Below are 42,905 nucleotides of genomic sequence, written 5' to 3'. Positions count from 1 at the left end.
CGCCGCCACCACGGCGGCCCCGGGGGGGGCCGACGCGGCCCGGCGGCGGCCGCGGGTCTCGGGGCCCCCCCGCGCGCCCCTCTGGGGCATACGAGCGGGGCCCGCGCCATCGGCGCGGGCCCCTCTCGTGGTCATCTGCCCGCCTCGGCGGTCACCGGAGCCCGCCCCGTACGCCCGGGTGCGGCCTCCAGCCGGAGTCGAGCGGGCCTCAGGCCTGCACGGCCCGCCGGCTGCGCAGCAGGCCCGCCAGGGCCTGGGCGAACTCCACTGGCTCGACCGGCAGGGTCACCGCCGCCTCCGCGCGGCTCCAGGTGGCAAGCCAGGCGTCCTGCGGGCGCCCCATGAGGAGCAGCACCGGCGGGGCCTGGAAGACCTCGTCCTTGATCTGCCGGCAGACCCCCATGCCGCCCGCGGGCGCCGCCTCGCCGTCGAGCACGGCCACGTCGATGCCGCCGTGGTCCAGCTCCTTGAGGACCGCGTGGACCGTGGCGCACTCCACGAACCGCACCTCGGGAACATCGGCCGCAGGCCTGCGACCGGTGGCCAACCGGACTTGCTCGCGGGTGCTCGCGTTGTCGCTGTAGACCAGCACCGTGGCGGTCGGCTGCATTGTTCCTCCAGTACGTCGGTGCGTAGAGCAGTGCGGTGCAGTGCTGAACGGGGCTGAGCTGTGCCGTCAGGGGGTCGGGAACCGATGCGCGGATGCTACTCCTCCCGGCACCCCGTCAACACCGGTTCGGACAGGCCTGCGATGGGCCATCCGGGCAGGACACACCCGGTAGACACTCCGAACGGCACCCCCCGGGGTGAGGGCGGGATAAGCGACCGACATAATGTCGGTCGTGGCGACAGCAACGACAGTAGATACCGGGCACGCGCACCCGCCGGTCAATCGACCGAACCTCACCAGCGTCGGAACCATCATCTGGTTGAGTTCCGAGCTGATGTTCTTCGCGGCCCTCTTCGCGATGTACTTCACCCTGCGATCGGTGACGGGTCCTGATCACTGGAAGGAAATGGCCTCGGCCCTGAACTTCCCGTTCTCAGCGACGAACACCACCATCCTGGTGCTCTCCTCTCTCACGTGTCAGCTCGGCGTGTTCGCCGCTGAACGCGGAGACGTGAAGAAGCTCCGGATGTGGTTCATCGTCACGTTCATCATGGGTGCGATCTTCATCGGCGGTCAGGTGTACGAGTACACCGAGCTGGTCAAGCACGAGGGCCTCTCGCTCTCGTCCGACCCGTACGGCTCGGTCTTCTACCTGACCACCGGCTTCCACGGACTGCACGTGACGGGCGGCCTGATCGCCTTCCTGCTGGTCCTCGGCCGCACCTACGCGGCCAGGAGGTTCACCCACGAGCAGGCGACCGCAGCCATCGTCGTGTCCTACTACTGGCACTTCGTCGATGTGGTCTGGATCGGCCTCTTCGCCACGATCTACATGATCAAGTAATCGGCAGGTCGCTGACGCGACACATCCGAACATTCCAGCAGCATCGACGCAGAAGATCCTGACACCGGGGTAATCCGTGAAAAAGCTCTCCGCACGACGACGCCATCCGCTGGCGGCGGTCGTCGTCCTACTCCTCGCGCTGGCGGCCACCGGGGGGCTGTACGCCGCGTTCGCGCCGGCGGACAAGGCGCAGGCCGATGACACCGCCCAGTCCCTCGCCATCGACGAGGGCAAGAAGCTCTACGCCGTGGGCTGCTCCAGCTGCCACGGAACCGGCGGTCAGGGCTCCTCCGACGGTCCGAGCCTGGTCGGCGTGGGCGCCGCCGCGGTCGACTTCCAGGTCGGCACCGGCCGCATGCCGCTCCAGCAGCCGGGCGCCCAGGCGCCCAAGAAGAAGGTCATCTACAACCAGGCCCAGATCGACCAGCTGGCGGCGTACATCTCGTCGCTGGGTGCCGGTCCCTCGGTCCCGACCGAGAAGCAGTACAGCCCGGACGGTGCGGACATCGCCAAGGGTGGCGAGCTCTTCCGCACCAACTGCGCCCAGTGCCACAACTTCACCGGTGAAGGTGGCGCGTTGACGCACGGCAAGTTCGCGCCTTCGCTGGAGGGTGTCTCCCCGAAGCACATCTACGAGGCCATGCAGACCGGCCCGCAGAACATGCCGTCCTTCCCCGACACGACGATGCCGGAGAAGAACAAGAAGGACATCATCGCGTACCTCGACGCGGTCAACAGCGAGAAGACCGAGAGCCCTGGCGGTCTGAAGCTGGGCGGTCTGGGTCCGGTCAGTGAAGGCCTCTTCGGCTGGATCTTCGGTCTCGGTTCGCTGATCGCGGTCGCCGTGTGGGTCGCCGCTCGGACCGCAAAGGCCAAGAAGTCATGAGTAGCCAAGAGATTCCAGAAGAGAACCTGCCCAGCAAGCAGGAGACCGAGCACGGCTCGGTGGCGGTCACGGACGAGAACCCGTTCGCCGACCCGGGGCTGCCGCCCCACGAGCACCGTGTCCAGGACATCGACGAGCGGGCCGCCAAGCGCTCCGAGCGAGCCGTGGCGTTCCTGTTCACGCTGTCGATGATCGCGACGGTGGGCTTCATCGCCTCGTACGTGGCGATCCCGGCGGACAAGAGCATCTACGTCTTCCCGATCGGGCACATCAGCGGCCTGAACTTCGCCCTGGGCCTGACCCTCGGCGTGGCGCTGTTCTGCATCGGCGCGGGCGCGGTCCACTGGGCCCGCACCCTGATGTCCGACGTGGAGATGGCCGACGAGCGGCACGAGATCGCGGCGGAGCCCGAGGTCCGTGCCAAGGTCATGGAGGACTTCAAGCAGGGCGCCGCGGAGTCGGGTTTCGGTCGGCGCAAGCTGATCCGCAACACGATGTTCGGCGCGCTGGCCCTGGTCCCGCTCTCCGGTGTCGTCCTGCTGCGTGACCTCGGGCCGCTGCCCGAGGACAAGCTGCGGCACACCAAGTGGGCCAAGGGCAAGATGCTCGTGAACATGAACACCCACGAGCCGCTGCGGCCCGCCGACGTGGCCGTCGGTTCGCTGACCTTCGCCATGCCCGAGGGCATGTCCGAGCACGACCACGACTTCCAGACCCAGATCGCCAAGGCCGCCCTGATGATCGTCCGGATCCAGCCGGAGAACATCAAGGACAAGCGCGAGCTGGAGTGGTCGCACGAGGGCATCGTGGCGTACTCCAAGATCTGCACCCACGTGGGCTGCCCGATCTCCCTGTACGAGCAGCAGACGCACCACGTCCTCTGCCCGTGCCACCAGTCCACCTTCGATCTCTCCGACGGTGCCCGAGTGATCTTCGGCCCGGCCGGCCACGCCCTGCCGCAGCTGCGCATCGGCGTGAACGAAAAGGGCTACCTCGAGGCGCTCGGCGACTTCGAAGAGCCCGTCGGTCCTGCCTTCTGGGAGCGCGGATGAGCACCACCACCACTTCTTCGACCGACAAGCGCCAGAAAGCGCCCGCCGGTGAGCGGGTCGCGGACTGGGCCGACGGCCGGCTGGGGATCTACTCCCTGGCCAAGGCCAACATGCGCAAGATCTTCCCGGACCACTGGTCCTTCATGCTCGGTGAGATCTGCCTCTACAGCTTCATCATCATCATCCTCACGGGTGTGTACCTGACGCTGTTCTTCCACCCGTCGATGAACGAGGTGGAGTACTCCGGCAGCTACATCCCGATGCAGGGACAGCTGATGTCGGAGGCGTTCAACTCGACCATGCACATCTCCTTCGATGTGCGCGGTGGTCTGCTGATCCGGCAGATCCACCACTGGGCGGCGCTGATCTTCCTCGCCGGCATGTTCGTGCACATGATGCGCGTGTTCTTCACGGGTGCGTTCCGCAAGCCCCGTGAGGTCAACTGGCTGTTCGGCTTCCTGCTGTTCGTCCTCGGCATGTTCACCGGTTTCACCGGTTACTCGCTCCCGGACGACCTGCTCTCCGGCACCGGTGTCCGCTTCATGCAGGGCGCCATCCTGTCGATGCCGATCGTCGGCACCTACCTGTCGATGTTCCTGTTCGGCGGGGAGTTCCCCGGCGGCGACTTCGTGGCGCGGTTCTACTCGGTCCACATCCTGCTGTTGCCGGGCATCATGCTCGGCCTCGTGGTGGCGCACCTGATCCTGGTCTTCTACCACAAGCACACGCAGTACGCGGGCGCCGGCAAGAGCAACAAGAACGTCGTCGGCATGCCGCTGCTGCCGGTCTACATGGCCAAGGCCGGAGGCTTCTTCTTCCTGGTCTTCGGTGTCATCGCGGTCATCGCGGCCATCGCCTCGATCAACCCGATCTGGGCCATCGGCCCGTACCGCCCGGACCAGGTGTCCACCGGCGCCCAGCCCGACTGGTACATGGGCTTCGCCGAGGGCCTGATCCGTGTGATGCCGGGCTGGGAGATCAACCTCTGGGGCCACACGCTCGCCCTGGGCGTGTTCATCCCGCTGGTCGTGGTCTTCCCGCTGGTCCTCGTGGCCATCGCGGTCTACCCGTTCATCGAGTCCTGGGTCACCGGCGACAAGCGCGAGCACCACATCCTGGACCGCCCGCGCAACGCCCCGACCCGTACGGCCTTCGGTGTCGCCTGGCTGACGGCGTACATGATCATGCTGGTCGGTGGTGGCAACGACCTGTGGGCCACCCACTTCCACCTGTCGCTGAACGCCATCACCTGGTTCGTCCGGATCGGCTTCTTCGTCGGACCGGTCCTCGCCTTCATCGTCACCAAGCGGATCTGCCTGGGTCTGCAGCGGCGCGACAAGGACAAGGTGCTGCACGGCCGCGAGTCGGGCATCATCAAGCGCCTGCCGCACGGTGAGTTCATCGAGGTCCACGAGCCGCTCAGCCGCGAGCAGCTGCACACGCTCACGGCGCACGAGCAGTACCAGCCGGTCGAGATCGGCCCGTCGGTCGACGAGAACGGCGTGGAGCGCAAGCTGTCCGGAACGCAGAAGCTCCGGGCGAAGCTCTCGAAGGGCTACTACGGGGAGAACAACCAGATCCCCAAGCCCACCGCCGACGAGTACAAGGAGATCACGAGCGGCCACGGTCACCACTGATCACCTGATGCTGTGAAGCACTGACCGCCCCCTCCCGGCCTCGTCCGGGCGGGGGACCACCACGGTCGCCACGGCAGGAGCCCCGTCCATTGCATGGACGGGGCTCTTTGCCGTCCCGGAGGCTGGATAGGGTGGTCCCACCCCCGCGTGCGGGGGTGTTTCCTTGCCCTACGGACGAAGAAGACCAGGAGCGGCTATGAGCGCTGTGACCCCCGCAGGAGGCGACACCGCGGCGGGCCGTTCCTGGCCCGACGTCCTGAACGGCCTGCTCGACGGGCGCGACCAGAGCGCCGACGACACGGCCTGGGCCATGGACCGCATCATGCGGGGCGAGGCCACCGACGCGCAGATCGCCGGTTTCGTGGTGGCGCTGCGGGCCAAGGGCGAGACCGTCGAGGAGATCTCCGGCCTGGTCCGCGCCATGTACGCGCACGCCAACGTCATCGACGTGCCCGGCCCCAGCGTCGACATCGTCGGCACCGGCGGCGACGGCGCCAAGACCGTCAACATCTCGACCATGTCCGCGATCGTCGTCGCGGGCGCCGGCGCGAAGGTCGTCAAGCACGGCAACCGCGCCGCCTCCAGCGCGTCCGGCGCCTCCGACGTCCTGGAGAAGCTCGGCGTCAACCTGGACCTCACCCCCCAGCGGGTGGTCGAGGTGGCGGACGAGGCGGGGATCACGTTCTGCTTCGCCGTGAAGTTCCACCCGGCGCTGCGGCACGCGGGCGGGGCACGCAGCCAGCTCGGCATCCGGACCGTCTTCAACCTGCTCGGCCCGCTCACCAACCCCGCCCGGGTGCGGGCCCAGGCCGTCGGCGTCGCCGACCCCCGGATGGCCCCCATCGTGGCCGGCGTCTTCGCCGAGCGCGGGCACTCCTCCCTCGTCTTCCGCGGCGACGACGGGCTGGACGAGCTGACCACGACGTCGACCTCCCGGGTCTGGACGGTGCGGGACGGCGCCGTGCGCGAGGAGGCCTTCGACCCGCGGGACGTCGGGATCGACCTGGTGCCCGTCGAGGCGCTGCGGGGCGCCGACGCCTCGTACAACGCGGAGGTGGCCCTGCGCCTCCTCGACGGCGAGCGCGGCCCGGTACGGGACGCGGTGCTGCTGAACTCCGCGGCGGCGCTGGTCGCCCTCACGCCGACCGACGAGCCGCTGGTGGCCCAGATCAGGGCCGGCATGGACCGCGCGGCGCAGGCGATCGACTCGGGGGCCGCGAAGCAGGCCCTGGAGCGCTGGGTGTCCGCCAGCAACCGCTGACAGGCCCCGGGGGAGTCCCCGGGACGCGGTATCGGTGTGACGCACGGCGCAGTCCGGATCCTGGACTGCGCCTTGCGCGCCGAAGATCGTATGGCAGGATGCTGCACAGGTCATGAGTGACAGCGACTACGGCCCCGGCCCGCTGTCCGGCAACCCTCCGTCCGTGGCGGGGTGCCCCGGGTGAAGACCAGGCCGTGGACAGCAAGGTCCGTGGCAAGCGCGGACCCCTGCGAACCCTGGGGTCCTGGTCCTCAAGGGAGCAGTCTCGTGAGCAAGCGAATGTGCTAGGGCCTTCCGGCCCCTTTTCCGCGCACCCTTCTTCTCTTCATCACTGCACCGCCGCAGCCCTCGTCGCGCGGCCGTCGTCGCAGTGAACTCACTTGTCTCTTCCGGGAGTTCGCCATGTCTGTTTCCGCCGTTGCCGCCGACTCGTCCGTCTGTGCCCCGCTGGCCGTCCTCGGCCGTGACGTCACCGTGCCGCTGGTCACCGGCGGCGAGGTGACGTACGCGGCCCTCGACTACGCGGCGAGCGCCCCGGCGCTGCAGCGGGTCTGGGACGACGTGGCGGCCTACGCGCCGTACTACGGCAGCGTGCACCGCGGCGCCGGCTACCTCTCGCAGCTCTCCACCGACCTCTTCGAGAACGCCCGTACGACGGTCGCCGAGTTCCTCGGCTGCCGCGAGGACGACCAGGTCGTCTTCACCCGCTCCACCACCGACTCGCTGAACCTGCTCGCCGCCGCGCTGCCCGCGGACTGCCAGGTCTTCGTCTTCGAGACCGAGCACCACGCCTCGCTCCTGCCGTGGCGGGACGCCCGCGTCACCTACCTCAACGCGCCGCGCACCCCCGGCGACGCCGTGCGCACCCTGGAGCACGCCCTCGCCGACCGCGACCCCTACGGCCCCGCCCTGGTCTGCGTGACCGGCGCCTCGAACGTCACCGGCGAACTGTGGCCCGTCAAGGAGCTCGCCGCCGCCGCGCACGCCCACGGCGCCCGCATCGTCCTGGACGCCGCGCAGCTCGCCCCCCACCACCCGGTCTCCATCGACGAGCTGGACGTCGACTGGGTCGCCTTCTCCGGGCACAAGCTGTACGCGCCCTTCGGCTCCGGTGTCCTCGCGGGCCGCTCCGACTGGCTGCGCACCGCCGAGCCCTACCTCGCGGGCGGCGGCGCCTCGCGCAAGGTGGCGCGGCGCACGGACGGCGGAGTGGACGTGGAGTGGCACGACAGCGCGGCCCGGCACGAGGCCGGTTCGCCGAACGTCATCGGCGTGTACGCGATCGCCGCCGCCTGCAAGGCGCTCACCGAGGCGGGCTTCGAGGGTCTCGTCGCCCGGGAGCAGCAGCTCATCGCGCGGGTCCGCACCGGGCTGGCCGAGGTGCCGCAGGTGCGGGTCCTGTCGCTCTTCGGCGACGACGCGCCGCGCGTGGGCGTCATCTCGTTCGTCGTGGAGGGCTGGAACAGCTCGCACTTCGCGGCCGCGCTGTCCGCGGAGTACGGCATCGGCGTGCGCGACGGCCTCTTCTGCGCCCACCCGCTGGTGCGCACCCTGCTGGGCAGCGACCCGCAGACCCAGGGCGAGTGCGGCGCGCCCGAGGCGGCGCCCGGCGAGAAGTCCCTGAACGCCATCCGGGTGAGCTTCGGCGCGGGCACCCCCGACGAGCACGTGGAGCGGTTCGTGCGCGCCGTCAAGGAGCTCGTGGCCGACGGCGCGCGCTGGAACTACCGCACCGAGGACGGGCGGTGCGTGCCGGACACCGGCGCCGCCGTCTGACCGGGGCGCCCCGGTGACCCGGCCCTCCGGGAGGCTTAGGAGTCGAGGCCGATCGCGAAGGCGGCTTCCAGGTCGTGCTGGGAGTACGTGCGGAACGCGACGTGCGTGTCGGTCGCCTCGACGCCGGGGATCTTGCTGATCCGGCCGGGGATGACGTCGGCCAGGTCGTCGTGGCGCGGCACGCGCACCATCGCGATCAGGTCGTACGTACCCGTGACGGAGAAGACCTCGCTGACCGAGTCGAGCGCGGCGATCGACTCGGCGATCTCCGGAATCCGGTCCACGCTGGTCTTGATGAGCACGATCGCGGTGATCACGGCTGGCTGTCTCCCTCGGTGGCCGGTGCTGTGCCGTTCACTCTAGCCCTCCCGCCTCACCCTCCCGCGCGGGCAGGGACGTCCTCCCGCGCGTGCTCCGCCGCCCCCGCACGCACCACCCCCACGCGAAGAGGAAGCCGAGCGAGAAGCCCACCAGGTGCGCCAGATAGGCCACCCCCGTGCCCTTGCCGCCCTGCCCCGCCGCCAGCCACTGCAGCGTCACCCAGAACGGCAGGACCACCCAGGCGGGGAAGCGCAGCGGCAGGAAGAAGAGGAACGGGAAGAGGCTGGTGACGCGCGCCTGCGGGAAGAGATACAGAAAAGCGCCGAGGACGGCGGAGATCGCCCCGGAGGCTCCCACCAGCGTCTGGTCGGAGCCCGCGTGCGCGGCCGCGTAGGCGAGCAGGGCGAGGTATCCGCAGCTGAGGTAGAAGAGCGCGTACAGGAGGTGCCCCATGCGTTCCTCGACCATGGCCCCGAAGACGTACAGGAACAGCATGTTCCCGAGCAGATGAAGCCAGCTTCCGTGCACGAACAGGGCGGTGAACGGTCCGAGGGCGGCCCGCGGGACCCCGCTGAACAGTTCGACGGGTACCACTCCCCACCGCTCGAAATAGGCCTGCTGCGCGGCGAGCAGCTCGTCGCCCTTGCCGTAGACGGGGTTGAATCCGGACACCGGGGAGATGACGAAGACCACGCAGCAGACGGCGATCAGCCCGTACGTGACCGGGGCGGACTGTCCCCGGAGCAGCCGGCCCGCCTTCGAACCCCATGTGGTGATCATGAACAGAGCATGACGTAACGGGCGCTACCTGCCCAGACCGCCATGCCGCACCGGAGGGCGCAGCATGGCGCCCCTTACAGGCCTTAGGGTTACGGGCACTACGCGCCATGGAAGCCGGCGTGGGCCCACGGTCGCCGAAGACGTCGACGTACGCAGTCTCCGAAGGAAGCGAACAGCCACGATGACGGTTCCCCTGCCGACCGCCACCACCCGGTGGCGCTGCACGCTCTGCGGCAATCTCACGCGTTTCGACGTGACCCGCAGCTCGAAGGTCGTCGAGTATGTCCATCTCGACCTGGCCGGAGAGTCGAACGTCGAGGAACGCGAGGTGGTCAGTGAGACCATCGAGTCGGTGCGCTGCCGATGGTGCAACGCCGTGGATCAGGTGGAACTCGTGGACAGGCCGGGCACCGACTCCTGAGGGAGCGGGGCCCGCACAGCTAGTGGGGTGACGGATGGTGGAGAGCGCAGGCGGGGAGCCGGACGACGGCGCCGCTGAGGTGCTCGACCGTCCGCTGCCCGACGGGGTGCGCCGGCGGGTCGTCCAGATCGTCTCGGACGGTTTCGGCGGGCTGACCCTGGCCGAACTGCCCGCCCAGCTGCGGCAGTACGCGCGCTTCACGCCCACCCGGCGGGCGAAGTTCGCGGCCAACGCCATGGCGGCGGCGCTGGAGAACGACACGCTGTTCCGCCAGCGCATCGGCGAACGCCTCAGGGAGGCACAGCCCGAGCTCGCCGGCGCCCTCGACGCGGGATCGCCGCCGCCCGCCGCCGATCCGCTGGACGTGGCGGCGGCGGCCTACGTGCTGCGTCCCGCCGGATGGGTGAAGCTGGTCACCGCGGCGGGTGAGGAGGCCCAGCGGGCCGACGCCGAGCGCGCCGACGACGAGACCCGGGCCGAGCTGGAGCGGCTGCGCGAGGACCTCGTCGCCGCCCGCGGCCAGACCAAGGCGGAGACCGAGCGGCTGCGCACCGAGCTCGAAGCGGCACGCAGGGAAGCCGAATCGATGCACCGCAAGCTGCGCGGGGCCCTCAGCGACGTCAAGCGGGGCGAGGCCGCGCTCCGCAAGGCCGCCGCCGAGGTGGAGGCGGTGCGTGCCGAGGGGCAGGCGCAGGTGTCCGCCGCCGAGAGCGAGTCGCGCCGCCTCAAGGCGCGGCTCGGCGAGACCGAGGCGGCCCTGGAGGCCAGCCGCCGGGCGGCCCGTGAGGGGCGCAGCGTCGAGGACATGCGGCTGCGGCTGCTGCTCGACACGGTCCTCGACGCGGCCCAGGGGCTGCGCCGCGAGCTGGCGCTGCCGCCCGTCTCGGTGCGGCCCGCGGAGACCGTGGACGCCGTGGAGCCGGGGCGGATGTCGCCCAAGGACATCGCCGCGCGCGCCCTGTCCGAGAGCGATCCGGCCATCCTGGACCAGCTCCTCGCGCTCCCGCAGGCGCATCTGGTCGTCGACGGCTACAACGTCACCAAGACCGGCTATCCGACCATGCCGCTGGAGAAGCAGCGGCTGCGGCTGCTCGGCTCGCTCTCGCAGCTCGCCCTGCAGTCCGGCGCCGAGGTCACCTGCGTCTTCGACGGCGCCGAGCTGGCCGCGCCGGTGCTGCTCGCGCCGCCGCGCGGGGTGCGGGTGCTGTTCTCCAAGCCCGGTGTCACCGCGGACGAGTTGATCCGTCAGCTGGTGCGCGCGGAGCCGCCCGGGCGGCCCGTGGTGGTCGTCTCGACCGACCGCGAGGTGGCCGACGGGATCGCCAAGGCCGGGGCGCGGCCGGTGGCTTCCGCGGTCCTCCTGAAGCGGCTTTCGCGGGGCTAAGGGGCCTCGCGCAACTCCTGGGGCCTATGCCCGAATTGGGGCTCACGTGACGTGACGTAGCGCCAGAAGATCATTACTGCCTGTGCGTTATCGGTAAAGAATGCGCTTCGCGACCGATTTTTTGCTGATCAGATTTGAACTGATCACAAGAAGGTCACTAAGGTCTCGCCTCGAACCTCCGCTCGGTTGATCACCCATCCGGGGTGACGGCGGCGGTACCCGCCCACCGGGTCTCGGTAGGCGGCTGGAGGAAGAAGGAGCCGCCTTCGTGGCGTCCCACCGTCGACCCAAGCAGCCGAGCCGCACCCGCGTGACCGTGCTCACCGCGACCGCCGCCGCTGCCGTGGCGCTCACCTCGCAGGGAGCGGCCCAGGCCGCCCCGAAGCCGAGCAAGGACGAGGTCAAGTCCAAGGTCGACAAGCTCTACGAGGACGCGGAGCGGGCCACCGACAAGTACAACGGGGCCAAGGAGAAGCAGGAGAAGCTCGAGAAGCAGATCGGCGACCTCCAGGACAAGGTCGCCCGCGGCCAGGAGGAGCTCAACGACCTGCGCGACGGCCTCGGTTCGATGGCCAGCGCCCAGTACCGCTCCGGCGGCATCGACCCCTCCCTGCAGCTCTTCCTCTCCTCCGACCCGGACAACTACCTGGACAAGGCGTCCACGCTGGACCAGCTCAGCAGCCAGCAGGTCGACTCGCTCAAGAAGATCCAGAAGAAGCAGCGGGACCTCGCGCAGCAGCGCAAGGAGGCCGCGGGCAAGCTGGACGACCTCGCGGACACCCGCACCGAGCTCGGCAGGAAGAAGAAGGAAGTCCAGGGCAAGCTGGGCGAGGCGCAGAAGCTCCTCAACACGCTGACCGCCAAGGAGAAGGCCTCGCTGGCCGCCAAGGAGCAGCAGCGCGCGAGCCGCGCCGCCGACGACCGCGCGGACCTCGGCGACGAGAAGCCCGCCTCCGGCCGCGGCGCCGCCGCCCTGAGCGCCGCCGCCACCCAGCTCGGCAAGCCCTACGTCTCCGGCGGCACGGGCCCCAACTCCTACGACTGCTCCGGGCTCACCCAGTGGGCGTACGCGCAGGCCGGTGTCTCCATCACCCGGACCACGTACACGCAGCAGAACGACGGCACGAGGATCGGCCGCGGCGAGCTCAAGCCCGGCGACCTGGTGTTCTTCAACAACCTCGCACACGTCGGCTTCTACGCCGGCAACGGCCAGGTGCTGCACGCCCCCAAGCCGGGCGCCGTGGTGCGCTACGAGTCGATGTCGTACCTGGGCAGCTTCCAGTTCGGCGTCCGCATCTGACCGCCGTCCGGCCGCCCGGCGTCAACGCCGTGCCGACACCGCCCAAACGGGCGAATTCCGGCAACTCCCGCTGACCCCACGCCCCGTTGATGACCTGCGTCTGAAGCGGGGCGTCGGGCTGTCCGCCCCCTTTCCGGGCCCCACGGGGTCTTTGGCCGCTCCGTGGTCGCCCGGCTACTGTCGGCGCGCATTCCCCCGGGACAGCCGGGGGCTCGTCAGCGGAAGGGAGAGCGGCGTCCCGTGGGGTCCCATCGCCGTCCCGCACAGCCCGGTCTCGACCGGAGCACGCGCGTGACCGTCCTTTCAGCGGCAGCGGCCACCGCGGCGGCGGCCTTCGGCGCCGCGCCCGCAGGCGCCGCGCCGCAGGACAAGCCGTCCGACACCCGAGCCAAGGTGGACCGGCTCTACGAGCAGGCCGAGCAGGCGACCGAGGCGTACAACAAGGCCGACGAGCGTGCCGACCGGCTGCGCAAGCAGGTCGAGCGGGCCAAGGACAGCGTCGCGCGCGGCCAGGAGCGCATCAACACCATGCGCGGCGCGCTCGGCTCGCTCGCCGGGGCCCAGTACCGCTCCGGCGGCATCGACCCCTCGCTCGCCCTGATGCTCTCCTCCGACCCGGACGGCTACCTGGAGCGGGCCTCGGCCCTGGACCGGGTCAGCGCCCGCCAGGCGGGTGAACTGGCCGACCTGCAGCGCGCCCAGCGCAGCCTCTCGCAGGAGCGCACCGAGGCGAGCCACCAGCTCGCCGAGCTGGAGAAGAGCCGTACCACCGTCGCCCGGCACAAGCGCACCGTCGAGCACAAGCTGGCCCGGGCCAGACAGCTGCTCAACTCGCTGCCGAGCAAGGAGCGCGACGCCTACGACCGGTCGTCGCGCTCCGGCGCCGACCGCGCCGAACTGCCCGCCCCCGGCGGCGCCCCGTCCTCCTCGCGGGCCGCCGCGGCCATCGCCGCCGCCCGCTCCGCGGTCGGCAAGCCCTACGTGTGGGGCGCCAACGGCCCCTCCGGGTTCGACTGTTCGGGCCTGACCCAGTGGTCGTACGCCCAGGCCGGGGTCGGCCTGCCGCGCACCTCGCAGGCCCAGCGGTACGCCGGGCGGCAGGTCTCCCTGTCCGAGGCCCGGCCCGGCGACCTGGTCGCCTACCGGGACGACGCGAGCCACATCGGGATGTACATGGGCAACGGCCAGGTGGTGCACGCCCCGTACCCCGGCGCGCCGGTCCGCTACGACCCCGTCGGCATGATGCCGGTGTCGTCCGTGACGCGGGTCTGACCGGCACCCGGCCCGCCCCGCCCCGTACGATCGGGAAGGTGGCTGGTCACGGGCGTGGGTCGACGGCGGCGGCGCTGTGCGCCGCGCTCTGCCTCGCGCTGCTCGCCGGATGCGGCGCGGACCCCGTGCCGGACACCGCGGCCGACGACGTGCGCAGGCTCCTCGACCGGCGCGCGCGGGCCGTCCTCGACGGCGACGAGCAGGCCTACGACCGCACCGAGCGGCCCGGCAGGGGCGTGCCCGACCTCTTCGACCGGGTCGAGGACGTCCCGCTGGAGTCCTGGGACTACCGGCTGACCGACCTCGACCGCTCCGGCGGCGAGGCCACGGCCAGGGCCGAACTGCACTACCGCCTCAAGGGCTACGACCGCGCCCCGCTCACCGCCGAGCGCGCCCTGACCCTGAAGCGGCGCGACGGCCGCTGGTACGTCACCGCCGAGCGGCCCGCGAAGAAGTCCGGTGAACAGCTCTGGGACCAGGGGCGGGTGGGCGCCGACCGGGGCAGGCACAGCCTCGTCCTCGGCGTCGGGCAGAGCGCCGCCGAACTGCGCGCCCACCGCGACCTCGCCGAGCGCGCGGTGCCGCTGGTGCGGGACGCCTGGCGGCAGAAGTGGCCCGGGCGGATCGTCGTCCTGGTGCCCCGGACCCTGGACGGCATGGCGGGGCTGCTCGGGGCGCCCGCCTCCGGGTACCGGGGGATCGCGGCGGTCACCACCGGCGAGACCGGCGGCTCGGGCCGGGCGCCGGCCGACCGGATCATCCTCAACCCCGAGGCGTACGGCGTCCTCGGCGACTTCGGCAAGCGGGTCGTCCTCACCCACGAGGCCACCCATGTCGCGACCCGCGCCCACACCTCGGCGGCGACCCCGCTGTGGCTCTCCGAGGGCTTCGCGGACTGGGTGGGCTACCGCGGCACCGGCCGCACCCCGGCGCAGGCCGCGCCCGAGCTGCGGCGCGCGGTGCAGCGCGGGGACCTGCCCGGCGCCCTCCCCGAGGACGACGCCTTCGGCTTCGGCGGGGACGCGGAGCGGCTCGCGGGCGCCTACGAGAGCTCCTGGCTGGCCTGCCGGATGATCGCCGAGCAGTGGGGCGAGCGCCGGCTCGCGGACTTCTACCGGGCGGTGGGCGCCCACAAGAAGCGGGCGGGCGCCGTCGAGGGCGCGCTGCGGGACGTCCTGGACACGACGCCCGCGGACTTCACGGCGCGCTGGCGTACGTATCTGCGGGCGGAGCTTGGCTGAGCTGTCCGGGCACCGGCTGCGGCCCGCCGCGCGGCCCGGACACCGTCTGGCGCCACAGGTTCCGGCACGCGAGGACCGTCGCCGCGACCAGCAGGCCGTTGCGCACGAACAACAGGGACACCCCCAGCGGATCGCTGGCCACCACGTGCGAGAACCACACCGGGAACTCCAGGAACGTCACGAAGGTGGCCGCGAGGACCAGCCGCGCGGGCACCGCCATGCGGCTGGTGCGGAACGCCAGGCAGACGGCCGCGCAGCCGACCAGCCAGAGCAGGTACTGCGGGCTGATCACCCTGCTGGTCGCGGTGAACAGCAGCACGGCCACGAAGGCCGCGTCCGCGGGCGTGCTCGCCGACCAGGCGCGGGCGCGCAGCCGCCACAGCAGGAGCCAGCAGAAGGCGAGCGCCGTCAGGGCCTGCGCCGCGGTGCTCACCAGCGGGACGTAGGGGCCGAGGAACTCCACCGAGCCGTAGTTCAGCCGCACCTCGCCCCGCCAGCCCAGGTGCCGCGCGACGTGCAGGACCAGGGCGCCGAGCGATTCCACCTCGGTGCCGCGGTCGCGCTGGAAGGTGAGGAAGGCGAGCGCCCCCGGCATGGTGACCAGGAACGCCAGCGTGAGGCCGAGGACCGTGCCCGCGGCGGCGGTCCAGGAGCGCCGGGTCACCCGCCCGCGCGGGGTGCCCACGAGCAGCAGGACCGGCCACACCTTGAGCAGCGCCCCGAACCCGGCGAGCACGCCCAGGGTGCGCGGGTGCCGCGCCCCGGCGAGCAGCGCGGCGACCGCGACGGCCACCACCATCACGTCGTAGCGCGCGTAGACGATCGGGCCGAGCAGGGCCACGCCGGCCACCCACACCCAGGCGCCCCGCGCCGACTTGCCGGGCTGCCGTCCCGCGTACCCGAGCAGCCCGCACACCGCCGCGTCGCAGAGCAGGGCGAGGACGAAGAAGGCCGGCGCGTAGCCGAGGAAGGGCAGCAGCGCGGGGGAGAGGACCGCCAGGGCGGCGGCGGGCGGGTACTGCCAGGTCACGTCGTCCAGCGGGAAGGTGCCGGTGCGCAGCACCTCGTACCAGCCCTGGTAGATGACGGAGACGTCACTGGTCACGTCCGGCCCCGGGGCCGTGAGCACGTGCAGTACGCAGAGCAGCAGGACGGTCCTGGTCAGGACCCAGACGGTCAGGATGCGCGCCATGTGTGCCTCGCCCCTTTTCACATACTTCATCGTGATTCGAGGAGTCATGATGCCGGGCATCCCCCGGCGAGGGCGAAGAGGCCGGGCCGTTCGGTACTGTCGTGCGCGATGCACAAGACCCTGATCGTCACGAACGACTTCCCGCCCAGGCCCGGTGGCATCCAGGCGTTCCTGCACAACATGGCGCTGCGCCTGGACCCCGAGCGGATCGTCGTCTACGCCTCCACCTGGAAGCGCGGCCGCGAGGGCGCCGAGGCCACCGCGGCCTTCGACGCGGAGCAGCCCTTCCCGGTCGTGCGCGACCCCACGACGATGCTGCTGCCCACCCCGCGCGTCACCCGCCGCGCCGCCGCGCTGCTGCGCGAACACGGCTGTACGTCGGTGTGGTTCGGGGCGGCCGCGCCGCTGGGCCTGATGGGCCAGGCGCTGCGCAGGGCCGGGGCGACGCGGCTCGTCGCCACGACGCACGGGCACGAGGCGGGCTGGGCCCAGCTGCCCGGCGCGCGGCAACTGCTCCGCCGGATCGGCGAGTCGACGGACACGATCACCTATCTCGGCGAGTACACGCGCTCCCGGATCGCCGCGGCGCTGACCCCCGCCGCGGCGGGCCGGATGGTGCAACTGCCGCCCGGCGTCGACGAGAAGACCTTCCACCCCGGCTCGGGCGGCGACGCGGTGCGGGCGCGGCTGGGCCTGACCGACCGGCCCGTGGTGGTCTGCGTCTCACGCCTGGTGCCGCGCAAGGGCCAGGACACGCTGATCCGCGCGCTGCCCCGGATCCTGGCGCGGGAGCCGGAGACGGTGCTGCTCATCGTCGGGGGCGGCCCGTACGAGAAGGACCTCCGCACGCTCGCCGCCGAGACGGGGGTCGCGGACTCCGTCCGGTTCACCGGGGCGGTGCCGTGGGCGGAGCTGCCCGCCCACTACGGCGCGGGGGACGTCTTCGCGATGCCCTGCCGGACCCGGCGCGGGGGCCTGGACGTGGAGGGCCTCGGCATCGTCTACCTGGAGGCGTCCGCGACGGGTCTGCCCGTCGTCGCCGGCGACTCCGGCGGGGCGCCGGACGCGGTGCTCGACGGGGAGACGGGCTGGGTGGTCCGCGGCGGCGCGCCCGAGGAGGCGGCGGACCGGATCGTTACGCTGCTCGGCGACGGGGAGCTGCGGGCCCGCATGGGCGCGCGGGGCCGTGACTGGGTGGAGGAACGCTGGCGCTGGGACCTCTTGGCGGAACGCCTCAAGGAACTCCTGTAGCGCGGGTGAAAGCCGGGCGCAGCCCATGCTTCAGGGGCGCGGGGAACTGCGCGGGCAACCGGCCACGACCGTGAGCCGCGCGACGGCGGGGGCCCCACGGCGCGTGGGCGCCCCCGGCCCACGCTACCCGCGGTAAATCGCCTCGATCTCGTCCGCGTAGTCCTTCGCCACCACGTTCCGCTTCAGCTTCAGCGAAGGCGTCAGATGGCCCGACTCCTCCGTGAACTGCGAGCCGAGGACCCGGAACTTGCGTACGGACTCCGCCTTGGAGACCGCCGCGTTGCCGTCGTCCACCGCGCTCTGGATCGCCGCGAGGAGATCCGCGTCGTCCCGCAGCGACGCCGCCGTCGCCCCCTCGGGCTTGCCGTGCTCGGCGGCCCAGCGGCCCAGGAACTCGTCGTCGACCGTGACCAGCGCGCCCACGAAGGGGCGGCCGTCGCCGACGACCATGCACTCGGCGACCAGGGCGTGCGCGCGGATGCGGTCCTCGATCACGGCGGGCGCCACGTTCTTGCCGCCCGCGGTGACGATGATCTCCTTCTTGCGGCCGGTGATGCGCAGGTAGCCGTCCTCGTCGAGGGTGCCGATGTCACCGGTGTGGAACCAGCCGTCGGCCAGCGCCTCCTCGGTGGCGCCCTCGTTGTTCCAGTACCCCTTGAACAGGTGCTCGCCGTGCAGCAGCACCTCGCCGTCGTCGGCGATCCGCACGACGGAGCCCGGCAGCGGCTGGCCGACCGTGCCGATCTTCTGGCGGTCCCAGGGGTTGAACGCCGTGGCCGCGCAGGACTCGGTCAGGCCGTAGCCCTCCAGGACCGTGAAGCCGATGCCGCGGAAGAAGTGGCCCAGCCGCTCGCCGAGCGGCGCGCCGCCGGAGATCGCGTACTCGCCGCGGCCGCCGAGGACGGCGCGCAGCTTGCTGAAGACCAGCTTGTCGAAGACCTTGTGCTTGACCTTCAGGCCGAGGGACGGGCCCGAGGGCGTGTCCAGCGCGCGGCTGTAGGCGATCGCCGTGTCCGCGGCCTTGTCGAAGATCTTGCCCTTGCCGTCGGCCTGGGCCTTGGCGCGCGCCGAGTTGTAGACCTTCTCGAAGACACGCGGGACGCCCAGGACCATCGTCGGCCGGAACGAGGCCAGCTCGTCCGTGAGGTTCTTGACGTCCGGCGCGTGGCCGAGCTTGATCGGTGCCATCAGGGCGGCGACCTCGACGAGCCGTCCGAAGACGTGCGCGACGGGCAGGAAGAGCAGCACCGAACACTCGCCGGTGCGGAAGAGGGGCTTGAGACGCTCCACCACGTTGCCGCACTCCGCGAAGAAGCTGCGGTGGGTGAGCACGCAGCCCTTGGGGCGGCCGGTGGTGCCCGAGGTGTAGACGATGGTGGCCGGGTCGTCGGCGCCCGCGACCGCGCTGCGCTCGTCGACGGTCTCCTCGGGGACCTCGGCACCGGAGGCGTGCAGCTCCTGCACGCCCCCCTTGTCGATCTGCCACACGTGCGCGAGGGCGGGCAGCCGGTCGCGCACGGACTCGACGGCGGCGGCGTGCGCGTCGAGCTCGACCACGCAGGCCACGGCGCCGGAGTCGCCGAGGATCCACTGGATCTGCTCGGCCGAGCTGGTCTCGTACACCGGGACGGTGACCGCGCCCGCGCTCCAGATGGCGAAGTCGAGCAGCGTCCACTCGTAGCGGGTGCGGGACATCAGGCCCACGCGGTCGCCGGGGCGCACACCGGCGGCGATCAGACCCTTGGCGGTGGCGCGCACGTCGGCGAGGAAGGCCTTGGCGGTGACGTCCTGCCAGCGGCCGTCGACCTTGCGGCCGATGACGGCGACATCCGGGTGCTGCGCGGCATTTCTGCGGACGATGTCGGTCAGATTGCCGTCCGCAGGGACCTCGTACAGGGCCGGAAGGCTGAACTCGCGCAAGACTGCTGCTCCTACATAGGGCGCCGGCGCCACGACGTTGTGTGCTGCGACGGTGCGGTCCAAGATCGGGCAGGTGCTCAGTCGAGTGGGGGGCTGAGCACTACTGGACTGCCCGGACGTTACCCATCGGTATGGCTGGTTCGGTAGGGGGGCGGGCCCAGATGTTCGGTGCGTCACACGTCGTTGTGGTCTGAATCGCACAGTACGCCACCGTCTTCCCGACTCGGAAGTAACCGCAGGTCCGGCCGCTGCGGGGGCCCCTACCCTCCGCGCGGCGGTCGTCCTAGGGTGATCGGCATGCCAGGTTTCCGGGTCCATGTGGTCAGTGACGTGCACGGCAACACCGAGGGGCTCGCCCGCGCGGGCGACGGCGCCGACGCGCTGGTCTGCCTGGGCGACCTGGTGCTCTTCCTCGACTACGCCGACCACGCGCGCGGCATCTTCCCCGACCTCTTCGGCGCGGCGAACGCGTCCCGCCTCGTCGAACTGCGCACCGCCCGCCGCTTCGACGAGGCCAGGGAATTCGGCCGGAAACTGTGGGCGGACATGGACCGGGCCGCCGCCATCGAGGGCGCCGTCCGCAAGCAGTACGCCGAGATGTTCGCGGCCCTGCCCACCCCGACGTACGCCACCTACGGAAACGTCGACATCCCGTCCCTGTGGCCCGAGTACGCGCGCCCGGGCACCACCGTCCTGGACGGCGAGCGGGCCGAGATCGGCGGCCGCGTCTTCGGCTTCGTCGGCGGCGGCCTGCGCACCCCCATGCGCACGCCCTACGAGATCAGCGACGAGGAGTACGCGGCCAAGATCGAGGCGGTCGGCGAGGTCGACGTCCTGTGCACGCACATCCCGCCGGACGTCCCCGAGCTCCTCTACGACACCGTGGCGCGCCGCTTCGAACGCGGCAGCCGGGCCCTGCTCGACGCGATCCGCAGGACCCGCCCCAGGTACGCGCTCTTCGGCCACGTCCACCAGCCGCTGGTCCGGCGCATGCGCATCGGCGCGACCGAGTGCGTCAACGTCGGGCACTTCGCCGGCTCGTCCAGGCCGTGGGCCCTGGAGTGGTGAGGACCCCGCGCGCGGTAGCCTTCACGCGGTGGACCCCACCCCTCCCCGCGCCCTCGGCACCGTCCGAGCAGGGGAGACCCGACCCTGGACCGCATCTGGAGGAGCCACAGCGATGGCGGAACACACCAGCTCGAGCATCACGATCGAGGCGGCACCGGCCGAGGTCATGGGAGTGATCGCCGACTTCGCTCGCTACCCGGACTGGACGGGCGAGGTGAAGCAGGCCGAGGTCCTCGCCACCGACGAGCGGGGCCGCGCCAAGGAGGTCCGCCTCGTCATGGACGCCGGCGCGATCAAGGACGACCAGACCCTCGGCTACACCTGGACCGGCGACGACGAGGTCAGCTGGACGCTGGTCAAGTCCCAGATGCTGCGCTCGCTGGACGGCTCGTACCTGCTGCGGCCCGCGGGCTCCGGCACCGAGGTCACCTACCGGCTCACCGTCGACGTCAAGATCCCGATGCTCGGCATGATCAAGCGCAAGGCGGAGAAGGTCATCATCGACCGCGCGCTCGCCGGGCTGAAGCAGCGGGTGGAGTCCAAGGAGGCCTGAGGCGCGGGCCGGGCCCCTGGGACGCGGGCAACGGCGCGACCGGCCACGACGCACCGGGCGCCGGGCCCGCAGCAACCCCCTCGCGACGCAGGGGCGCTCCCGCCGTGCCGCCCCGCGGCTGACGTACCGTTCACCCTTATGCGCACCCTTCTCGTCACCGGCCCCGGCGGCTCCGGACGGACCACCGTCGCCGCGGCCACCGCGCTGGCCGCGGCCCGGGCCGGGCAGCGGGTCCTCGTGCTCACCGCCGACCGCGCCGACACCCTGGGGGCGGTGCTCGGCGCACCGGGCGCGCACCCCGGGCTCAGCACCCGCCGCCTCGCCCCCGACGACCGCTTCCGCGCCGACCTGCTCGCGCTGCAGGACCGCGCCGCCACCGCCCTCGACCTGCTCGGCGCCGAGCGTCTGGACGGCGACGAACTGACCCCGCTGCCCGGCAGCGAGGAGCTCGCCCTGCTGCGCGCCCTGCGCGACACCGCCCGCGACGACGCGTACGACACCGTCGTCGTCGACCTGCCCGCCGCCCCCAGGGCACTGGCCACCCTCGCCCTGCCCGAGCAGCTCCGGCGCTATCTGCGCCGGCTGCTCCCGCCCGAGCGGCAGGCGGCCCGCGCACTGCGCCCCATGCTCGGCCGCCTCGCCGGCGTCCCCATGCCGGCCGCCTGGCTGTACGACACCGCGGCCCGCTGGGAGGACGAACTCGCCGCCGCCCAGCGCGTCGTCGAGGCCCCCACCACCACCGTCCGCCTGGTCGCCGAGCCCGGCCCCGCCGGCACCGACGCCCTGCGCACCGCCGCCGCGGGCCTCGCCCTGCACGGCCTGCGCACCGACCTGCTGATCGCCAACCGCGTCCTGCCCGACGCGTCCGCCGACCCCTGGCTCGCCGGACTCGCCGCCCAGCAGCACAAGGCCCTGGACGAGTGGCGGGCCGCCCACGGGCGCGTCGACGCCGTCCCGCACCTGGGCCGCGACCCGCGCGGCGCCGACGACCTCGCCGCCCTCGGCCTCCCCGCGCCCACCACGGCCCCCGCCGCCGCGCCCGGCCCCGCCGACTGGCCCGTCACCGAGGCCGCCGCGGACGACGGCGCCCGCACCTACGTCTGGCACATACCGCTGCCCGGCCTCACCCGCGAGGAGCTCGGCCTGATCCGGCGCGGCGACGAACTCGTCGTCACCGCGGGCCCCTTCCGCCGCATCGTCACCCTGCCGTCCGCGCTGCGCCGCTGCACGGTCGCCGGGGCCGGGCTGCGCGAGGGCGCACTGCGCGTGCGGTTCACGCCGGACCCCGACCTGTGGCCGCGCGGCCGCTGAACCCGCCTGTACACGGACGGCCGCCGTGTACGGACGGACGGTGAACGCCCTGCGGCCATTCGGGTAACGTCGAGTGGTATGAGCGATGCCACCGAGCGCGAAGCCCCGGAAGCCCCGCAAGCCCCGGAAAACGACGCCGACGCCTGGGAGAAGGCGTGCGCCGAGGACCTCGCGGCCGAGCAGGCCCGCCGCCGCGCGCAGTACGGAACGCCGCCCGGATCGGCCGCCGACGAGCTGCGCAAGCTCGTCGACGCCGTCTCGGAGAAGCTCTCGGGACTGCAGACACCCCTGCTCGGCGCGGTGGCACAGGGCGCCGTCGAGCAGACCCTGAAACAGGTCGTCAGGGAGGCGAAGGCCGTCGTCGAACCGGTCATCGAGCGCAACCCCGGCGTCTTCGACCACCTCGCCGCGGCCGGCTCCGAACTGCTCGCCGCCTACCGCTCCGCGGTCGAGGGCCAGGAGAGCAGGTGGACCCGCGGCGACGCCGCGGACCGTGCCGCGAAGGACACCGCGGACCGCCCGGATCGCCGCGACGAGGGCCCCGCGGCCGGGGAACACATCGATCTGGACTGACCCCCCTCGGGTACGGTGGGCCGTAGCGGGGCTCGATCGAACTGAGGGATTCATGGGACTCACCATCGGCGTCGACATCGGCGGCACCAAGATCGCGGCCGGAGTGGTCGACGAGGACGGCACCATCCTCTCGACCTTCAAGGTGCCGACCCCTGGTACTTCCGAGGCCATCGTCGACGCGATCGCCTCCGCCGTCGCGGGCGCGCGGGCCGGACACGAGATCGTCGGCGTCGGCATCGGCGCCGCCGGATACGTCAACCGCCAGCGCTCCACGGTCTACTTCGCGCCGAACATCGACTGGCGCCAGGAGCCGCTCAAGGCAGAGGTCGAGAAGCGCGTCGACCTCCCCGTGGTCGTCGAGAACGACGCCAACGCCGCGGCCTGGGGCGAATACCGCTTCGGCGGCGGCAAGGGCCACCGCAACGTCATCTGCATCACGCTCGGCACCGGCCTCGGCGGCGGCATCATCATCGGCAACAAGCTGCGCCGCGGCCACTTCGGCGTCGCCGCCGAGTTCGGCCACATCCGGATGGTGCCGGACGGCCTGCTCTGCGGCTGCGGCAGCCAGGGCTGCTGGGAGCAGTACGCCTCCGGCCGCGCCCTCGTGCGGTACGCGAAGCAGCGCGCCAACGCCACCCCGGAGAACGCCGAGTACCTCCTCTCGCTGGGCGACGGCACCCCCGAGGGCATCGAGGGCAAGCACATCTCGATGGCCGCGCGCCAGGGCGACGCCGTCGCCATCGACTCCTACCGCGAGCTGGCCCGCTGGGCGGGCGCCGGCCTCGCCGACCTGGCCTCGCTCTTCGACCCGTCCGCCTTCATCGTCGGCGGCGGCCTCTCGGACGAGGGCGAGCTGGTCCTCGACCCGATCCGCAGATCCTTCAAGCGCTGGCTCGTCGGCGCCGCCTGGCGCCCCCAGGCCGAGGTCATCGCCGCCCAGCTCGGCAACAAGGCGGGCCTGGTCGGCGCGGCCGACCTGGCGCGGGAGCCCGACCCCGTCATGTGAGCGCATCCGTTCCGTGCGCCGGTGCCCGTCGCGTCCCCTCGGGGGAGCGGCGGGCGCTGTCGTATCTTGATCGCCATGGCCAGCGACGCGCTTCCCAACTCCCGCACCGAACCCGACGGTTCGGCCGTCGTCCGGGTGCTCAGCTACAACATCCGCTCGATGCGCGACGACACCGCCGCGCTCGCCCGGGTCATCTCCGCCTGCGCCCCCGACCTCGTCCTGATCCAGGAGGCGCCGCGGTTCTTCCGCTGGCGCAAGAAGCTGGCCCGCCTCGCGCGCGCGGCCGACCTGGTCATCCTCTCCGGCGGCGGCAGCGCGGCCGGACCCGCGCTGCTCTGCTCGCTGCGCGCCACGGTCGAGCGCACCGAGGACGTCCTGCTCCCGCTCACCCCGGGGCTGCACCGGCGCGGCTTCGCGACCGCCGTCGTCCGCTTCGGCGGCGCGAGGATCGGCGTCCTGAGCTGCCACCTGAGCCTGCAGACCGACGAGCGGTACGCCCAGGGCGGGCTCCTCCTCGACCGGCTCGCCGGGATGGGCGTGCCGCACGCGGTGGCCGGCGGCGACCTCAACGAGCGGCCCGGCGGCCGCACGTTCAAGCGGCTCGCGGGCGCGCTCCAGGACGGCTGGGCGGTCGCGCCCTGGGGCGGGGAGTACACCTCGGAGGCCGGCACCCCGCGCCAGCGCATCGACGCGCTCTTCGCCACCGAGGGCGTCGAGGTCCTGGGCTGCGGCGTGCCGCTGGGGCTGCCGGGGGTGAGCGGGGACGACCTGAGGGCGGCCACGGACCACCTGCCGGTCCTGGCCGCCCTCAGGGTGCCCGCCGCCACGCCGTGAGGCCTACGGGCGCTGCCACACCCTGTCGACGACCGCCCAGTCGACGGTGTGCGACAACTGGACGTACGTCTTCTTCCCGTCGGGCGAGGTCCGTTCGTCGCGCAGGCCCAGGAACTCGTAGGACTTCGCGTCGAAGATGAGCAACCTGCCCTTGAACGCGCCCGGGTAGGCGATCCCCACCCCCTCGCGCCCGGCGGAGTCCTCGACCCCGTGGACCGTCCTGACGCCCGGCACGAGCGCCAGCCCTTCGTAGGCCGCGGCGCGCAGCCCCCCGGGCAGGACCGGGGACTTCAGGAGCTCGCCGAGCAGGAAGTAGGCATCCCACCGCTCGTCCTTGGTGAAGGCGCCGATCGTCTTGTCGGTGGCGCGCATCTCGATGATGACGGGGACGAGCTTCTCCGGGTCGGTGGGCAGCTGCTTCAGCTCGGCCCACCTGCGGGGCGGCCACACCCCCTCGCCCTTCTCCCGGTCCATGGCCTCCTCCCACATGGGGGTGCCGAGCTCCATGCTCAAGGAGCGCCGGGAGCCGTCCACCGAGTCCCACATCTCGTTGGTGAAGCGCGTCACCTTGCCGGTCCTCCGCTCCGTCTCCGTGACGATCTCCTTGGAGTAGAGGAACTGGTCGTCGCGGGGCACCACGGTCCGCTTCTCGTGCGCGCGCTCCCGGGCGGCCGCGCCGTGGAGCACCTTCGCCGCGGTGACGTGGGCCACCCGCGGCGAGCCGGTGGGGGGTGACTCGGCCCGCTGTTCCTTCGTCGTGCCGTCGGCGGCGACCAGGAGGGCCGCGGCCACCGCGGCCGCCACCAGACCGGTGACGGCGATCCGCAGCACCGGCCGGCGCCGTGACGGCCGTACCGCCGGGGGCCGTTCGTTCATCGCGGCGAACAGCCGCACCCGGGCGCGGTGGCGCGCGTCGTCGTCCAGCGGGGGAGCCCCCGCGTCCCAGCCGCGCAGTTCGTCGAGCTCATTCATGGGCGTGTGCCTCCTGGAAAGCCGTCGGATCGGATCCGCCCAGTGCTTCGCGCAATCTGCCGCGCGCCCGGTGCAGCCGTGATCTGACCGTGCCGACGGGCACCCCCAGCGCCCGGGCCGCCTCCTCGTAGTCGAGGTCGGCCCACGCCACCAGCAGGACCACGTCGCGGTGGCGGGCGGAGAGCCCGGCCAGGGCCGCCGCCAGATCGGCGCGGATCCCCTCGGCACCCGCGCGGGCGACCGCGAGGTCGGCGACCGGCTCCTCGTACGGGACCGGCGCGGGCACCTGGGCCAGCGCCTTGAAGCGGCGGGCCTCGGCCCTGCGGTGCCGCCCGATGAGGTTGGTCGCGATGCCGAACAGCCAGGGGCGGGCGTCGGCCCGCGCCAGGTCGTAGCGGTGGCGCTGCTGGAACGCGGTGGTGAAGGTGTCGGCCATCAGATCCTCCGCCGCCTCGGGGCCGAGCCGGCGGGCCGCGTACCGGAATACGGAGTCGGCGTGCCGGTCGAAGAGGGCGGCGAACTGCTCGGGCTCGTCCCGGGACCGCTCGATGGACCGGGCGTCACTCTGCTCGGGCCGCCCGGCGGCCGGTGCGTGCTCTCCCCCGTGGAGCAGGCACCGGCCGCGGGACTCGGGCTGCCGCGCGCCGAGGGGGACGCCTGGGTCGACGGTCATCGGGGCTCCTCTCGTTCGTCCGAACGCCTCGAAGGCTTGGGCTGGTCGGTGGTGTTCACCTCTCCTTCGCCGCTGGACGGGATCGAGTTCCATCCGGCCCGCCCGCACCTCCCGTCGACTCCCTCCCCCGGGCATGCGAAGGGCCCGCCCGGAAGGTTCCGGACGGGCCCGGTGCACTACGGCCCTGCGTGACGGGGGCGCGGGGGTCAGACGACGGCGCCGCGGCCCGGGTCGTCGTCCTCCTCGTCGTCCCCGCCGCCCATGCGGACGACGAGGGTGGCGAAGCCGCCCAGGAAGCCGCCGATGCCGAGCGTGGTCAGCCACCACGTCATCTGCCAGCCGAGCAGCACCGCGAGCAGGATCAGCAGCGGGCCGCCGAGCACCGCGAGCCAGGCGAACTTGGCCGTGACGTCGGCCTCGGGCAGCGGCGGCGGCTCGGGCGGCACGAAGTGGCCCTCGTCGTCGGCGTCGAAGTCGCTCTCGGCGGGCTCCGGCGTGGTGTAGTCGCGCGGGCCGCCGACGCCGGGCGCGAAGGACACGGAGCTGCCGAGCGGCTTGTCGCCCTTGTCGTCGCCGGGCCCGCCCGCCGGGTCCTTCGCCGCCGGGCCGCCCGCGGGGCCGTTGGTCTCCGTCTCCAGGAGGGCCAGGTCCTCCACCGCCTTGAAGGGCTTGGCGCCCGGCGGGTCCGCGGGCTCCTCGCCGTACCCCGCGACGATCGCCCGCCATGCGGCGTCCTCGTCCAGGGGCACGCCCTCCATCGGCACGCCCTCCGGGGGCACCCCGGCCGTCCCGTCGGGGATCTCCGCCGCGTCGGACCCGTCGGCCCCGTCCAGCGGGACTCTGCTCTTCTCGGGCTCGCGGCTCTCGTCGCGGTCCGCCTCGTGCTCAGCCACCGGTGGCCGTCCCTTCCTTACCTGCGCTGGGGGCGAGCCGGCCGATGAACGCGTAACTCTCCTCGAAGATCCGGTCCGCGTCGTGGTCCAACGTCGCGACGTGGTAGCTCTGTTCCAGCAGGATCTCCTGGACGTCCCGCGAGGAGACGCGGCTGAGGATGCGGGCCGAGTCGGCGGGCGGCACCACGTGGTCGTGCGGGCTGTGCAGCACCACGAGCGGCTGCGTCACCTGCGGCAGCTCGGCGTCGACCACGCGGAAGAAACGGCGCAGGGAGTGCGCGGCGTGCAGCGGCACCCGGCCGTAGCCGATCTCCTCGGAGCCGGGCTTGGCGATGTCGCTGGCGATGCCCTTCGTCGTCGGCACGAGGTGGCGCGCGAGCGGCAGGGCGTGCGCGGCAAGGCCGTGCACCTTGTTCCCCGGGTTGACCAGGACGAGGCCCGCGACCGCGTCCCCGTGCTTGGCCGCGAGGCGCAGCGCGAGCGCGCCGCCCATGGAGAGCCCGAAGACGAAGACCCGCTCGCACCGCTCCAGCAGGCTCCGCAGCTCGCGGTCCACCTCGGCGTACCAGTCCTGCCAGCCGGTGACCTGCATGTCCTGCCAGCGGGTGCCGTGTCCGGGCAGCAGCGGCAGCGAGACGGTCAGGCCGCGCTCCGCCAGGTACTCGGCCCAGGGGCGCAGCGACTGCGGGGATCCGGTGAAGCCGTGGCAGAGCAGGACGCCGACCTCGCCGCCTTCGTGGCGGTACGGCTCGGCTCCGGGGAGGACCGGCACCTTCGGTCTCCTTCGTGAGATGTGGCGGGGAGGGGCGGGGAGATGAGACAGGGGGATCTGCGCGGGTTGCGAGGAGTACTTCACCGTACGCGACCGGACTGACACCGACCAGGGTCGTCGGGCCCATTGGCCCTACCCCGGGTTAAGGTCTGATCCACAGAAACAGGAGGCACTCGGTTTGATCTACGGCGCAATGAAGGTTGCCATCGGAGGGCCGCTGAAGCTCGGCTTCAGGCCCTGGGTGGAGGGCCTTGAGAACGTCCCCGCCGAGGGCCCCGCGATTCTGGCGAGCAACCACCTCTCCTTCTCGGACTCCTTCTTCCTCCCCGCGGTCCTCGACCGCAAGGTCACCTTCATCGCCAAGGCGGAGTACTTCACCTCGCCCGGTGTGAAGGGCAAGCTCACCGCGGCCTTCTTCAAGGGTGTCGGCCAGCTCCCCGTGGACCGCTCCGGCGGACGCGGCGCGGGCGAGGCGGCCATCAAGAGCGGCATCGAGGTCCTGGAGCGCGGCGAGCTCTTCGGCATCTACCCCGAGGGCACCCGCTCGCCCGACGGCCGCCTCTACCGCGGCAAGCCGGGCGGCCTCGCGCGCGTGGCCCTCGCCACCGGCGCGCCCGTGCTGCCCGTCGCGATGATCGACACCGAGAAGATCCAGCCGCCCGGCAAGGTCATGCCGAAGCTGATGCGGCCGGGCATCCGGATCGGCAAGCCGCTCGACTTCCGGCGCTACCAGGGCATGGAGCAGGACCGCTTCGTGCTGCGCGCGCTGACCGACGAGGTCATGTACGAGATCATGAAGCTCTCCGGCCAAGAGTACGTCGACATGTACGCCACGGCCGCGAAGCGTCAGATCAGCGAGGCGCAGAAGGCCGCCAAGGCCGAGGAGAAGGCGGCGGAGAAAGCGGCCGAGAAGTCCACCGAAAAGGCTGCCGAGAAGTCCGCCGAGCAGTCCGCCGACACGTCCGGCGACCGGGCCGGTGCGCCCTCCGCCGCGGCGGACGAGGAACGGACCGGCGCCTAGCCGCGTCCGTCCAGGGGTGGGGACTGGGGCGGGGACAGGGGCGGCGGGAACGGGGGCGGTGGGGGCATGGCCAAGCGCGAGAGAGTCATGAGGATGTCGGTCGAGCAGCCGCTGTGGCGCGCGCTCACCGCCTACCGCGTCCTGACGATGCTGTACGCGATCGGCCTGTTCGTGGCGGCCCACGAGAAGCTGGACCGCCCCTGGCTCGCCGTCGCCTACTACGCGGTGCTCGCCCCCTGGACCCTGGCCACGCTGCCCCGCGTCGCGAACGCCGCGAGCTGCACCCGCCGCTTCCTCGTCGCTGACCTGACCGTCGCCCTCGTGGGCATCCTGCTCACCCCGCTGGCCGACTCGCAGCAGCGGATCGTCGACGGCGGCCCGACGCTGCCCTCCATATGGACCGCGGGCTCCGTGCTCGCCTTCGCGATCAAGGGCGGCTGGCGCTGGGCCGCCTCGGCGTCCCTCCTGGTGGGCGTCGCCAACGTGATCCAGCGCGGCGCGTTCAGCCGCGACACCCTGCACAACGTCCTGCTGGTCTGCATCGCCTCCATCGCCATCGGATACGTGGTCGAGCTGGCCCGCGCCTCCGAGCGCACCCTGGCCCGCGCCCTGGAGATAGAGGCCGCGACCCGCGAGCGCGAGCGGCTCGCCCGCGACATCCACGACAGCGTCCTGCAGGTCCTCGCGATGGTGCAGCGGCGCGGCACCGCACTGGGCGGCGAGGCCGCCGAGCTCGGCCGCCTCGCCGGCGAGCAGGAGGTCGCCCTGCGCACCCTGGTCGCCGGCGGCATGGTGCCGCCCTCCCACGCCTCCGAGGACGCCTCGCAGGGCGCCGTGGTCCGCGCCGTCGAGGTGCCCGACGAGGAACCGGACGCCGCGTCGCCGCGCGATCTGCGCCCGCTGCTCGTGCCGCACGCGGGGGCGAAGGTGACGCTGTCCGAGCCGGGTGCGCCGGTGCTCCTCGCGCCCCGGGCCGCCCGGGAGCTCGCGGCCGCCGTCGGGGCCGCGCTGGACAACGTCCGCAGGCACGTCGGCGCCGACGCCCGCGCCTGGATCCTCGTCGAGGACGAGCCGGACGGGGTGATCGTGACGGTCAGGGATGAGGGCCCCGGCATCCCGGAGGGGCGGCTCGCCCAGGCCGAGGGGGAGGGGCGGCTCGGTGTCGCCCTGTCGATCCGGGGGCGGCTGCGGGACATCGGCGGCACCGCCGAGCTGATCTCGGTGCCGGGCCAGGGGACCGAAGTGGAACTGAAAGTGCCGCGCGAAGAGGCGCGGGACACCCGGGGGAAGGCAGGAAGGGCGAGATGAGCGAGCAGCAGGAACAGGCCACGGGGACCACCGCGGGAGGCGCGGCCCCGGTCCGGGTCATGGTCGTCGACGACCACCCGATGTGGCGCGACGCGGTCGCCCGCGACCTCGCGGAGGCCGGCCTCGACGTGGTGGCCACCGCGGGCGACGGCGAGCAGGCGGTCCGCCGCGCGCAGGCCGCCGCCCCCGACGTCCTGGTCCTCGACCTGAACCTCCCGCTGAAGCCGGGCGTCCAGGTCTGCAAGGAGCTCGTCGGCGCCAACCCGGCGCTGCGCGTCCTGGTCCTCTCGGCCAGCGGCGAGCACGCCGACGTCCTGGAGGCGGTCAAGTCCGGCGCCACCGGCTATCTGCTGAAGTCGGCGTCCACCGAGGAGCTCATCGACGCGGTGCGCCGCACGGCCGTCGGCGACGCGGTCTTCACGCCGGGCCTTGCGGGCCTGGTCCTCGGCGAGTACCGCAGGCTGGCCTCCGAGCCCGCGGCCGGCACCCCCGAGGACCCGAAGGCCCCGCAGCTGACCGACCGCGAGACGGAGGTCCTGCGGCTGGTCGCCAAGGGGCTCAGCTACAAGCAGATCGCCGAGCGCCTGGTCATCTCGCACCGCACCGTGCAGAACCACGTCCAGAACACCCTGGGCAAGCTCCAGCTGCACAACAGGGTGGAGCTCGTGCGGTACGCCATCGAGCGGGGCCTCGACGACGCCTGACCCTCGTTCGAGTGAACGCGCTTGATCAACTCCCCTGTGCGGTACAGGAATTGACCGTCCGCACGGTCCCGGAGTGACCTGGATCACCATTAGCGTGACTCGCGTCAGGTCACTGAAGGCGAAGGGACTTTCCATGCGGGTCGGAGTACTGACCGGAGGCGGCGACTGCCCCGGGCTCAACGCCGTCATCCGGGGCGTCGTCCGCAAGGGCGTGCAGGAGTACGGCTACGACTTCGTCGGCTTCCGGGACGGCTGGCGCGGTCCCCTGGAGGGCGACACCGTCCAGCTCGACATCCCGGCGGTCCGCGGCATCCTGCCGCGCGGCGGCACCATCCTCGGCTCCTCGCGCACCAACCCGTTCAAGGCCGAGAACGGCGTGCGCCGCATCAAGGAGAACCTCGCCAAGTACGAGGTCGACTCCCTCATCGCGATCGGCGGCGAGGACACCCTCGGCGTCGCCGCCCGCCTCACCGACGAGTACGGCGTCCCGGTCGTGGGCGTCCCGAAGACCATCGACAACGACCTCTCGGCCACCGACTACACCTTCGGCTTCGACACCGCGGTCGGCATCGCCACCGAGGCGATCGACCGGCTGCACACCACCGCCGAGTCCCACATGCGGGTCCTGGTCGTCGAGGTCATGGGCCGCCACGCGGGCTGGATCGCGCTGCACTCGGGCCTGGCGGGCGGCGCCAACGTCATCCTCATCCCCGAGCAGCGCTTCGACGTCGACCAGGTCTGCGCCTGGGTGACCTCGCGCTTCAAGGCGTCGTACGCCCCGATCGTCGTCGTCGCCGAAGGGGCGATGCCCAAGGACGGCGAGATGGTCCTCAAGGACGGCACGCAGGACTCCTTCGGGCACGTGCGGCTCTCCGGGGTCGGCGAGTGGCTGGCCAAGGAGATCGAGGGGCGCACCGGCAAGGAGGCGCGCACCACCGTCCTCGGGCACGTCCAGCGCGGCGGCACCCCCAGCGCCTTCGACCGCTGGCTCGCCACCCGCTTCGGGCTGCACGCCATCGAGGCCGTGCGGGACGGCGACTTCGGCAAGATGGTCGCGCTGCAGGGCACGGACGTCGTCCGGGTGCCGATCGCGCAGGCCACGGCACGCCTGAAGACGGTCGACCCGGCGCTGTACGCGGAGGTCGGCGTCTTCTTCGGCTGACCTCCCGACCCGCGGTGCTCTCCCCGGGACGGCGGTGCCCCGCACGGCACCTCCGCCCCGGTCCCCGTATATTCGGCCGCAATACGGTCACCGGGCGATGTACGGGAGAAATCGTGGAGATCCTCGCATTCGGCGTGCAGTCCGACGAGAAGCCGTTGATCGAGAAGGCCTTCGCGGGACACCACGACGTCCGCTGCCTGGACGTCTTCCTGAACGAGGACACCGCCCCCATCGCCGCGGGCTACGAGATCGTCTCCTCCAGCGTCAACGCCACGCTGAACAACCGCGTCCTGCAGACCCTCGCGGCCGGCGGGACGCAGCTGATCGCCCAGCGCTCCACCGGGTTCAACAACATCGACCTCCAGGTCGCCGAGCGCCTGGGCCTGACCGTCGCCCGCGTCTCGTCCTACTCGCCCTACTCGGTGGCCGAGTTCGCCTGGACCCTCGCGATGGCCGTCAACCGCCGCATCGTCCGGGCCAGCAACCGCACCCGCGACTTCGACTTCCGGCTGGACGGCCTGATGGGCCGCGACCTGCGCGGCCGTACCGTCGGCGTGCTCGGCACCGGCAAGATCGGCGAGGCGTTCACCCGGATCGCGCACGGCTTCGGGATGCGGCTGCTCGGCTGGGACGTCGCCGAGAACCCCGCCTGCGTCGAGCTCGGCATGACGTACGTGCCCAAGGAGCAGCTCCTCGCCGAGGCCGACCTCATCAGCCTGCACGTGCCGCTGCTCCCCGCCACCCAGCACATCATCGGCGCCGACGCGCTGCGGATGATGAAGGACGACGCGATCCTGGTGAACTCCAGCCGCGGCGGCCTCGTCGACACCGACGCCCTGGTGGGCGAGCTGCGCGCGGGCCGCTTCACGGGCGTGGGCCTGGACGTGTACGAGGCGGAGGCGGGCCTGTTCTTCCTCGACAAGTCGCTCGAGGTCGTCGAGGACGACACCCTGGCCCGCCTGGTGACCTTCCCGAACGTCGTGGTCACCTCCCACCAGGCGTACTACACCGTGGACGCGGTCGGCCAGATCATCGCGACCACGGTGCAGAACGTCCTGGACTATCGGGCGGGCCGCCGCTCCGAGAACGTCCTGGTGCCCGCGCCGGTGACCGACTGACCGAGCAGGTCCCGCACGATCTCGGCCCCGCGCAGCGTCAGCACCGACTCGGGGTGGAACTGCACGCCCGCGAAGGAGGGCCCGCGCAGCGCGTGCACCTCGCCGGTCGCCGGGTCCCGGGCGGCCTCGACGCCGTGCGCGGCCAGCTCCGCCGCCGTCTCGTCGTCGCAGTGCGCCACGAAGCTGTTGTAGAACCCCACGGTCTCCACCCGCCCGAACAGGTCCACGTCCGCCTGCGCGCCCTGGTACGGCACGTCCTTGCGCACGATGTCCAGGCCCAGCTCGGCCGCGATCAGCTCGTGCCCCAGGCAGACGCCGAGCACGCCGTGGCCGTGGCCGGCCAGCACCTGTGCCGTCAGCGTGCGCAGGAAGCGCATCTTGGGGTCGGCGAGGTCGCCCGGGTCGCCGGGCCCCGGACCGAGCACGACGGGCCCCTCGTGGGCGAGCACCGCCTCCCGCAGCCCCTCCTCGTCGTAGCGCCGCACCGAGACCCGCAGGCCGCTGGAGCGCAGGACGTGCGCGAGCATCGCCGTGAAGGTGTCCTCGCCGTCCACGACCAGCGCGTGTCCGGCGAGCCCGGCCACCGGCTCCTGCATCCGCAGCCAGAACGGCGCGAGCCCGGCCCGCCGCCCGTCCAGGGCCGCCCGCACCCGCGGGTCGTCCGCGAGGGCGGGGCGGGCGCTCTCGTGCCGGGGGCGGCCGGGCCGCACGCCGAGGGCGGCGAGCACGCCCGCCGCCTTCGCGTGGGTCTCCGCGACCTCGCCCGCCGGGTCGGAGCCGCGCACCAGCGTGGCGCCCACCGGCACCCGCAGCCGGCCCGCCGGGGAGATGTCGGCGGTGCGGATCAGGATGGGGGAGTCCAGGGTCTGCGCGCCGCCCGCGTCCCGGCCGATGAGGGCGAGGGCCCCCGCGTAGTAGCCGCGGCCCCCGGTCTCGTACCGCTCGATGACCCGGCAGGCGTTCTGCACCGGCGAGCCGGTGACGGTCGCCGCGAACATCGTCTCCTTGAGGACCTCGCGCACGTCCAGCGACGACTTGCCGCGCAGCTCGTACTCCGTGTGCGCGAGGTGCGCCATCTCCTTGAGCCGCGGCCCCACCACGACGCCGCCCCGGTCGCCGACCGTGCACATCATCTTGAGCTCCTCGTCGACGACCATCGACAGCTCCTCGATCTCCTTGCCGTCGGCGAGGAAGGCGAGCAGGTCGTCGGGCGTGGGGCCGCCGTCGGGGTAGCGGTAGGTCCCGCTGATCGGGTTCATCACGACCGTCCCGCCGGACATCCGCACGTGCACCTCCGGGCTCGCCCCGACCAGCGTGCGCTCCCCGGTGTGCACCACGTACGTCCAGTACGCGCCCCGCTCGCCCACCAGCAGCCGCCGGAAGAGCGCGAGCGCGTCGGCCCTGCGAAAGCCCGGGACCGCCCCCTCGTACGTCCTGCGGATCACGAAGTTGGCGCCCTCGCCGCGCCCGATCTCCTCGCGCAGGACCCGCTCGACGATGTCCGCGTACGCCGCGTCGCTCACGTCGAAGCCGCCGTCCTCGACCCGCACGTCGTGCGCGGGCAGCGCGGCGAGGGCCTCGGCGAGCGGGAGGTCGTGGCGCTCGTCGGGGGTCAGGACGGTGAGCGGGGTGCCGTCGTCGCGGACGTCGAAGCCGCGCTCCCTGATCTGCCGGAAGGGCACGAGCGCCAGGCCCTCGGGGAGGTCCGCCAGCCGGTCGCAGGTGACCGTCGGGCCGATCAGGACCTCGACCGTGTCGGGGTCGTGGCCCGGCGTGCGGCGGCGCAGCAGGGCGAACGGGCGGTCGTCGGACAGGAGGTCGGTGAGGTGCATCGGTCGGTTCCTTCTCACTCGGAGAGGAACGGCCCGCCCCCGGGGTCCGGGACCCGGAAACACGGAAGGCCGCCCCCGGGCGGCCTTCGCGAGTCTGTGTGGGCGCAGAGTCAGTGGGCCGCCGGATGAGCGGGCCACCACCAGTTCTGGGTCGTCGTCTGCGTACGCATGTCCGGCACCCTAGCGCATCACCCGGACGCCGCAGGGGAAGCGTTCACTCCACCGTGTCTGGTCCGTCTCACTTGGTGAGCGGGGGAATGGACGGCCTCCGTGACCACGTAATGTTGACGAGGTGACCGTGAACGCTAAGACCACCGCTACCGGTGGCAACACCTGGCGAAACCTGCCCGCGGCGCAGCAGCCCGAGTACCCCGATGCCGAGGCTCTGCGCGATGTGATCGCGGACCTCGAGTCGTATCCGCCGCTCGTCTTCGCGGGCGAGTGCGACCAGCTGCGCGCCCGACTGGCCTCCGTCGCCAAGGGAGAGGCGTTCCTGCTGCAGGGCGGCGACTGCGCCGAGGCCTTCGACGCCGTCTCCGCCGATCACATCCGGAACAAGCTGAAGACCCTGCTCCAGATGGGCGCCGTCCTCACGTACGCGGCGTCCGTGCCCGTCGTGAAGGTGGGCCGCATCGCGGGGCAGTACTCCAAGCCGCGCTCCAAGCCGACCGAGACCCGCGACGGCGTGACGCTCCCGACCTACCGGGGCGACTCCGTCAACGGCTTCGACTTCACCGAAGAGGCCCGCATCCCGGACCCCGAGCGCCTGAAGCGGATGTACAACGCGTCCGCCTCCACGCTCAACCTGGTGCGTGCCTTCACCACCGGCGGCTACGCCGACCTGCGCCAGGTGCACGCCTGGAACCAGGACTTCGTGAAGTCCTCCCCGTCCGGCCAGCGGTACGAGCAGCTCGCCCGCGAGATCGACAACGCGCTGCACTTCATGCGCGCCTGCGGCACGGACCCCGAGGAGTTCAAGACCGTCGAGTTCTACGCCTCGCACGAGGCGCTGCTGCTCGACTACGAGTCGGCGCTGACCCGCACCGACTCCCGCACCGGACGGCTCTACGACACCTCGGGCCACATGGTCTGGATCGGTGAGCGCACCCGTCAGCTGGACGGCGCGCACATCGAGTTCGCCTCCCAGGTGCGCAACCCCGTCGGCATCAAGCTCGGCCCGACCACGACGGCCGAGGAGGCGCTGCAGTACATCGAGCGCCTGGACCCCGACCGCGAGCCCGGCCGGCTGACCTTCATCGTCCGTATGGGCGCCGACAAGGTCCGCGACAAGCTGCCCGAGCTGGTCGAGAAGGTCACCGCGTCCGGCGCGACCGTCGCCTGGATCACCGACCCGATGCACGGCAACACCTACGAGGCGGCGTCGGGCCACAAGACCCGCCGCTTCGACGACGTGCTCGACGAGGTCAAGGGCTTCTTCGAGGTCCACAAGGCGCTCGGCACGCACCCGGGCGGCATCCACGTCGAGCTCACCGGTGACGACGTCACCGAGTGCGTGGGCGGCGGCGACGAGATCTTCGTCGACGACCTGCACCAGCGCTACGAGACGGCCTGCGACCCGCGGCTCAACCGCAGCCAGTCGCTCGACCTGGCGTTCCTGGTGGCGGAGATGTACCGCGACCAGTAGCACCCGGCAGGACATACGCGTGGGGCGCGGATCCGTGTGATCCGCGCCCCACCGGCGTATCCGGGGCTTTTGCGTGCCCGACGTCGCGGGTAAGGTTAGGTTAGCCTCACCGATCAATCGGGACGGCGCTACCGATGAGTCCTGCCCGGGAGGTGAAGCCGCGTGTTCGTCTGCAACTGTTTCGGGGTCACCGAGGCACAGGTGAAGAAGCACGCGGCGGACGGCGCCTGTACCCCCCGCCAGATAGCGTCGGCCTGCAAGGCGGGCACGGACTGTGGTTCGTGCGTACGACGTATCCAGGCGCTGCTCGGCCGGGGCGCGTGCCCCCGCCGTGAGCTGGTGGACCAGGGCGAGCCCGCCCTGGCGCCGGCGGCCGACACGGAGCTTCCCGAGGCGGCGTAGCGCTCCGGGCCCGGTGCCGTGGCCCTGGCGGTGGCCCTAGCTCTCCGGCTGCTCGATGAGCTGCGCGATGTAGAGCGCCTCGCCGAGCTTCTCGACCAGCTCCAGCTGGGTGTCCAGATAGTCGATGTGGTGCTCCTCGTCCGCGAGGATCGACTCGAAGATGTTCGCGGACGTGATGTCGCCCTTGCCGCGCATCACCTCGATGCCGCGCTTGAGGCGGTCGATCGCCTCCACCTCGACCTGGCGGTCGGCCTGGAACATCTCGGTGACCGTCTGGCCGACCCGGACGTGGAAGAGCCGCTGGTAATTGGGCAGACCGTCGAGGAAGAGAATCCGGTCGGTCAGCACCTCCGCGTGCTTCATCTCGTCGATCGACTCGGACCGCGTGTACTTCGCGAGCTTCGTCCAGCCGAAGTTTTCCTGCATCTTGGCGTGGAGAAAATACTGGTTGATCGCCGTGAGCTCGGCGGTCAGCTGCTCGTTGAGAAATTCAATGACCTCGGGGTCGCCCTGCATCGCAGAGGCTCCTTCCACACGGGTTACTGGGCAGGTAGCGGGCATCCTTGCACCGGCGTTCGGAACCCGTCCAGTAAGTGCACGCTTAGTAGGAGTTGCCCCAATCGGCGCGCGGCCGGGCGTCGGCTGGTCACGTCCACCGCCCCGGGTCTGTCAGGATGGAGTCATGGGTCAGCCGGCGGAACGCGCATCTCGACAAGCGGCGGAGCCGGAGCTTCCGCCGGGTCAGCGGCTGCAGCGCGGCTGGCCGGTCACACACTACGGCCCGGTGCCGAAGTTCCGGCCGGAGCGCTGGGAGTTCAGGGTCTTCGGGGCCACCGCGGACGGCGAGAAGCACTGCTGGACGCACGAGGAATTCGCCGGCCTGCCGTACGACACCGTGGTCGCCGATCTGCACTGTGTCACGAAGTTCAGCATGCTGGGCGCCGAGTGGGGCGGGCTCCCGGCCCGCAAGCTGGTGGAGATCGTGCCCCCCGCGCCCGACGTCACGCACGTCATGGTCTGGGCCGAGTACGGCTTCAGCTCCAACCTGCGCCTTGCCGACTTCACCTCCGACCGCACGATTTTCGCCACCCACAAGGGCGGTGAACTCCTCACCGCCGAGCACGGTTTCCCGCTCCGTCTCGTGGTGCCCCACCTGTACGCCTGGAAGGGCCCCAAGTGGGTCCGCGGCATCGAGTACATGACCGCCGACCGCCGCGGCTTCTGGGAGGAGCGCGGCTATCACAACGTCGGCGATCCCTGGCGCGAGCAGCGCTACTCCTACCAGGAGGAGCCCGGGGACGGCCCCGAGCTCTAGTCCCGAGCGCCGCTCTCCCCACGGTGTCCCTGCCGGTCAGGGGCGTTTCGCGGTGATCAGCGGCTCCGGAGCTCCTTCAGGCGCTTCACGTCCGTCGCGTGTCCCTCCTTGCCGCCGGGCGTCTCGATGATCAGCGGTACGCCCTCGGTGGCCGGGTGGGCCATCAGCTCGCGGAAGGGCTCCTCGCCGATGTGACCGGTGCCGATGTTCTCGTGGCGGTCCTTGTGGGCGCCGACGACGTCCTTGGAGTCATTGGCGTGCACGAGCTTCAGCCGCCCCTCGCCGACCGTCTCCACGAGCAGGTCGAGGGTCTGCCGCATGCCGCTCGGGCCCGTCAGGTCGTGGCCCGCCGCGAAGATGTGGCAGGTGTCCAGGCAGACGCCCAGCCGCGGGTGGGAGTCCAGCGCCTCGAAGTACGGGCCGAAGTCCCAGGTGCGCGAGCAGAGCGAGGAGCCCTGGCCCGCCGTCGACTCCAGGAGCAGGAACGGGTCGTCCTCGTGCGTCAGCTCGTCGAGGAGCGGCAGCATGCGCTCGCGCACCTGCCGCAGGGCGACCTCGCGGTCCCGGCCGCCGGTCGCCGACCCGGTGTGCACGACGACGCCGAGCGCGCCGATCTCCCGGGCCCTGCGCAGCGAGTGGCGCAGCGACTCCACGGACTTCTCGGCGGTCGCCTCGGTGTGCGAGCCGAAGTTGATGAGGTAGGGCGCGTGGACGTACGCCGGGATCCCCTCGGCGGCGCAGGCCGCGCGGAACTCCTCGTCCTGCTTCGGGTTGCCGGGCGGGGTCGCCCAGCCGCGCGGGTTGGCGACGAAGACCTGGACGGCTTCGGCGCCGAGCTCACGGGCGTACGAGAGGCCGACGGAGGCGAGTCCGCCGGCCACCGGGACATGGCCGCCGACCGGATTGCGGGACGCTGCGCTGGGGGTGTTGTCGCTGCTCACGCCGTCCAGGGTGGCATGAGCGCGGGAGGCGTCCCGCGCCGGTCCCCGTGCGCGGGGCTCAGCGGATCGTGATGGTGATCGAGGAGCCCTTCTCCGCCTTGTCGCCGCCGTCCACCGACTGGTCCTTCACGGTGTCGCCGAAGAGGCCGAGCAGTCCGCGGTCCTTGTCGACCTCGAAGCCCGCCTTCTCCAGGGCGTCCGTCGCCTCGTCGACCTTCATGCCCGTCACGTCCGGGACCTCGACCATCGGCGGGCCCTTGGAGATGGTCAGCTCGACCGTGTCGCCCTCGGCGAGGGACTTGCCCGGGGCGGGCGACTGCCGGGCGACGTCGCCCTTGTCCTCGTCGGAGTGGACCCGGGAGGGGGCGATCTCGACCTTGAGGCCCGCCTCCTCCAGCTCGGCGGTGGCGTCGGCCTCGGACTCGCCCGTCACGTCGGGCGTCTCGATCTCGCGGCCCTTGCTGACGACCAGGGCGACGGCCGAGCCCGCCTTGCGGGTGAAGCCGGCCCGCGGGTCCGTGCCGATCACGGCACCCTTCTTGACGCTCTCGTCGAACTTCTTGGTGACCATGCCCGGGGCGAGGCCGGAGTTCTTGAGCTCCTTCCTCGCCTCGGCCAGCGGGAGCTTCTTCACGTCCGGGACCTTCACGGTCTCCGGGCCCAGCGAGACGGTCAGTGTCACCTGGCCGTTCTGCCGGATGCGCTCACCCGCCGCCGGGTCGGTGCCCATGACCGTGCCGCGCTTGTCCGTGTCGCTGTAGGTGCGCTTGACGTCCTTGACCTCGAGGCCGGCGTCGTCGAGCCGCTGCTTCGCCTGCGCCTCGGTCTTCGCCAGGAGCGGCGGGACCTTGGTGAACTGGCCCGAGTTGATGTACCAGATGCCGGTGCCCAGGCCCAGGACGAGCAGCACGCCGGCTATCACCGCGATCATGCGGCGGCGCGGGTCGAACCGGCGCCGGGCCGCCCGTCCCGGCGCCGCGGGCGGCGCGGGCGGCGGGGTGGCCAGGACGCTGGTGCGGTTCAGGGCGTCCTCGCCGCCCTGCCCCTCCTCGGTGGGCAGCGGGAGCCGGCCGGAGCGGGCCGCGCGCGGGATCACGCTGGTGCGGTCCTCGGCGTTGTCGTGCGCCGCCGTGCGGGCCTGCGGCGGGACCGCGTCCAGCTGCTCCTCGGTCAGGGCGGCACGGGCCTCCCTGAGCCGGGCGAGGAGCGCGACCGCGTCGTACGGCCGGATGTCGGGGGTGCGGGCGGTGGCGGAGGCCACCAGCTCGTCGAGCGCGAAGGGGAGCCCGGGGACGGCCGCCGACGGGGGTGGCACGTCCTCGTTCAGGTGCTGGTAGAGGACCTGGGCCGGGGAGTCCCCGGAGTGCGGCTTGGCGCCGGTCAGCATCTCGTAGAGCACGACCCCGCACGCGTACACGTCGACGCGGGTGTCGGACGTGCCGTGCTCGATCTGCTCGGGGGCCAGGTAGGAGACGGTGCCGAGGACCGTGCCGGTCGTGTTCGTCACGGTGTCCACCGCGCGCACGAGCCCGAAGTCGGCGACCTTGACCCGGCCGTCGTCCCCTATGAGGACGTTCTCCGGCTTCATGTCGCGGTGCACGAAGCCCGCGCGGTGCGCGGCCCCCAGCGCGGCCAGGACCGGCTCCAGGATGTCCAGGGCCGCCCGCGGCTGCAGCGCGCCGCGCTCGCGCAGCACGTCGCGCAGGGTGCAGCCCGCGATGTACTCCATCGCCAGGTAGACGTACGACCCGTCGGTGCCCTGGTCGAAGACCCCCACCACGTTCGGATGGGAGAGGCGGGCCACCGACTTGGCCTCGCGGATGAAACGGTCGACGAAGGTGGCGTCGGCCGCCAGCGTCGGGTGCATCACCTTGAGCGCGAGCACGCGGTCCAGGCGGGTGTCCACGGCCCGGTAGACCGTGGCCATCCCGCCGACCGCGATGCGCCCGTCGATGCGGTAACGGCTGTCGAGCAGCTGCCCGACGAGCGGGTCCTGAAGGGTCGTGTCCACGCAGGGGAGTCTACGAGGCACCACGGTCGGCTCTCCCCGCCCGGGCGGCTTCGGTGCGTGACTGCAGCCGAGCTGTGACGCTCGCCGCCCGGGGCGCGCGGACGGCCCCGCCCGCCCGGCAGGCGGGGCCCCGCGGGGGAGCGGGCCCCTCAGAAGGCGGGCCGCTCCGGATCCAGCCGTGCCATGCCCTCCGTGGGCGAGGACGCCTCCGCGAAGTGCCGCCGCGGGATCCGCCCGGCCCGGTGCGCCAGGCGTCCCGCCTCGACGCCGTGCCGCATCGCCTCCGCCATCAGGACCGGCTCCTGCGCCCGCGTCACCGCGGAGGCGAGCATCACACCCGCGCACCCCAGCTCCATCGCGAGCGCCGCGTCGGACGCCGTGCCCGCACCCGCGTCGAGGATCACCGGCACGCGCGCGTGCTCGACGATCAGCTGGAAGTTGTGCGGGTTGCGGATGCCGAGCCCGGAGCCGATCGGCGAGCCGAGCGGCATGACCGCGGCGCAGCCCACGTCCTCCAGCTTCCGGGCGACGACCGGGTCGTCGTTCGTGTACGGCAGGACGGTGAAGCCGTCGTCGACCAGGATCTCGGCGGCGTCCAGGAGCTCCACCGGATCGGGCAGCAGGGTGCGCTCGTCGGCGATCACCTCCAGCTTCACCAGGTCGGTGCCGAGCGCCTCGCGCGCGAGGCGGGCGGTCAGGACCGCCTCGCCCGCCGTGAAACAGCCCGCCGTGTTGGGCAGTACGCGGATGCCGAGCCGGTCCAGCACGGAGAGCACCGAACCCTGCACGCCCGGGTCGAGGCGGCGCATCGCGACCGTGGTCAGCTCGGTGCCGGACGCGACGAGGGAACGTTCGAGGACGTCGAGGCTCGGCGCCCCGCCCGTGCCCATGATCAGGCGCGAGGAGAAGGTGAGGTCACCGAGGACGAAGGGGTCGTCTGCCATGGTCTTCAGCCTCCCTGGACGGCGGTGAGCACTTCGACGCGGTCGCCGTCGGCGAGGGCGGTGGCGGGCCACTGCGCGCGCGGGACGACGGTTTCGTTGACGGCGGCGGCGACACCGGAGTGCGCCGTGGACAGGGTGGCGACGAGGGCGTCGAGCGTGGTGCCCGGGGCGACCTCGCGCTCCTCGCCGTTGACGGAGACGCGGACGGATACGGCGGAAGGCGTGCTCATGCGGGCTGCTCCGTGAAGGGCTGCGTGCGGGTCGGGAAGGGCGGGAAGCGCGGGAGGGGGGAGGCGTCGTCGAAGCGGCGCGGGGTGAAGGGGAGCGCCTCGTCGGGCAGCTCGCCGGTGGTCAGGGCGTGCGCCATGACGTCACCCGTGACGGGCGTCAGCAGGACGCCGTTGCGGTAGTGCCCGGTGGCCAGCTGGAGCCCGGCGAGCCGGGTCGGGCCGAGCAGCGGGGCGTTGTCGGGGGAGGCGGGGCGCAGGCCCGCGCGGGTCTCGGTGAGCGGCAGCTCGGTGATGCCGGGCACCAGCTCGTGCGCGTCCCGCAGCAGCTCGTACACGCCGCCCGCGGTGACCGTGGTGTCCCAGCCGAGCTCCTCGCTGGTGGCGCCGACGACGAGCTCGCCGTTCTCGCGCGGGACGAGGTAGACGTGGCTGCCGCGCACCACGGCCCGCACGGTGCGGCTCAGGAACG

43 protein-coding genes and 1 riboswitch (1 of these 44 only partly in view) are annotated in these 42,905 nt (G+C 72.2%); of the genes, 26 read left to right on the top strand and 17 right to left on the bottom strand.

Annotated features, from left to right (window positions below; translation table 11 throughout):
* Positions 1-208 precede the first annotated feature (208 nt).
* Positions 209-610 (bottom strand): hypothetical protein, encoded by a 402-nt coding sequence (locus ACFYXE_RS12025; protein WP_361178131.1) that lies wholly within the window; start codon positions 608-610, stop codon positions 209-211.
* A 223-nt stretch (positions 611-833) separates the two neighbouring features.
* On the opposite strand from ACFYXE_RS12025, the gene ACFYXE_RS12020 reads away from it, so the two are divergent.
* From ACFYXE_RS12020 to ACFYXE_RS11995, 6 genes are all read left to right on the top strand, one after another.
* Entirely contained in the window at positions 834-1,454 is a 621-nt protein-coding gene (locus tag ACFYXE_RS12020) for a heme-copper oxidase subunit III (RefSeq protein ID WP_055566234.1), read from the top strand.
* A 76-nt stretch (positions 1,455-1,530) separates the two neighbouring features.
* Positions 1,531-2,340 carry a cytochrome c gene (locus ACFYXE_RS12015; protein ID WP_361178129.1) on the top strand — a complete coding sequence of 270 codons (810 nt, stop codon included), beginning with the start codon at positions 1,531-1,533 and terminating at the stop codon, positions 2,338-2,340.
* Positions 2,337-3,392 carry a Rieske 2Fe-2S domain-containing protein gene (locus ACFYXE_RS12010; protein ID WP_361178127.1) on the top strand — a complete coding sequence of 352 codons (1,056 nt, stop codon included), beginning with the start codon at positions 2,337-2,339 and terminating at the stop codon, positions 3,390-3,392. Before ACFYXE_RS12015 ends, ACFYXE_RS12010 begins: the two co-directional genes overlap by 4 nt.
* Positions 3,389-5,029: a cytochrome bc complex cytochrome b subunit gene (locus ACFYXE_RS12005; protein ID WP_361178124.1), complete on the top strand. Its 1,641-nt coding sequence runs from the start codon at positions 3,389-3,391 to the stop codon at positions 5,027-5,029. Before ACFYXE_RS12010 ends, ACFYXE_RS12005 begins: the two co-directional genes overlap by 4 nt.
* A gap of 196 nt (positions 5,030-5,225) precedes the next feature.
* Positions 5,226-6,290, top strand: coding sequence for an anthranilate phosphoribosyltransferase (gene trpD, locus ACFYXE_RS12000; protein ID WP_361178122.1), 1,065 nt, complete (start codon positions 5,226-5,228; stop codon positions 6,288-6,290).
* A 108-nt stretch (positions 6,291-6,398) separates the two neighbouring features.
* A riboswitch (SAM riboswitch) is annotated at positions 6,399-6,516 on the top strand.
* 176 nt (positions 6,517-6,692) lie between these two features.
* On the top strand, positions 6,693-8,066 hold the full coding sequence (locus ACFYXE_RS11995) for an aminotransferase class V-fold PLP-dependent enzyme (RefSeq protein WP_389311590.1): 1,374 nt from the start codon (positions 6,693-6,695) through the stop codon (positions 8,064-8,066).
* 35 nt (positions 8,067-8,101) lie between these two features.
* Here the strand turns inward: ACFYXE_RS11995 and ACFYXE_RS11990 are convergent, their stop codons facing one another.
* Together ACFYXE_RS11990 and ACFYXE_RS11985 are read right to left on the bottom strand one after the other, a co-directional pair.
* Positions 8,102-8,383 (bottom strand): Lrp/AsnC family transcriptional regulator, encoded by a 282-nt coding sequence (locus tag ACFYXE_RS11990; RefSeq protein ID WP_125512351.1) that lies wholly within the window; start codon positions 8,381-8,383, stop codon positions 8,102-8,104.
* A 37-nt stretch (positions 8,384-8,420) separates the two neighbouring features.
* The gene (locus ACFYXE_RS11985) at positions 8,421-9,167 is read right to left on the bottom strand and encodes a rhomboid family intramembrane serine protease (protein WP_389311587.1); all 747 of its coding nucleotides are present in this window, start codon (positions 9,165-9,167) and stop codon (positions 8,421-8,423) included.
* A 181-nt stretch (positions 9,168-9,348) separates the two neighbouring features.
* On the opposite strand from ACFYXE_RS11985, the gene ACFYXE_RS11980 reads away from it, so the two are divergent.
* From ACFYXE_RS11980 to ACFYXE_RS11960, 5 genes are all read left to right on the top strand, one after another.
* Positions 9,349-9,588, top strand: a complete 240-nt coding sequence (locus tag ACFYXE_RS11980; protein ID WP_355813701.1) for a hypothetical protein — start codon at positions 9,349-9,351, stop codon at positions 9,586-9,588.
* 34 nt (positions 9,589-9,622) lie between these two features.
* Positions 9,623-10,972, top strand: coding sequence for an NYN domain-containing protein (locus ACFYXE_RS11975; RefSeq protein ID WP_361178115.1), 1,350 nt, complete (start codon positions 9,623-9,625; stop codon positions 10,970-10,972).
* Positions 10,973-11,240: 268 nt separating this feature from the next.
* Complete coding sequence (locus ACFYXE_RS11970) at positions 11,241-12,272, top strand: NlpC/P60 family protein (protein WP_389311584.1); 1,032 nt, start codon at positions 11,241-11,243, stop codon at positions 12,270-12,272.
* Positions 12,273-12,512: 240 nt separating this feature from the next.
* A complete protein-coding gene (locus ACFYXE_RS11965; protein WP_389311582.1) occupies positions 12,513-13,544 on the top strand; it encodes an NlpC/P60 family protein in 1,032 nt (343 codons plus the stop codon).
* 38 nt (positions 13,545-13,582) lie between these two features.
* On the top strand, positions 13,583-14,785 hold the full coding sequence (locus ACFYXE_RS11960) for a hypothetical protein (protein ID WP_389311580.1): 1,203 nt from the start codon (positions 13,583-13,585) through the stop codon (positions 14,783-14,785).
* On the opposite strand, the gene ACFYXE_RS11955 is transcribed toward ACFYXE_RS11960, so the two are convergent.
* The gene (locus tag ACFYXE_RS11955; protein ID WP_389311578.1) at positions 14,742-15,977 is read right to left on the bottom strand and encodes a glycosyltransferase 87 family protein; all 1,236 of its coding nucleotides are present in this window, start codon (positions 15,975-15,977) and stop codon (positions 14,742-14,744) included. The genes ACFYXE_RS11960 and ACFYXE_RS11955 overlap by 44 nt on opposite strands.
* 108 nt (positions 15,978-16,085) lie before the next feature.
* Here ACFYXE_RS11955 and ACFYXE_RS11950 point away from each other — a divergent pair, with 108 nt between their 5' ends.
* Positions 16,086-17,228 carry a glycosyltransferase family 4 protein gene (locus tag ACFYXE_RS11950; protein ID WP_389311576.1) on the top strand — a complete coding sequence of 381 codons (1,143 nt, stop codon included), beginning with the start codon at positions 16,086-16,088 and terminating at the stop codon, positions 17,226-17,228.
* A gap of 123 nt (positions 17,229-17,351) precedes the next feature.
* Here the strand turns inward: ACFYXE_RS11950 and ACFYXE_RS11945 are convergent, their stop codons facing one another.
* Positions 17,352-19,148, bottom strand: a complete 1,797-nt coding sequence (locus tag ACFYXE_RS11945) for an AMP-dependent synthetase/ligase (RefSeq protein WP_389311574.1) — start codon at positions 19,146-19,148, stop codon at positions 17,352-17,354.
* Positions 19,149-19,445: 297 nt separating this feature from the next.
* Between ACFYXE_RS11945 and ACFYXE_RS11940 the strand changes: the two genes are divergently transcribed.
* The 6 genes from ACFYXE_RS11940 (at position 19,446) to ACFYXE_RS11915 (ending at position 24,493) form a co-directional block, all read left to right on the top strand.
* A complete protein-coding gene (locus ACFYXE_RS11940; protein ID WP_361178103.1) occupies positions 19,446-20,216 on the top strand; it encodes a metallophosphoesterase in 771 nt (256 codons plus the stop codon).
* A gap of 112 nt (positions 20,217-20,328) precedes the next feature.
* The gene (locus ACFYXE_RS11935) at positions 20,329-20,769 is read left to right on the top strand and encodes an SRPBCC family protein (protein WP_361178101.1); all 441 of its coding nucleotides are present in this window, start codon (positions 20,329-20,331) and stop codon (positions 20,767-20,769) included.
* A 138-nt stretch (positions 20,770-20,907) separates the two neighbouring features.
* The gene (locus ACFYXE_RS11930; protein WP_389311571.1) at positions 20,908-22,080 is read left to right on the top strand and encodes an ArsA family ATPase; all 1,173 of its coding nucleotides are present in this window, start codon (positions 20,908-20,910) and stop codon (positions 22,078-22,080) included.
* Between the two features lie 78 nt (positions 22,081-22,158).
* Positions 22,159-22,653 (top strand): DUF5304 domain-containing protein, encoded by a 495-nt coding sequence (locus tag ACFYXE_RS11925; protein WP_389311569.1) that lies wholly within the window; start codon positions 22,159-22,161, stop codon positions 22,651-22,653.
* Between the two features lie 52 nt (positions 22,654-22,705).
* The gene (locus ACFYXE_RS11920) at positions 22,706-23,659 is read left to right on the top strand and encodes an ROK family glucokinase (protein ID WP_361175969.1); all 954 of its coding nucleotides are present in this window, start codon (positions 22,706-22,708) and stop codon (positions 23,657-23,659) included.
* A gap of 75 nt (positions 23,660-23,734) precedes the next feature.
* Positions 23,735-24,493: an endonuclease/exonuclease/phosphatase family protein gene (locus ACFYXE_RS11915; protein ID WP_389311566.1), complete on the top strand. Its 759-nt coding sequence runs from the start codon at positions 23,735-23,737 to the stop codon at positions 24,491-24,493.
* A gap of 3 nt (positions 24,494-24,496) precedes the next feature.
* Here ACFYXE_RS11915 and ACFYXE_RS11910 read toward each other — a convergent pair whose 3' ends face one another.
* The 4 genes from ACFYXE_RS11910 to ACFYXE_RS11895 form a co-directional block, all read right to left on the bottom strand.
* Entirely contained in the window at positions 24,497-25,465 is a 969-nt protein-coding gene (locus ACFYXE_RS11910) for a CU044_5270 family protein (RefSeq protein ID WP_389311564.1), read from the bottom strand.
* Entirely contained in the window at positions 25,458-26,138 is a 681-nt protein-coding gene (locus tag ACFYXE_RS11905) for an RNA polymerase sigma factor (RefSeq protein ID WP_389311562.1), read from the bottom strand. The genes ACFYXE_RS11910 and ACFYXE_RS11905 overlap by 8 nt, the downstream gene beginning before the upstream one ends.
* Positions 26,139-26,344: 206 nt before the next feature.
* Positions 26,345-27,031, bottom strand: a complete 687-nt coding sequence (locus ACFYXE_RS11900; protein WP_389311560.1) for a hypothetical protein — start codon at positions 27,029-27,031, stop codon at positions 26,345-26,347.
* A complete protein-coding gene (locus ACFYXE_RS11895; RefSeq protein WP_389311558.1) occupies positions 27,024-27,803 on the bottom strand; it encodes an alpha/beta hydrolase in 780 nt (259 codons plus the stop codon). The genes ACFYXE_RS11900 and ACFYXE_RS11895 overlap by 8 nt, the downstream gene beginning before the upstream one ends.
* 193 nt (positions 27,804-27,996) lie before the next feature.
* Here ACFYXE_RS11895 and ACFYXE_RS11890 point away from each other — a divergent pair, with 193 nt between their 5' ends.
* The 5 genes from ACFYXE_RS11890 (at position 27,997) to ACFYXE_RS11870 (ending at position 33,116) form a co-directional block, all read left to right on the top strand.
* The gene (locus tag ACFYXE_RS11890) at positions 27,997-28,824 is read left to right on the top strand and encodes a lysophospholipid acyltransferase family protein (protein WP_389311556.1); all 828 of its coding nucleotides are present in this window, start codon (positions 27,997-27,999) and stop codon (positions 28,822-28,824) included.
* Positions 28,825-28,890: 66 nt separating this feature from the next.
* Positions 28,891-30,132, top strand: a complete 1,242-nt coding sequence (macS, locus tag ACFYXE_RS11885; protein WP_389311554.1) for a MacS family sensor histidine kinase — start codon at positions 28,891-28,893, stop codon at positions 30,130-30,132.
* Positions 30,129-30,836: a response regulator gene (locus ACFYXE_RS11880; protein ID WP_389311552.1), complete on the top strand. Its 708-nt coding sequence runs from the start codon at positions 30,129-30,131 to the stop codon at positions 30,834-30,836. Before macS ends, ACFYXE_RS11880 begins: the two co-directional genes overlap by 4 nt.
* 133 nt (positions 30,837-30,969) lie before the next feature.
* Positions 30,970-31,998 (top strand): 6-phosphofructokinase, encoded by a 1,029-nt coding sequence (locus tag ACFYXE_RS11875; protein ID WP_389311550.1) that lies wholly within the window; start codon positions 30,970-30,972, stop codon positions 31,996-31,998.
* Between the two features lie 113 nt (positions 31,999-32,111).
* Positions 32,112-33,116 (top strand): 2-hydroxyacid dehydrogenase, encoded by a 1,005-nt coding sequence (locus ACFYXE_RS11870; protein ID WP_389311548.1) that lies wholly within the window; start codon positions 32,112-32,114, stop codon positions 33,114-33,116.
* On the opposite strand, the gene ACFYXE_RS11865 is transcribed toward ACFYXE_RS11870, so the two are convergent.
* The gene (locus ACFYXE_RS11865; RefSeq protein WP_389311546.1) at positions 33,059-34,948 is read right to left on the bottom strand and encodes an anthranilate synthase family protein; all 1,890 of its coding nucleotides are present in this window, start codon (positions 34,946-34,948) and stop codon (positions 33,059-33,061) included. The genes ACFYXE_RS11870 and ACFYXE_RS11865 overlap by 58 nt on opposite strands.
* Before the next feature lie 110 nt (positions 34,949-35,058).
* The gene (locus ACFYXE_RS11860; RefSeq protein ID WP_107098142.1) at positions 35,059-35,118 is read right to left on the bottom strand and encodes a trp operon leader peptide; all 60 of its coding nucleotides are present in this window, start codon (positions 35,116-35,118) and stop codon (positions 35,059-35,061) included.
* A gap of 122 nt (positions 35,119-35,240) precedes the next feature.
* Between ACFYXE_RS11860 and ACFYXE_RS11855 the strand changes: the two genes are divergently transcribed.
* Both ACFYXE_RS11855 and ACFYXE_RS11850 read left to right on the top strand, forming a co-directional pair.
* Positions 35,241-36,593, top strand: a complete 1,353-nt coding sequence (locus ACFYXE_RS11855; RefSeq protein ID WP_361176002.1) for a class II 3-deoxy-7-phosphoheptulonate synthase — start codon at positions 35,241-35,243, stop codon at positions 36,591-36,593.
* Positions 36,594-36,755: 162 nt separating this feature from the next.
* Positions 36,756-36,995 carry a bacterioferritin-associated ferredoxin gene (locus ACFYXE_RS11850; RefSeq protein ID WP_389311544.1) on the top strand — a complete coding sequence of 80 codons (240 nt, stop codon included), beginning with the start codon at positions 36,756-36,758 and terminating at the stop codon, positions 36,993-36,995.
* 36 nt (positions 36,996-37,031) lie between these two features.
* On the opposite strand, the gene bfr is transcribed toward ACFYXE_RS11850, so the two are convergent.
* Positions 37,032-37,511: a bacterioferritin gene (bfr, locus tag ACFYXE_RS11845; protein WP_389311542.1), complete on the bottom strand. Its 480-nt coding sequence runs from the start codon at positions 37,509-37,511 to the stop codon at positions 37,032-37,034.
* A 166-nt stretch (positions 37,512-37,677) separates the two neighbouring features.
* Here bfr and ACFYXE_RS11840 point away from each other — a divergent pair, with 166 nt between their 5' ends.
* Complete coding sequence (locus ACFYXE_RS11840; RefSeq protein WP_389311540.1) at positions 37,678-38,310, top strand: sulfite oxidase-like oxidoreductase; 633 nt, start codon at positions 37,678-37,680, stop codon at positions 38,308-38,310.
* Between the two features lie 56 nt (positions 38,311-38,366).
* On the opposite strand, the gene ACFYXE_RS11835 is transcribed toward ACFYXE_RS11840, so the two are convergent.
* From ACFYXE_RS11835 to thiO, 5 genes are all read right to left on the bottom strand, one after another.
* Positions 38,367-39,251 (bottom strand): deoxyribonuclease IV, encoded by an 885-nt coding sequence (locus tag ACFYXE_RS11835; protein WP_389311538.1) that lies wholly within the window; start codon positions 39,249-39,251, stop codon positions 38,367-38,369.
* 58 nt (positions 39,252-39,309) lie between these two features.
* Positions 39,310-41,262 carry a Stk1 family PASTA domain-containing Ser/Thr kinase gene (pknB, locus tag ACFYXE_RS11830; RefSeq protein ID WP_389311536.1) on the bottom strand — a complete coding sequence of 651 codons (1,953 nt, stop codon included), beginning with the start codon at positions 41,260-41,262 and terminating at the stop codon, positions 39,310-39,312.
* A gap of 149 nt (positions 41,263-41,411) precedes the next feature.
* On the bottom strand, positions 41,412-42,206 hold the full coding sequence (locus tag ACFYXE_RS11825) for a thiazole synthase (protein ID WP_361176018.1): 795 nt from the start codon (positions 42,204-42,206) through the stop codon (positions 41,412-41,414).
* Positions 42,207-42,211: 5 nt separating this feature from the next.
* Entirely contained in the window at positions 42,212-42,436 is a 225-nt protein-coding gene (thiS, locus tag ACFYXE_RS11820; RefSeq protein ID WP_361176021.1) for a sulfur carrier protein ThiS, read from the bottom strand.
* On the bottom strand, positions 42,433-42,905 hold the 3' portion of the coding sequence (gene thiO / locus ACFYXE_RS11815) for a glycine oxidase ThiO (RefSeq protein ID WP_389311533.1). It continues 748 nt past the right edge of the window; 473 of the gene's 1,221 nt are visible here — the last part of the coding sequence; its start codon lies beyond the right edge, outside the window — the gene reads right to left on this strand; it ends in the stop codon at positions 42,433-42,435. The genes thiS and thiO overlap by 4 nt, the downstream gene beginning before the upstream one ends.

This window comes from Streptomyces sp. NPDC002564, from assembly GCF_042889645.1.
In the GTDB taxonomy this organism is placed as follows: Bacteria; Actinomycetota; Actinomycetes; order Streptomycetales; family Streptomycetaceae; genus Streptomyces.
The sequence above is the reverse complement of the archived record's forward strand: the minus strand, read 5'-3'. Positions and strand labels throughout refer to the sequence as shown.

What these genes read in the sequence shown, in the direction of transcription:
- ACFYXE_RS12025 (WP_361178131.1), bottom strand. Translation starts at nt 610, where the DNA reads ATGCAGCCGACCGCCACGGTGCTGGTCTACAGCGACAACGCGAGCACC.
- ACFYXE_RS12020 (WP_055566234.1), top strand. Translation starts at nt 834, where the DNA reads ATGTCGGTCGTGGCGACAGCAACGACAGTAGATACCGGGCACGCGCAC.
- ACFYXE_RS12010 (WP_361178127.1), top strand. Translation starts at nt 2,337, where the DNA reads ATGAGTAGCCAAGAGATTCCAGAAGAGAACCTGCCCAGCAAGCAGGAG.
- ACFYXE_RS12005 (WP_361178124.1), top strand. Translation starts at nt 3,389, where the DNA reads ATGAGCACCACCACCACTTCTTCGACCGACAAGCGCCAGAAAGCGCCC.
- trpD (WP_361178122.1), top strand. Translation starts at nt 5,226, where the DNA reads ATGAGCGCTGTGACCCCCGCAGGAGGCGACACCGCGGCGGGCCGTTCC.
- ACFYXE_RS11995 (WP_389311590.1), top strand. Translation starts at nt 6,693, where the DNA reads ATGTCTGTTTCCGCCGTTGCCGCCGACTCGTCCGTCTGTGCCCCGCTG.
- ACFYXE_RS11985 (WP_389311587.1), bottom strand. Translation starts at nt 9,167, where the DNA reads ATGATCACCACATGGGGTTCGAAGGCGGGCCGGCTGCTCCGGGGACAG.
- ACFYXE_RS11980 (WP_355813701.1), top strand. Translation starts at nt 9,349, where the DNA reads ATGACGGTTCCCCTGCCGACCGCCACCACCCGGTGGCGCTGCACGCTC.
- ACFYXE_RS11975 (WP_361178115.1), top strand. Translation starts at nt 9,623, where the DNA reads ATGGTGGAGAGCGCAGGCGGGGAGCCGGACGACGGCGCCGCTGAGGTG.
- ACFYXE_RS11955 (WP_389311578.1), bottom strand. Translation starts at nt 15,977, where the DNA reads ATGGCGCGCATCCTGACCGTCTGGGTCCTGACCAGGACCGTCCTGCTG.
- ACFYXE_RS11950 (WP_389311576.1), top strand. Translation starts at nt 16,086, where the DNA reads ATGCACAAGACCCTGATCGTCACGAACGACTTCCCGCCCAGGCCCGGT.
- ACFYXE_RS11940 (WP_361178103.1), top strand. Translation starts at nt 19,446, where the DNA reads ATGCCAGGTTTCCGGGTCCATGTGGTCAGTGACGTGCACGGCAACACC.
- ACFYXE_RS11935 (WP_361178101.1), top strand. Translation starts at nt 20,329, where the DNA reads ATGGCGGAACACACCAGCTCGAGCATCACGATCGAGGCGGCACCGGCC.
- ACFYXE_RS11930 (WP_389311571.1), top strand. Translation starts at nt 20,908, where the DNA reads ATGCGCACCCTTCTCGTCACCGGCCCCGGCGGCTCCGGACGGACCACC.
- ACFYXE_RS11925 (WP_389311569.1), top strand. Translation starts at nt 22,159, where the DNA reads ATGAGCGATGCCACCGAGCGCGAAGCCCCGGAAGCCCCGCAAGCCCCG.
- ACFYXE_RS11920 (WP_361175969.1), top strand. Translation starts at nt 22,706, where the DNA reads ATGGGACTCACCATCGGCGTCGACATCGGCGGCACCAAGATCGCGGCC.
- ACFYXE_RS11915 (WP_389311566.1), top strand. Translation starts at nt 23,735, where the DNA reads ATGGCCAGCGACGCGCTTCCCAACTCCCGCACCGAACCCGACGGTTCG.
- ACFYXE_RS11910 (WP_389311564.1), bottom strand. Translation starts at nt 25,465, where the DNA reads ATGAATGAGCTCGACGAACTGCGCGGCTGGGACGCGGGGGCTCCCCCG.
- ACFYXE_RS11905 (WP_389311562.1), bottom strand. Translation starts at nt 26,138, where the DNA reads ATGACCGTCGACCCAGGCGTCCCCCTCGGCGCGCGGCAGCCCGAGTCC.
- ACFYXE_RS11890 (WP_389311556.1), top strand. Translation starts at nt 27,997, where the DNA reads ATGAAGGTTGCCATCGGAGGGCCGCTGAAGCTCGGCTTCAGGCCCTGG.
- macS (WP_389311554.1), top strand. Translation starts at nt 28,891, where the DNA reads ATGGCCAAGCGCGAGAGAGTCATGAGGATGTCGGTCGAGCAGCCGCTG.
- ACFYXE_RS11880 (WP_389311552.1), top strand. Translation starts at nt 30,129, where the DNA reads ATGAGCGAGCAGCAGGAACAGGCCACGGGGACCACCGCGGGAGGCGCG.
- ACFYXE_RS11875 (WP_389311550.1), top strand. Translation starts at nt 30,970, where the DNA reads ATGCGGGTCGGAGTACTGACCGGAGGCGGCGACTGCCCCGGGCTCAAC.
- ACFYXE_RS11865 (WP_389311546.1), bottom strand. Translation starts at nt 34,948, where the DNA reads ATGCACCTCACCGACCTCCTGTCCGACGACCGCCCGTTCGCCCTGCTG.
- bfr (WP_389311542.1), bottom strand. Translation starts at nt 37,511, where the DNA reads ATGCAGGGCGACCCCGAGGTCATTGAATTTCTCAACGAGCAGCTGACC.
- ACFYXE_RS11840 (WP_389311540.1), top strand. Translation starts at nt 37,678, where the DNA reads ATGGGTCAGCCGGCGGAACGCGCATCTCGACAAGCGGCGGAGCCGGAG.
- ACFYXE_RS11825 (WP_361176018.1), bottom strand. Translation starts at nt 42,206, where the DNA reads ATGGCAGACGACCCCTTCGTCCTCGGTGACCTCACCTTCTCCTCGCGC.
- thiS (WP_361176021.1), bottom strand. Translation starts at nt 42,436, where the DNA reads ATGAGCACGCCTTCCGCCGTATCCGTCCGCGTCTCCGTCAACGGCGAG.